The organism is Plebeiibacterium marinum, assembly GCF_026013615.1.
GTDB classification, from domain to species: domain Bacteria; phylum Bacteroidota; class Bacteroidia; order Bacteroidales; family Marinilabiliaceae; genus Saccharicrinis; species Saccharicrinis marinus_A.
In genome coordinates this window covers 1-44,518 of sequence record NZ_JAPDPI010000045.1, presented here as the reverse complement: position 1 = coordinate 44,518, position 44,518 = coordinate 1, and the positions used below count along the sequence as shown (strand labels likewise).

36 protein-coding genes and 6 tRNA genes are annotated in these 44,518 nt (G+C 36.4%); 15 read left to right on the top strand and 27 right to left on the bottom strand.

From position 1 onward, the window contains the following. Positions 1 to 491: 491 nt before the first annotated feature. The 9 genes from OM074_RS17350 to metK all read right to left on the bottom strand — a co-directional run bounded on the left by OM074_RS17350 (position 492) and on the right by metK (position 12,232). Positions 492 to 1,202: a HesA/MoeB/ThiF family protein gene (locus tag OM074_RS17350; protein WP_301201789.1), complete on the bottom strand. Its 711-nt coding sequence runs from the start codon at positions 1,200 to 1,202 to the stop codon at positions 492 to 494. Positions 1,203 to 1,223: 21 nt separating this feature from the next. Beyond that, a complete protein-coding gene (gene thiH, locus OM074_RS17345; RefSeq protein WP_301201787.1) occupies positions 1,224 to 2,339 on the bottom strand; it encodes a 2-iminoacetate synthase ThiH in 1,116 nt (371 codons plus the stop codon). Positions 2,340 to 2,349: 10 nt separating this feature from the next. Then, complete coding sequence (locus tag OM074_RS17340; RefSeq protein WP_301201785.1) at positions 2,350 to 3,117, bottom strand: thiazole synthase; 768 nt, start codon at positions 3,115 to 3,117, stop codon at positions 2,350 to 2,352. A gap of 10 nt (positions 3,118 to 3,127) precedes the next feature. After that, a complete protein-coding gene (gene thiC / locus OM074_RS17335; protein ID WP_301201783.1) occupies positions 3,128 to 4,906 on the bottom strand; it encodes a phosphomethylpyrimidine synthase ThiC in 1,779 nt (592 codons plus the stop codon). Between the two features lie 115 nt (positions 4,907 to 5,021). Further along, complete coding sequence (gene thiS / locus OM074_RS17330) at positions 5,022 to 5,228, bottom strand: sulfur carrier protein ThiS (protein ID WP_301201781.1); 207 nt, start codon at positions 5,226 to 5,228, stop codon at positions 5,022 to 5,024. A gap of 201 nt (positions 5,229 to 5,429) precedes the next feature. Continuing rightward, on the bottom strand, positions 5,430 to 8,417 hold the full coding sequence (locus tag OM074_RS17325) for a PAS domain-containing hybrid sensor histidine kinase/response regulator (RefSeq protein WP_301201779.1): 2,988 nt from the start codon (positions 8,415 to 8,417) through the stop codon (positions 5,430 to 5,432). Between the two features lie 144 nt (positions 8,418 to 8,561). Continuing rightward, positions 8,562 to 9,365: a molybdate ABC transporter substrate-binding protein gene (gene modA / locus OM074_RS17320; RefSeq protein ID WP_301201777.1), complete on the bottom strand. Its 804-nt coding sequence runs from the start codon at positions 9,363 to 9,365 to the stop codon at positions 8,562 to 8,564. 136 nt (positions 9,366 to 9,501) lie between these two features. Beyond that, complete coding sequence (locus OM074_RS17315; RefSeq protein ID WP_301201774.1) at positions 9,502 to 10,578, bottom strand: lysylphosphatidylglycerol synthase transmembrane domain-containing protein; 1,077 nt, start codon at positions 10,576 to 10,578, stop codon at positions 9,502 to 9,504. A 403-nt stretch (positions 10,579 to 10,981) separates the two neighbouring features. Then, positions 10,982 to 12,232: a methionine adenosyltransferase gene (gene metK / locus OM074_RS17310; protein WP_301201772.1), complete on the bottom strand. Its 1,251-nt coding sequence runs from the start codon at positions 12,230 to 12,232 to the stop codon at positions 10,982 to 10,984. Between the two features lie 364 nt (positions 12,233 to 12,596). Between metK and OM074_RS17305 the strand changes: the two genes are divergently transcribed. The 4 genes from OM074_RS17305 (at position 12,597) to radC (ending at position 13,867) form a co-directional block, all read left to right on the top strand. After that, positions 12,597 to 12,668: transfer RNA gene (locus OM074_RS17305), tRNA-Glu, on the top strand. 37 nt (positions 12,669 to 12,705) lie between these two features. Further along, positions 12,706 to 12,957 carry a 30S ribosomal protein S20 gene (gene rpsT, locus OM074_RS17300; protein WP_301201770.1) on the top strand — a complete coding sequence of 84 codons (252 nt, stop codon included), beginning with the start codon at positions 12,706 to 12,708 and terminating at the stop codon, positions 12,955 to 12,957. Positions 12,958 to 12,971: 14 nt separating this feature from the next. Next, positions 12,972 to 13,043 (top strand) — tRNA-Glu (locus tag OM074_RS17295). 125 nt (positions 13,044 to 13,168) lie between these two features. Then, positions 13,169 to 13,867 (top strand): RadC family protein, encoded by a 699-nt coding sequence (gene radC, locus OM074_RS17290; RefSeq protein ID WP_301201768.1) that lies wholly within the window; start codon positions 13,169 to 13,171, stop codon positions 13,865 to 13,867. Here radC and OM074_RS17285 read toward each other — a convergent pair whose 3' ends face one another. The 3 genes from OM074_RS17285 to OM074_RS17275 all read right to left on the bottom strand — a co-directional run bounded on the left by OM074_RS17285 (position 13,868) and on the right by OM074_RS17275 (position 17,595). Continuing rightward, on the bottom strand, positions 13,868 to 14,950 hold the full coding sequence (locus OM074_RS17285) for a glycosyltransferase (protein ID WP_301201766.1): 1,083 nt from the start codon (positions 14,948 to 14,950) through the stop codon (positions 13,868 to 13,870). It lies immediately after the preceding gene. A 246-nt stretch (positions 14,951 to 15,196) separates the two neighbouring features. Next, the gene (locus OM074_RS17280) at positions 15,197 to 16,504 is read right to left on the bottom strand and encodes an O-antigen translocase (protein WP_301201764.1); all 1,308 of its coding nucleotides are present in this window, start codon (positions 16,502 to 16,504) and stop codon (positions 15,197 to 15,199) included. Beyond that, positions 16,501 to 17,595 carry a glycosyltransferase family protein gene (locus OM074_RS17275; protein WP_301201761.1) on the bottom strand — a complete coding sequence of 365 codons (1,095 nt, stop codon included), beginning with the start codon at positions 17,593 to 17,595 and terminating at the stop codon, positions 16,501 to 16,503. Before OM074_RS17275 ends, OM074_RS17280 begins: the two co-directional genes overlap by 4 nt. A gap of 84 nt (positions 17,596 to 17,679) precedes the next feature. On the opposite strand from OM074_RS17275, the gene OM074_RS17270 reads away from it, so the two are divergent. Further along, positions 17,680 to 18,906 (top strand): ATP-grasp domain-containing protein, encoded by a 1,227-nt coding sequence (locus tag OM074_RS17270; protein WP_301201759.1) that lies wholly within the window; start codon positions 17,680 to 17,682, stop codon positions 18,904 to 18,906. Positions 18,907 to 19,025: 119 nt separating this feature from the next. On the opposite strand, the gene OM074_RS17265 is transcribed toward OM074_RS17270, so the two are convergent. Genes OM074_RS17265 through OM074_RS17250 form a run of 4 tightly spaced genes read right to left on the bottom strand, consistent with a single transcriptional unit; the run spans position 19,026 to position 21,904 of the window. Continuing rightward, entirely contained in the window at positions 19,026 to 20,153 is a 1,128-nt protein-coding gene (locus OM074_RS17265; protein ID WP_301201757.1) for an acyltransferase family protein, read from the bottom strand. A 9-nt stretch (positions 20,154 to 20,162) separates the two neighbouring features. After that, a complete protein-coding gene (locus OM074_RS17260; RefSeq protein ID WP_301201755.1) occupies positions 20,163 to 21,101 on the bottom strand; it encodes a hypothetical protein in 939 nt (312 codons plus the stop codon). Then, positions 21,085 to 21,495 (bottom strand): sugar 3,4-ketoisomerase, encoded by a 411-nt coding sequence (locus tag OM074_RS17255; protein WP_301201753.1) that lies wholly within the window; start codon positions 21,493 to 21,495, stop codon positions 21,085 to 21,087. Before OM074_RS17255 ends, OM074_RS17260 begins: the two co-directional genes overlap by 17 nt. After that, entirely contained in the window at positions 21,482 to 21,904 is a 423-nt protein-coding gene (locus tag OM074_RS17250; RefSeq protein WP_301201751.1) for a sugar 3,4-ketoisomerase, read from the bottom strand. Before OM074_RS17250 ends, OM074_RS17255 begins: the two co-directional genes overlap by 14 nt. Before the next feature lie 93 nt (positions 21,905 to 21,997). Between OM074_RS17250 and upp the strand changes: the two genes are divergently transcribed. From upp to OM074_RS17235, 3 genes are all read left to right on the top strand, one after another. Continuing rightward, complete coding sequence (gene upp, locus OM074_RS17245; RefSeq protein WP_301201749.1) at positions 21,998 to 22,651, top strand: uracil phosphoribosyltransferase; 654 nt, start codon at positions 21,998 to 22,000, stop codon at positions 22,649 to 22,651. Positions 22,652 to 22,803: 152 nt separating this feature from the next. Continuing rightward, positions 22,804 to 24,063, top strand: coding sequence for an MBOAT family O-acyltransferase (locus OM074_RS17240; RefSeq protein ID WP_301201747.1), 1,260 nt, complete (start codon positions 22,804 to 22,806; stop codon positions 24,061 to 24,063). Between the two features lie 4 nt (positions 24,064 to 24,067). Beyond that, positions 24,068 to 25,135 carry an alginate O-acetyltransferase AlgX-related protein gene (locus tag OM074_RS17235; RefSeq protein ID WP_301201744.1) on the top strand — a complete coding sequence of 356 codons (1,068 nt, stop codon included), beginning with the start codon at positions 24,068 to 24,070 and terminating at the stop codon, positions 25,133 to 25,135. Here the strand turns inward: OM074_RS17235 and folK are convergent. Continuing rightward, positions 25,132 to 25,620 (bottom strand): 2-amino-4-hydroxy-6-hydroxymethyldihydropteridine diphosphokinase, encoded by a 489-nt coding sequence (gene folK, locus OM074_RS17230; RefSeq protein WP_301201742.1) that lies wholly within the window; start codon positions 25,618 to 25,620, stop codon positions 25,132 to 25,134. The two genes, OM074_RS17235 and folK, sit on opposite strands and share 4 nt — an antisense overlap. A gap of 77 nt (positions 25,621 to 25,697) precedes the next feature. On the opposite strand from folK, the gene sppA reads away from it, so the two are divergent. The 3 genes from sppA (at position 25,698) to OM074_RS17215 (ending at position 29,429) form a co-directional block, all read left to right on the top strand. Further along, entirely contained in the window at positions 25,698 to 27,464 is a 1,767-nt protein-coding gene (gene sppA, locus OM074_RS17225) for a signal peptide peptidase SppA (RefSeq protein ID WP_301201740.1), read from the top strand. A 101-nt stretch (positions 27,465 to 27,565) separates the two neighbouring features. Continuing rightward, positions 27,566 to 28,645: a tetraacyldisaccharide 4'-kinase gene (gene lpxK, locus OM074_RS17220; protein WP_301201737.1), complete on the top strand. Its 1,080-nt coding sequence runs from the start codon at positions 27,566 to 27,568 to the stop codon at positions 28,643 to 28,645. Further along, positions 28,617 to 29,429 carry a purine-nucleoside phosphorylase gene (locus OM074_RS17215; protein ID WP_301201735.1) on the top strand — a complete coding sequence of 271 codons (813 nt, stop codon included), beginning with the start codon at positions 28,617 to 28,619 and terminating at the stop codon, positions 29,427 to 29,429. The genes lpxK and OM074_RS17215 overlap by 29 nt, the downstream gene beginning before the upstream one ends. Before the next feature lie 143 nt (positions 29,430 to 29,572). On the opposite strand, the gene OM074_RS17210 is transcribed toward OM074_RS17215, so the two are convergent. Then, entirely contained in the window at positions 29,573 to 32,152 is a 2,580-nt protein-coding gene (locus tag OM074_RS17210) for a lamin tail domain-containing protein (RefSeq protein WP_301201733.1), read from the bottom strand. Between the two features lie 127 nt (positions 32,153 to 32,279). Between OM074_RS17210 and OM074_RS17205 the strand changes: the two genes are divergently transcribed. Beyond that, positions 32,280 to 33,293: an aspartate-semialdehyde dehydrogenase gene (locus OM074_RS17205; protein WP_301201731.1), complete on the top strand. Its 1,014-nt coding sequence runs from the start codon at positions 32,280 to 32,282 to the stop codon at positions 33,291 to 33,293. A 64-nt stretch (positions 33,294 to 33,357) separates the two neighbouring features. On the opposite strand, the gene hflX is transcribed toward OM074_RS17205, so the two are convergent. Further along, on the bottom strand, positions 33,358 to 34,578 hold the full coding sequence (gene hflX / locus OM074_RS17200) for a GTPase HflX (protein WP_301201729.1): 1,221 nt from the start codon (positions 34,576 to 34,578) through the stop codon (positions 33,358 to 33,360). A 98-nt stretch (positions 34,579 to 34,676) separates the two neighbouring features. Further along, complete coding sequence (locus tag OM074_RS17195) at positions 34,677 to 35,357, bottom strand: energy transducer TonB (protein WP_301201727.1); 681 nt, start codon at positions 35,355 to 35,357, stop codon at positions 34,677 to 34,679. Between the two features lie 315 nt (positions 35,358 to 35,672). Here OM074_RS17195 and OM074_RS17190 point away from each other — a divergent pair. Then, positions 35,673 to 35,746 (top strand) — tRNA-Ala (locus OM074_RS17190). Positions 35,747 to 36,193: 447 nt separating this feature from the next. Here OM074_RS17190 and OM074_RS17185 read toward each other — a convergent pair. The 5 genes from OM074_RS17185 to OM074_RS17165 form a co-directional block, all read right to left on the bottom strand. After that, positions 36,194 to 36,703: an NAD(P)H-dependent oxidoreductase gene (locus tag OM074_RS17185; protein ID WP_301201725.1), complete on the bottom strand. Its 510-nt coding sequence runs from the start codon at positions 36,701 to 36,703 to the stop codon at positions 36,194 to 36,196. Between the two features lie 68 nt (positions 36,704 to 36,771). Further along, positions 36,772 to 37,641, bottom strand: coding sequence for an AraC family transcriptional regulator (locus OM074_RS17180; protein ID WP_301201723.1), 870 nt, complete (start codon positions 37,639 to 37,641; stop codon positions 36,772 to 36,774). A gap of 124 nt (positions 37,642 to 37,765) precedes the next feature. Next, a tRNA-Asn gene (locus OM074_RS17175) sits at positions 37,766 to 37,839 on the bottom strand. A 36-nt stretch (positions 37,840 to 37,875) separates the two neighbouring features. Beyond that, positions 37,876 to 37,949: transfer RNA gene (locus OM074_RS17170), tRNA-Asn, on the bottom strand. Between the two features lie 37 nt (positions 37,950 to 37,986). Further along, a tRNA-Asn gene (locus tag OM074_RS17165) sits at positions 37,987 to 38,060 on the bottom strand. 165 nt (positions 38,061 to 38,225) lie between these two features. On the opposite strand from OM074_RS17165, the gene OM074_RS17160 reads away from it, so the two are divergent. After that, on the top strand, positions 38,226 to 39,206 hold the full coding sequence (locus OM074_RS17160) for an adenosine kinase (protein WP_301201721.1): 981 nt from the start codon (positions 38,226 to 38,228) through the stop codon (positions 39,204 to 39,206). 186 nt (positions 39,207 to 39,392) lie between these two features. Here OM074_RS17160 and OM074_RS17155 read toward each other — a convergent pair whose 3' ends face one another. Together OM074_RS17155 and OM074_RS17150 are read right to left on the bottom strand one after the other, a co-directional pair. Beyond that, positions 39,393 to 40,982: an alkaline phosphatase family protein gene (locus OM074_RS17155; protein ID WP_301201719.1), complete on the bottom strand. Its 1,590-nt coding sequence runs from the start codon at positions 40,980 to 40,982 to the stop codon at positions 39,393 to 39,395. Between the two features lie 169 nt (positions 40,983 to 41,151). Further along, entirely contained in the window at positions 41,152 to 41,514 is a 363-nt protein-coding gene (locus OM074_RS17150; protein WP_301201717.1) for a DUF190 domain-containing protein, read from the bottom strand. A gap of 456 nt (positions 41,515 to 41,970) precedes the next feature. Between OM074_RS17150 and fusA2 the strand changes: the two genes are divergently transcribed. After that, on the top strand, positions 41,971 to 44,130 hold the full coding sequence (gene fusA2, locus OM074_RS17145; protein ID WP_301201715.1) for an elongation factor G2: 2,160 nt from the start codon (positions 41,971 to 41,973) through the stop codon (positions 44,128 to 44,130). The last annotated feature ends 388 nt before the right edge of the window (positions 44,131 to 44,518 follow it).

Genomic DNA, 44,518 nt, shown 5'->3' with positions numbered 1-44,518 from the left:
CTATGGTTGGTACTGGTGCTCATAATTACATTGCCATAATCATCAAAATAAGATACAGTAACCAGATTTGTATTGGCCATGGTTAAACCTGATCCTGCAACCGGAAGTGCTTTTACTAAAGTGCCAATGGCAGCCCCCGGGATGTCTTTTGATATCATCCTTTTTCGGCCATCATAAGTATAGAAGTAACAAAGGTCTTTGTCCCCCCGCTAGTAGGCGATTGCATCACGTTCTAAAACGATACAAATAAAAATATATAATAGGTTAAAGCCTTGTAGTATGATAAATATTCCAATGCTATAATTTATGTAAGTAAAGGTTTTATAAATGAGTTACACCACACGATGCAATTGTGCGGCAGCTGGGGTGCCTGTCCGTTCCTTCAGGCGGGCAAAGCCTACCGTTTATCAAAAAGAGCCACAACTTTTTAAATTGCAGCTCTTTTATATATTTTACTTCTTTCTTGTAATACGCTAAATCAAGCTAAAAAACTACACTCCATAACCAAGCTTACTTAGTTTGTTTTCAAGCGCATGATATAAATAAAGTCCATCAAAAGCCACATTTTCCGGGTTACAGGCAACTTTTATAACTTCCATAGCCATAAAACTGCCTATAATACCAGGCATTGCCCCAACTACCCCGATAACTTCCCCTTCTGCTTCTTCTTTTTTTTCAGGGAAAACATCAGAGTAAGAAACCCCGCCCCGGTAATTAAACACGGTGTATTGCCCTTGAAACCCTTCAACAGAACCATGTACAAAGGGAATATTATAAGATTGAGATAGTTGATCGATCAGGTACCTTGATTCAAAATTATCAGTTGCCCCAACAATTACATCATAACCTTTTACTATTTCACCTGCATTATCCCTGGTAAGAAAAACATCATAAACCTCAAAGACTGTATCCGGATTCATCCGTTGCAGCTTATCATATGCAACAGATGCTTTTTTCATCCCAATCTCCTGCTCTGAATAAAGAATCTGGCGCTGCAGGTTTGACATGTTTATAATATCCCCATCTGCAATCCCAATCTTTCCAACGCCGGCAGCCACAAGGTATTGCAAAACCGGACACCCCAATCCTCCTGCTCCCACAACCAACACCTTTAAACTTTTTATCTTTAGTTGCCCTTCATTACCCACTTCCGGTAAAATCAACTGCCGGTTATATTTCTCTAATTCCTTTTTATTTAACATCGCTCCTTTGTACTTGTAATACTAGCATTCTACCAAACAATGATCCCAATCCTTCCACACGGGTTCATAGCCTTTGTTTTGTATCGCCTGCGAAATTTCATCAGCAGTCCTGTCATCCGAAACTTCAAATTGCTTTAGCTCCTTATCCGGGTTTGAGTAACCACCCGGTTCTGTTTTACTGCCCGCACTCATACTGGTTACGCCAATCCCAATCATATTATCACGGAATATATGATTTTCGCGGGTGCTCAATGAAATCTCCAACTCCTGGTTAAAAATCCGATAGGCACACATAAGCTGAACCAATTGCCTGTCATTAATAGGGTATTGTGGCTGAAAACTCCCGGCATGGGGGCGCAAACGCGGAAAGGAAATACTAAATTTTGTTCTCCAATATTTCTGTTCAAGATAATGAATATGCAGAGCTGTAAAAAAACTGTCTGCACGCCAGTCCTCCAAACCCAACAGGCAACCTAATCCTATCCGATGTATACCGGCAAGACCAATCCTGTCCGGGGTATCGAGCCGATAATTAAAATCGGCCTTTCTGCCCCTTGGATGGTAGTTGCCATAGTTCTCTTTATGATAGGTTTCCTGGTACACATAAACCGTATTCAACCCGTGTTGTTTAAGCCTGGTATAATCTTCCCTATCCAGCGGTGCAATTTCAATTGATATATTTGCAAAATATGGTTTGATCATTTTAACCACTTCCTCAATATAATCCACACCGCACCTTTTGGGATGTTCCCCAGTAACCAGTAAAATATGTTCAAATCCCAGCGACTTGATCACCTTTACCTCTTCCATGACCTGTTCCCGGGAAAGCGTGCACCTGTCAATCTGGTTTTTACAATTGAATCCGCAATAAATACACCCATTGGCACATTCGTTTGACAGGTAAAGCGGGATATACATCTGTACCGTTTTACCGAAACGAGTTTGGGTAAGCTGTAAACTCTTTTGGGCCATTTGCTCAAGAAAAGGTTCCGCAGCTGGTGAAACCAAGGCTTTAAAATCTTCCAAATCAGGATTTGAAGTGGCCAATGCCCTTTTTACGTCATGGCTTGTCTTTAACCGGATGGATTCACTGATTTCATCCCAGTTATATTTCTCATGAATTTGTTGAAAGCTCATCTGATTATCTTTAACTCAAGAAACTGGTTAACGGACTGCTGGCCTCTGCCTGGGAACAAACTTTACCCAAGCCCGATAAATAAGCCATCCGTCCGGCTTCCACACTCATTTTAAAAGCCTTCCCCATTTGAACCGGATCCATTGCAACGGCAATTGCTGTGTTCACCAATACGGCATCAGCCCCCAATTCCATTGCTTCAGCAGCATGAGAAGGCGCACCTATCCCAGCATCTACAATCACAGGCAAATTAGACTGCTCAATAATTATTTTCAGGAACTCCCTGGTTTTCAATCCCTGGTTTGTCCCAATAGGCGACCCAAGGGGCATAACGGTAGCAGCCCCTGCATCTTCCAACTTTTTACACAAAACCGGATCGGCCTGAATATAAGGAAGGACCACAAAGCCATCCTTAGCCAGTTCATAACATGCCTTTAGCGTTTCTTCCCCATCGGGCAACAAATATTTGGGATCAGGATGGATCTCTAACTTCAGCCAATTGGTACCCAAAGCTTCTCTGGCAAGCTGGGCTGCAAAAACAGCTTCCTTTGCATTTCGTACACCACTTGTATTAGGCAGCAGGTTTAACCCCGGCATGTCCAGGTGATGTATCATATCATCGCTCCCGGTTTTCATATCCACCCTTTTTAATGCTACAGTAACCAACTCCGAACCTGAAGCCTCAATTGCCGCAGCCATCTGGCTATTGGAACTAAACTTACCTGTACCGGTAAACAATCTCGACGAAAACTCTTTATCTGCAATCTTTAATATGTCCATAACCCTAAACTTATTTTATTTCGGCTTCACAGGCAGCCACTTCATTTGAAATTTTTTCCCTAACATCCCGGTTGGCACGCATGGAACAAAAATGCTCCCCGCACATGGAACAATAGTGCGACACTTTATCCTCCTCATCCGGTAAGGTTTCATCATGATCCGCTATCGCTTTCTCAGGATCCAGAGCCAATGCAAACTGATCGCGCCACCTAAACTCAAAACGGGCTTTACTCATTGCATTGTCCCTAATATCAGCACCCGGAAATCCCTTGGCCAAATCCGCTGCATGAGCAGCTAACTTATAGGTTACCACCCCTGTTCTTACATCATCTTTATTAGGTAACCCCAGATGCTCTTTAGGTGTTACATAACACAACATTGATGTTCCGTACCAACCAATCATACCGGCACCAATAGCACTTGTAATATGATCATAACCGGGAGCTATATCAGTTACCAAAGGCCCCAGAGTATAAAAAGGTGCCTCATGGCAAAGTTGCAATTGCTTTTCCATATTTTCTTTCACCAGGTGCATCGGAACATGGCCCGGGCCTTCAATGATTACCTGAACATGATGTTTCCAGGCAACCTTGGTAAGCTCTCCCAACACCTTTAGTTCACCAAACTGCGCTTCATCATTAGCATCATAAATGCTTCCTGGCCGCATGGCATCCCCCAAAGAAACTGCAACATCATACTGAGCCAGAATATCACAGATCTCTTCAAAATGGGTATAGGTAAAATTTTCCTGATTATGATGCATACACCATTTTGCCATGATACTTCCTCCGCGCGAAACAATCCCTGTTTTCCTTTTTTCTGTGGTTTTCACCAGTTCTTTCAGCATCCCTGCATGGATTGTAAAATAATCTACCCCCTGTTCACATTGCTCAATAAGGGTGTCTTTATATATCTCCCATGTTAAGTCCTCGGCCTTGCCCTTTACTTTTTCAAGTGCCTGATACAAAGGAACCGTCCCAACCGGAACAGGAGAGTTTCTGATAATCCACTCCCTTGTTTCATGGATATTGGCACCCGTAGAAAGATCCATAATGGTATCTGCTCCCCATCTGAAAGCCCATACAGCTTTTTCCACTTCCTCCTCAATGCCAGAAGTTGTTGGTGAGTTTCCAATATTTGCATTGATCTTTACCAGGAAGTTGCGCCCGATAATCATTGGTTCAGCTTCCGGGTGATTAATATTCCCCGGAATAATTGCCCTTCCTGCCGCTATTTCATCCCTTACAAATTCAGGTGTGATAAACGGTATTTTATCAACTTGTCCCTCATCCATACCTGTTGTAAGGTAATATTCCTTTGCCCTTTGATTTTCGCGGATAGCAACATATTCCATCTCAGGGGTAACGATACCTTTTTGAGCATAAAAAAATTGAGTGACCACCTTGCCTTCTTTAGCTTTAAAAGGTTTTAATCGCTGGTGTTGATGACGGATACCATCCAATGATTTATCCTTAAGCCTTGCCAGTCCATACTCCGAACTCTTCTCACTAAGCTCATCTACATCCCCCCTTTCTAAAACCCAGGCCTCTTTTATTTTAGGAAGCCCTTTTGCCAGGTTTACTTCATAGTTAGGATCAGTATATGGGCCTGAAGTATCGTAGACTGTAATGGGTTCATTTTTTTCAACAGTCCCATCTGAAGCAACAGTATCAGCTAACCTGATCTGCCTCATTGGAACCTCTATATCAAACAGCTCTCCTTTTATATATACCTTTCGGGATTTTGGGAAAGAGCCTGTCGTTATCTGTGTGTTTTTATCCTGGATCATATATTTATACTTTTAAAAAATTCGATTAGTTTTTTACTATTTCCAGCCTGTTATAGGCTATAAAAGTTCAGACTAGTACATAAGAAATCCCTTCCTGAAACGATTAAATGACAGTTTACCCCCCTTTTGTAGCTGAAATGATTAACACTTTATCGTTTTCCTGCAAAACGGTAGATTCCCATTTTTTTTGAAGTACAATTTGATCATTTATTGCTATTGCAATACCTTTTAAAGGCCCCTGCAGCCCAAGTTCCCCAAATAAAGACGACAGTGCCAATCCATCAGGCACAGACTTCTTTTCTTCATTAACAATGATTACCATATATTAAAACTTAAAACTAAAACATATGGTGCCAGAATATATTCGCGTAGAAATCAAAATTCCCTTTACAGCATTATCTGTACAGGTTCCATGGGTATGATCTCAGCCTGAAATTTAAGGCACCCCTATAAAAAATTATATGCGAAGATAATATTAAATTCGGCAACCATACATAAAATGGCGCCGAATATTTATTTCATATTATAGCCATTTATCTAACAAACGGGCTAAATCATCAAGTTTAACGGGCTTTCCGATATAGTCATTCATGCCAGCCTCAATGCATACCTCCCTATCCCCTTTCATGGCGTTAGCAGTCATTGCAATAATCGGAATATCAAAGCGATTGGCCCTCAGCTCACGTGTTGCGTCCAGCCCGTTCATAATTGGCATCTGTACATCCATCAAAATCAGATCAAAGGTAATATCTCCACCAGATACCAAGTCAACCGCTTCTTTACCGTTGCTGGCAATGGCAATCTTCAACCCAATCTTATCCAACATTTTTTCAGCTATTTTCTGATTGATAATATTATCCTCAACCAGAAGGATGATTTTATTTTTAATCTTCTCTTCAAAAGACAATTGTTGAGAACCTCCAGATTCACCACTACTATCATCAGGTAAAAACAATTCTTTAACCGCCTCAAAAAGTTCATTGTGTTTAATAGGCTTCTGAATGACCCTGTCAATGGATTTGTACCCGTAATCTTGTTTCCACCGCACATCGGATGTAAACAGGATTACCTTTAGGTTTTTATTCACTTCCTTTAAAGTAGCCACAAAATCAACCTCCAACTTACTGAACACATGAGAATCTATCATTATAAGCTGCAGGTCTTCTTTTTCCCTTACTATTTCCATGGCCGATTTTTCATCCTGGCAACTCTGCGAAACTATCCCCCAATTGTTTAAGGTTTTCTTGAGCAATAACAGATTGGTTTTGTGGTTATCTACAACAAGTGTTTTAATCCCTTTAAACCTTCCTTCCTGAAGCTCATTGGATTCCTGGTTTTTGTCGATATCAAACGGCAAAATAAAATGAAAGATAGATCCCGGACTTTCCTTGCTCCATGCAAAATTTGGGTTCGGGCTTTCCACCCAGATCTTTCCGCCCATCAGCTCAATTAACATTTTAGAGATGCTGGTACCCAACCCTGTACCACCATACTTACGTGTAGTGGAGCCATCTGCCTGGGTAAACGATTCAAAAATCTTCTCCAGTTTATCTTTTGGGATACCTATCCCGGAATCCTCAACTGCAAAATGCAAAGTGATCTGCGACCCTATCTGTTTACTTACCTCAACTTTCAAAACCACTTCACCTTCAGAAGTAAACTTCACTGAATTTCCAAGCAGGTTTACCAATACCTGAATCAGCCTGCTCTCATCCCCAATCAATATATTAGGTATGGTCTGCTCCACGCTGCTAATGAGCTCAATCCCCTTTTCATTTGTTTTAAAGGACATCTGATCCATCAGGTAATCAATTGTTGAACGGAAATTGAATGGATAAGGCTCTATTTTCATCTTACCCGCTTCTATTTTGGAGAAGTCAAGAATATCGTTTATGATATTCAGTAAATTTTCGCACGATCGCCCAATAATAGAAACAATATTATTTTGTTCTTTAGATAAAGTAGTATTCCCCAACAGCTCCGTAGCACCTATTATCCCATTCATTGGGGTGCGGATTTCGTGACTCATATTAGCCAAAAACTCAGACTTGGCCTTATTCGACTCCGCTTCTCTTTTTTGAATCTCCTTTTGGGCACTGATATCCATAAATGCCTCCAAATAAACATCTTCATTATTCAATCGGATAGGAATGATGTTTTTAAGTATGGACCTGGAAATATTATTCTTTTGTACAATCAATTGCTCTTCTAAAACTGAAATAACAATACGTGTTGCCGGGTCAGAAATATGCTCTTCCTTTTCGGTAACAAACATCTCCCCATAATCCTGAATCTTACCGGCATCAAGTACTTCCTTTGGGGATTTATAGCCCATTATTTTAGCAGCTCGGTCATTAGCCTGAATAATCTCCTTACTGTTATTTACAATCAATATCCCCACCGGAAGATTATCAATAATCGTTTTCATCGAGTCTATTGACTCTTCAAGGGAAAGCGTAAGTGTTCTTTTCTCGGTAATATCCTCTTTAATGGCTATAAAAGATGAAATGGCTTTACTTTTACTCAAAACAGGTGATATCAACACTTTTTCCCAATACAGCTCCCCATCTTTCTTCTTGTTATTTATCTCTCCGGTCCAGATTCTTCCTGCCTGAATTGTGTTCCAAAACCCAGGTGAGGAATTTCCGTTACTATGGAACGAATCAATACTCTTGTTTAGCACTTCTGATTTATCGTATCCTGAGATTTCTTCAAAACCCTTGTTTACATATTCAACATTCCCTTTGGTGTCAGTAATCATTATTGACATAGGACTTTGTTCTACTGCCTGAAGCAGTTTTTCATTGCTTTCCTCTGCCCTTCTCCTGGTTAGTATCACCTTTTTTATCTGAACAATAATATAATAGGTAACAACAATAGCCAGAAGATTGAATACAAACAATATCAAATACTTAATGTTATTGTAGCGGTTTATAATATTAATGCTGGCATTGTTAAGCGACACAACATTTTTATTGATGTCATAAGAAATTTTGTTCTCTATTTCGTTAATCCGGGCAAATAACGTTTCCGACTGCTTTATATAAAAATTTATGGTCTGAAGATACTTATCCCGATCCAGTACAGGATTCTCAAGATTTGGCGATATAATTCCTGCAATTTTTGAGGCCAACAATTCCAGGTCGCCAATTTTTGGAGCCATCTCCCTGATTTCTGGGATACTGCCTGTATAATCATCCACCTCATGAACAATTACCTCAGTAATTAATTCCTGGTCAGGCATATTAACCGGTTTGACTTCATTCAGAGTGCCCCCTTCATCAAGAATCTCGACTATTTTTAAGCATTCTGATACCAATCCATTAATATCCTTTTGCGTATTGGTAAGTTGCTGTGGGTGATCAATACCCGAAAACCCTTTGAAAAGCAGATTTAACTTCAGGATGTTTTTTTGAAGTACTTTATCTATTTTTTGTTTTTGCTCCTGATTATGAATTATTTTCTGATAACGAAGAATATATGCATGGTCAAAATAATTTTCTATAACCATGATGGCCGCAATTGTAAGCAAAAAAATCGCCAACAATAAATATAATTTAACGACAATAGACTCCCCAAAAAATTTATTGGTCCTATTTTTATTTTTAGTATTTACCACAAATCACCAATTTTATAAATCAAATCGAGTATAAATTTAAAAAATTAATGATTTCCTCCTATTAAAACCGTACTTTCTAAACACAGAAATTCCTTTTTCACCTGTGGCATACTCTAAAAAGTCCTTTGCTAAATCCTTATGATGGCTAGTTGAAAGTATCCCTGCATAAATTTCAGCCAACATTTCTTCGTTTTCCGGGATAGGAAAAACATCCACTTCATCAGCATTTCCATTGGTATACAAATCACTCTTCCAATTAATAACCAATTGAGCCTCTGAGTTTTTCAAACTTTTTACCAATCCCCTTGAATCGGTAGATAAAGCAACAACATTCAATATCAGGTCGCTATACAGGTTTTTATGTGTTAACAGCTTCCTGGTTTCAAAACCTAAAGATGATGTTTCCGGATTGGCAATAATCACGGCATGTTTTTTTTGAATCAAGGAACGAATATCTCCTGAATAACCTGATGGATTTCCTTTTAGAGACATCACAACCAAAGGGTTATAACCAACAAAAACAGAATCAGTAATAAAAGATTTTGTATTTCCCTGCAATTTTTTAAATCCATCTTTGGATGCCGGAAAATAAATATCCCCTTCGAGTGAATACTGAATTAAACTGGCCAGGTTTTGGGAGCAATCATTATGAAGTTTGATCTTGCATTTATTTTTAAGCTCAAAGTCGTTGGTTAATTCTTGCAATACAGGCACCATCACATTTTCGCAATAAATAAGAATCTCTTTCTGCTCTATTTTTGCTTCTTCAGTATTATTTTTCTTGACCTTTTTACATGAGCCAATAAATATGGCCAAAATTATTACAATTATATATTTCACGACTAGCCTGTTGTTAATTTGAGTGTAATGTTGATTGATGCTTTTGGTTACGGATGCTATGTATAGCAAGTTACGGAGAAAGAACAATATAAAAAGAGTCGTTAATCACATATTTACAGTCATTTATCAAATAAAGTCAACGCCTTACAAAGTGCCTCCGTATCCAGCGCGGAACAATAATTATTCCAATAAACAAATAGGGATAATAGCTCAAAAGCCTCCAGACAAAGGCCATTGCAACACCTGTTCCTAACGGAATCAACCCATTTAAAAACTCTTTAAAAACATACTCTGCAAACCCACTTCCCCCCGGGGTTGGACTCACCAACATCATAATCCACATTACCAACTGTTTACCAAATACCAACACATTATCATCCCAACTCAGGAAACGCAAACCAAAAAACGAAATAATTATGGTATTCACCAACCAATATCGGCTTGTCCAGCTTAAAACTGTTGCAAAAAACGTTTTTATCCACTTATCCAGTGTCCAGTTTTTAAACTCCCGTGAAGCGGTTATCAGATCAGTTCCTGATTCATTTGCCCCAGGCCGCCATTTTCTTATTATTGGAAGCTTGAAAATCCATAACAGCAAAAATTTCAGTCCACGGGGATTAACAAAGAGCCCATACATTAACACCATAGTATAAAGAAATTTAAGCCCATATCCGGTAAGGGCAAATATCATGAACTGGTTTTTATACCATGGCAGATGCTCACCCCCCTCCATTCCAAAACCAAATATGTCACTCCTCCCAATTAAAAGTAAAATAACAGGGAAGGCAATAATAAAATAAAGTTCATCCAAAAAGGAAGTAACCATAACTATTGCCGTACTCCTTCCAACACGAATGCCCTCTTTATTCAGAAAAAAGATCGCCACACTCGTACCCCCTATGGCAGAAGGTGTTATCGCAGAGGTAAATTCCCACAACATAATAATAGAAAAAGCCTTGTGCCATGACAACACATTATTTGATAACAACCTTATCCTGATAATATAACCAAAATCGCGCACGGCCATAAGCAATAGTGAAACCACCAACCAAAACAAGGTTTTATATGTTAATTGCATTACATCCAGGCTACCGGGCGTATACTCACGATAAAGCATAAAGCCAGAAAATCCTATACCTATTATTATAGGAAGGATAACTCTTGCTGGCCTGATACTTTTTACAATTTTCCCCGAATTATCGTGAGCTGCCATATCAACTAATTATTTTTTTGACACAAAATCATAAAGTTAGTGATACATTATACATATTTAAAGAACAATCCCTGATTTCTTTAAATTAACAACAAATACTAATCTGATAAAATAAACACTACGCATTATAAAACAAATACAAATTGGATATGCGCAGGATAACAAAATTGTTGTTGTGAAAACAAAATGTGCAGAAATAAAAAAAGGATAGATGGAAACATCTATCCTTTACCCTTAAAATCAGCTTTGTTAACCAAATCTAAATCTATGAAAAAAAATCTACATTGCAAATGTAGCGTATAGTTTAGTGAATACGTATAAAAAAAAGTTAAAGCGTGTTAATATAAAAAGCCACCCCTGATTAAGGGGTAGCTTTTTATGCTTTTGATACTATAATAAGATCTTATATAGCGAACACTTCTTTAATCTGATCTACGTAATCAAGTTTTTCCCATGTAAAGAATTCAACCTCTTTTTCTACATCCTGGCCATTTTCTTTAAGAATCACTTTTTCTTTGTATGGCGCCCTTCCTACATGCCCATAGGCTGCGGTTGGCTCAAAAATTGGATTCTTTAACCCAAAACGCTTCACAATGGCAGCAGGACGCATATCAAAAATAGCATTTATTTTTTCAGCAATTTCACCATCCGACAAACCTACTTTTGATTGCCCATAGGTATTTATATATAACCCAACAGGCTCGGCAACACCAATCGCGTATGCAACCTGAACTAGTACCTCATCTGTTACACCCGCTGCAACCATATTTTTAGCAATATGACGGGCAGCATAAGCAGCAGAACGGTCTACCTTAGAACTATCCTTTCCTGAAAAAGCACCACCACCATGAGCACCTTTACCACCATAGGTATCAACAATAATCTTTCTGCCGGTTAAGCCAGTATCTCCATGAGGTCCACCAATAACAAATTTACCAGTTGGGTTTACATGCAACAAATAATTATCATCAATCAAAGCAGCTTCTTCAGCACTTAATTTTGATTTTACCCTTGGAATAAGAATGTTTCGTACATCAGCTTTAATCTTATCAAGCATGGCAGCTTCCTCATCAAACTCATCATGCTGCGTAGAAACCACAATGGTATGAACGCGCACAGGCTTATTGTTGTCATCATACTCCATAGTAACCTGCGACTTTGAGTCCGGACGTAAATAAGTCATTTCCTTTTGCTCTCTTCGAATGGCAGCAAGCTCAATTAATAATTCATGCGACAAATGAAGTGGGAATGGCATATATTCAGAAGTTTCCTTACATGCATAACCAAACATCATTCCCTGGTCGCCTGCTCCCTGGTTATCGGCATCTTCTCTTTCCACACCTCTGTTTATATCCTCACTTTGTTCATGGATAGACGAAATAACACCACATGAGCCTGAATCAAACATATATTCGGCTTTAGTATAACCAATGCGGTCAATCACCCTTCGGGCAACATTTTGTACAGCCACATAACTATTGGTCTTTACTTCTCCACTTAAAACAACCAATCCGGTAGTCACTAATGTTTCTGCAGCAACTTTAGATTCCGGGTCCTGACGCAAAAATTCATCTAATAAAGCATCTGAAATTTGATCGGCTACTTTATCGGGATGTCCTTCTGAAACCGATTCTGACGTAAATAAATATCCCATTACATTAATAATATAAAATGAATAAATAATAATGAGGATAGCTTATCAAGAAAAGATATATGCATTTTAGCACTTTTTTTGAGTGGTTGCAATCAGTCAAATCCATCCACTATCCTATTTACCTTTTAATTTGTGTTTGCAAAATTATAAAAGTTATGTCGTAAATTACAATAATATATGTCAGATTTTAAAAATTACTATCCAAATATTACCGACACCTAATTTTTTTAAAATTTTATTTACCTGACATTCTGCTCTTTGCGATTTTTTATTGCTTTTTTTTATAAAAATATTTGGTATGAATGAAATTTGCTATATCTTTGCATCCGCATTTGAGAATGAAACAACTGTTCCAAATCAATTTGCTCCGTTCGTCTAGGGGTTAGGACGCCAGGTTTTCATCCTGGTAACAGGGGTTCGATTCCCCTACGGAGTACGAAAAAAAAGAGTGATATTATAATTACGATAAGAAGATGGCAAATCATAAATCGGCGTTAAAGAGAATTCGTCAAGCAGAAAAAAGAAGATTACACAATAAGTATTACGCTAAAACAGCTCGTAATGCAGTGAAAAAGTTACGTAATAGTTCTGAAAAAGAATCTGCTACGGAAATGTTTCCAAAAGTTGCAGCTATGCTTGATAAATTAGCAAAAAGAAACGTTATTCATAAAAATAAAGCTTCTAACTTAAAATCTAAGTTAGCTAAGCATATCAACAAGCTATAACAGCTTTAAAAGTTGCTCCGTTCGTCTAGGGGTTAGGACGCCAGGTTTTCATCCTGGTAACAGGGGTTCGATTCCCCTACGGAGTACAACAAGAAGCCTTCATGAAATTCATGAAGGCTTTTTTGTTTGCATAATGTTTGACATTGTTAATTAAGATCCTTACATTAGTTGTAAAATATTATAAAACAACTGTCAAACACTTTCATTGACCATGACTTACCATAAACTAAGCATTAAAAACTGGGCAGTAGAAGACCGCCCAAGAGAGAAGTTAATTACCAAAGGACTTTCCAGTCTATCAAATGCAGAACTTATTGCCATATTAATTGGATCAGGAAACAGGAAGGAATCCGCCGTTGATGTTTCCAAGAGAATTTTGCATGATGTTAATAACAATCTAAACGAACTCGGCAAAAAATCCATCGACCATCTTCAAAAGCAGTATCATGGCATAGGCCAGGCTAAAGCCATATCAATAGTAGCAGCAATGGAACTGGGCAGAAGACGGAAATTAAACGAGATACAAGAAAAGAGCCAGATTACCTGTAGCAGGGATATCTTTGAACTGATGCACCCCACTTTGGGCGATATACCACATGAGGAATTTTGGGTTGTTTTGTTAAACAGAAGCAACAAAGTTATAACTACACAAAAAATTAGCCAGGGAGGGATAGCCGGAACAGTTATAGATTGCAGGCTGATCATGAAATCGGCCATTGAACAACTGGCGTCTTCCATAATTTTATGCCACAACCACCCATCAGGCAACAAAACACCTAGCTCTCAGGATAAAACTATAACAAAAAAACTAACGGAAGCGGGAAAGATTATGGATATACCCGTTCTGGACCACATTATTGTTGCTGACGGAAGGTATTATAGTTTTGCTGACGAGGGGGAGATGGTTTAATTAAGAAGGCAGGAATAGCTTCTCATACTCTTTAATCACGGTTTCACTATCAAAATCTTTTGCCCTGTTCTTTAACAATTGAGGATCTATTGGATTATCTATTGCCGTTTCCATCAAAGAGGCAAACTCTTCGGCATCATCAAAAGATTTTGATATATATCCATATTTGCCATTTTCTAGTATTTCGACAGCTCCGGCATTTGGAGTTGATACAACAGTTTTATTGAGCATCAGCGACTCAATTATTATTCCAGGGAGGGCTTCACATAGCGAAGTTACAGCAACTATACTCGCCTTTTTTAGCAGATAGTAACAATTAGGCAGATTACCTGTAAAAATAACCCGTTCTGATATTTTATATTTTTCAACTAACTTTACAAGATTATGTTTTTGATCACCTTCTCCAGAAATGATTAAATTATATTCCGTGTGCCTTTTTATTAAAATTGAAAATGAATCAATTAACAAGATCAAATTCTTAATATCAACAAGTCTTGCTCCGATGAAAATGTATTTTTTAGGAATTAAATCTTTTTCATATGACGACTTTAACGCTTTTTTTTCTATTTCTTTTTTATCAAACGGATTATAAATCCTTATGATTTTTTGATTGGGCAGAAGCTCCTCCAACAATGACTTTATCCCATCAGAAACAGCAATAACCCTAAAGGCCTTAGGATACAAAAGCCTCATAAACACTCTATAATACTTTCCATATACAAATTTATCCTTTAATTCAATGTCAAAATAGTTTCTTTGAGTGGCTATCACCTTTGTTATACTACCACAGATAATATTTGAAAAAATCACAAACTCATTTTGCACATTAGATCCTGTTATAACATAACTAGGCCGACACTTCTTTAAATACATAATGAAATCAAAAAAAGATTGCGTAATCCTTTTGTTTCCAAAGCTTATTAGATTAACATCTTCTGAAAGTTCATGAAAAAGCTCGCCCGTATGGTTACAAATAACAAAGTCCACATCATACCCCCGAACACTTAGCTCATTTGCCTGATTAACAAATGCCCTTGTCACCCCCCCTATATTTAAAGAATGTATAAAATATGTTATTTTCATTGGTTACCCATTTAAAAAATAGCTACATACGCCAATCTAGCATGCTATTATAGAAAAAATAAACAATCTCATTTATATGAATAATAAAGTACTAACTTCCATACCTATCATAGTTTTAAAATATATCCATTTAAAAAACACAGCAGAAAAAGAACGCTTTAAAACAATAAGCAGCACTACTCTTAAATTACAAATCAATCCAATTTTCAGTTTTTTATCCATCTTTTGAACCCTCATAGGTTCTTTCTACTTATCATTTACCATCCTTAAATAAACGACTAAGGTTCCTAAAAAGTATATTAAAGCACTAAGAGCATATGCATATGAAACACCAACTATCCCAATTTCTTTAACAAAAAAATATACATTCAATGGGGCTACAATTGCCATCAATAACTCAAGAATGATATAAGACTTAACCTTCTCTTTTAATATAACAGTCATGATTAAAAACCAATTTACTACTCTAATCACATCACCTATAAATTGAAAAAGAAACAAATCTTTCATTCCCCGAAATTGTTCTGTGAAAATGACAGTAATAATATGATCTTTAAATACAACCAACAAAATACTTAACACCAGAACTAAAGGAACAACCAATGCCATTGAATTCCTTATTTCCTTACTAATTATTTCAAATTTTGAAAGTTTAGATATACGGGGCAAAAAATACAACGCTAGCGCACTAGTAATAACGCTGTGAAAAGTTAATGAAATTTTGTTAATCCCATCCCACCATCCTGCTTCATGTATCGAACACAAATTTACAATAATATTTCTTGCGACGATTTTTGTTAAAGGCTTAAGGCTTGATGCTATTAGAATCATTAAACCAAACAACAACAACCTCTTTGAAATCCCAATAATATACACCAATTCTTTTATTCTAGGAATTTGTTTTCTAGACATAAACCAGCCTATACCAAGTATTATAAAGCTAGATATATACTGTGCAAAAAATGCACCTTTGATCCCACCAAAATACACAAAGGGAATCATTACTAACGCAGCTATTATGGCTGAATAGCTATTTAAAAGAATAAACTTCCTATTCTGCTGTAGCCCATTTAAAAATGCTAGTAAAATACTATTCATGGCCAATGAAAACGCCAAAAAACCTGCTCCTCTTACTATTCCTGTAAATTGGTGATCATACAAAAAGTTTACAGCTATTGTTTCGGCAAAACAGAAAAGGAAAATACTTATAATTACAGAAAATACAATCGTAAGTATAAATGAATTACCTATTATCAACTTAACCCTTTTTATAGAATAATCATATTGTGCAGTTAACTTTGTTACGCCATGAATGATACCTCCGTTGGCCAGGTTGGAAAAAAATTGAATTACGTTGAAAAACTGGCTAACCACAGCCATACCAGAACTTCCAAGCATAACGGAAATAACTTTAATATTTAAAAACCCTAACAATAACTTTATCAAAACTTGAATTAGGTTTTTACTTGAAACTTTAACCAGCTCATTATTAGTATACTTTATAGTCAATTTGAAAATTGAGGTTTTCAAAACCTCTTGTAACCTTCCTATCATAAATTTTGTTTCCAGAAATCAAGGTACTCTTGCGCTACCTTGATCGAATCATGATGTTTTACAACAAAATCCCGACTCTTTAAGGATAACTCATTTAATATTTTTTTATTGTCTAAAAGGAACTCAAATGATTTTAGCATTTCACTTTCCGTAGTATTAATATCTATTATAGGTCGGTTTTTATACTCACCCAGAGCTTCATACATATCTTCATCCGCCCCTCCGGCAACTATTAATCCTTTTGACAGCCCTATTATACCATTAAGTCCTATTCCATAAGCATATAACTGGTCACATAAAACATGTGAGGAATTTAATAATTTCTGGTATTGCTTAAATGGCACAGAATGCACAACTGTCACCTCAACATCACTAGGATAATTCTTCTCTAACTTTTTTAACACCCTTAGTATAACATCCGTACCCTTTCTTTTGACTCTACCATTCATCAAACCTAAAAAAAACTTTATCTTTCTGGGGTTAGAACCAATGGAACTTACGTACTTGTAATTACGCGTATCAATTGACAAAGGGATATATTTTATTTTATTAGGGAAACATTCACTATATGCTTGATAGTAGCCCACTGCTGAAGCAACAATCCCTTTTGCATGTTTGGCAATACTATTATTAAGCCTTATTTCTTGAGAATTACTCGCTACATCTTTTAGCATAACAATATGTTGGTCTCGTTGAATTTCGGGAATTTGAAAAACTGAGTACTTTAACTTTTTAGCTAAAGCATAATTAATATACACTGGATCCATGCCATGTGCACCCAGAAATACGTTTTTATTTAAAACAGTTAAACTCTTAAACATTATTTCATTAAAGAAAGGAGTCCCATACAGAAACTTGTAGCTATTCAACTGTACAATATCATATCTGGATAATTTTGGCAAAACCTTTAATACTTTCACCAAAAACTCTCCCTTGCTCTTTTTAAAATCACGCGCTAAATCAATATCCCTTTCATAATTTTTCCATGCATCTCCATCCGAAGCTAAAGTAACATCAACACCCAATTCTTTCAATCCCACTGATAAATTATGATGCATCCCACTAAACTCTCCTAACAATAATACTTTCATTAAAATTAAATTATAAAACTTTTCTAACTATTAAAATTAAACTATATATAATACGTTAGATTTGTATTATGCAAATAAAAAAACATGAAATTAAAAAATGATAATAAACAAGAGAAAAAAATTCTTGTTATTCCAGCACTATTTGATCATATTGATATCATTAATGAAATTTTAAAACGTGGGTATATCGCAATAACTTGCGACAATAATCCGAATAATATTGGTCATAAATATTCAACAAAATTTAAAAACATTGATTTATTAGACACGCCTGCCTTACTAAAATTCTCTAAAAAAGAGAAAATCAATGCAATCATGACGTTAAGTAACGATATTGGAGCACTGCCTGCAGCATATATATCTCACCAATTAAATCTTCCAGGCAGTAAACCAAATGCTGTTAAAATAATGGCAAATAAAAACTACTTTAGATCATTTCTAAAAGCTAACTCCTTTAATTGTCCTAAATATCAAACTATAGAGAAGTATGAAGATGTTAATCTTAAGTCAATTGACTTTCCGATAATTATTAAACCTACTGATAGAACTGGTAGCAAGGGTGTTTTTATCGCAAAAGACATTGAGGAGCTAAAACAAAAAATTTTTCAAGCATTAGAATTTTCAATTGAAAAAAAAGTTATCATTGAGAAATATATTGAATCCAAGTTTAATCAAATTCATGGAGATAGCATTGTACAAAACAACAAAATAATATTTTATTGTTTTGGCGACCAATATTTTGGCAAAGACACACATAAATTCTCTCCTATAGCTACTGTATTTCCATGCTCTATTCCCCTGCGCATTCTAAATAAAATACAATCTGAACTTAATAGATTTATTGAACTAATTGACTACAAAAATGGAGGTCTTAATATTGAACTAAGGATTGATAATAATGAAAATGTATATTTCATTGAGATAGCACCTCGTTTTGGAGGCAATTATATACCTAAAACAATTGGTTATGTATGCGATCTTGATATTTTTCAATATGCACTGGATTTAGCAATAGGTAAAAATATTAGTATCCCATATCATTCAATTAATCCAAATATATTTCAACTAATTTTACGATCAAATACTATTGGCATTTTCAATTCGGTTTCATGTAACAACAATCAACTTGAAATAATGCAAGATTTTCAATTTAAAAATAAAGGTGAATATATAACAGATTACCCCGGCCCCGACGATATCATTTCCATATATATTATAAAGGCCCCTAATAAAAAGATTGTTAGAGATGTGATAACTAATCCCTACCGTTACTTTTCAATAAATCTAAATACAAAAGAAAATAGCAATTAAAAATACTGCAGAATTCTTATATTCCTTCTTATTCGCTGCAAAAGAGTCTTGAAATAACCTCTCCGTTTTTTATTTTCCTTCATCCTTGTAATCCCATCTTCTAATCACTATCATTATATTCATCTCAATCTATAAGTTTGCAATCTTCTTATATAATTGGAATTTACAAAACTCTTAATCTTACATTTTAGATACCTACCAATATTTCGTTCTAGATAATTTGCTGAAAGAAAACTAATCCCAACTGTAGCAATAAAAGCAATAGCTACAATTATGAAGGGTTCCTTAATTCCCAAATAATTATTTAAAAAAGTAAAGTACTTAATAACAACATTATGAAATATAAAAATCCCAAAACTTACACTTCCTAATGAAAGTAGTAATTTATTTTTTAAGAACATCTTTGAAATCACACCTTTCTCAAACGAAAATGATATAATTATTAAACATAACGGAAGCCAATTGCTATATGAATCTCTTATAACTTCGGGAATAGCTCTACACATGGCAATATAAATTACGAAAGCAATTATACTTCCAACTTCCATAACACTATAATATCTTTTATCAATATTAAGGCATTTAAGCTTTTCATATATCTCAAATAATATTATCCCCAATATAAAATCAATTGACCTAAATAATGGATTTATATAAAACAACCAATGCTGAAATTCTTTATCTACAGAGATCATTAAGAATGGCATGACTATAAATAGCCCCCCTAGTATATAAACAACTCTTTTTATTGTTATCTTTTTCAGCAAAATAACAACAAATGGAAATATTGCATAAAACCACAATGCATTTGACAAGCTCCACGAAGGGCCATTATAAGAAAAATACACACTTCGCAAGGGTATGAATGACTGCATCAGAAATATCGAAGAGAATATTTTTGTAAACCAACCAATAATATTCCCAAAATAATAAAGTTCATCAGAGATGGGCATAATTATTAAAAAGGTCATTATATGCAAAGGATAGATTCTTATAAATCTATCTAAATAAAAATCACCCAATAATTTCGAATTATCAATAAACCTATCTCTATAGGAATATGATAATACAAATCCGCTTAGGATATAAAAAAAAGAAACCCCAAAAGGAACAAACAACACATTATCATATATCCAGTTATACACATAATTATCACCTATCAAAGGTTTTAAATGACTAGCAAACACTCGGAGTGCAAAAAAAAATCGCAAAGATATTAATGCCGTTAGTTTATTTTTCCTTTCCATCAAGTCTGATTATTTTTCACCATACTCAAAAGCATATCCACTACTACAATAAACACTTGCACCAAACCTTTCTTTCAAATACAACAAGCCTTTGTTTATTTTATTTCCTGTCATACAGGTTCCCATATCAATATAATTCTTCTCGCTTTTGAATTTCGATATAAACAAATAATAAAGGGCATGAATCGCTCTATTATTTCTTCCTTCTTCAGATGTGGCAATATACTGCATCTTTAACACATTTCCATTATCGTACAAAAGAGTTGCAGCATCAATTTTTTTCGACTCCCTATTTCTTATACCAAAAACATAAATATTCTCAGGAAATCTTGAATTAAGGTAAATCATCTCTTGTAAAGTATGAATGGGGTCAGTATTGTGTTGTTCCCTTAAATTAAATTCAAGAACATTCCAAAACTCACCAATACTAATATTCTCATCCACTACAAATTGATCAATTTTGAGTTTCCGCTTTTCAATTGATGACTTTGGGAATTGATGATTTCTGCAGTTTATATAGGCTCCTATGTCAATGTCCCGATTTGTATAAGGTTGCAACTGCAAAAAATAATCGTGTGATTGTGATAATGATGCGAAATAAAAAAAGGGTACTGATTTAAGCACTTTAGTCTTTACTCCTTTTGTATCCAAATATGAATAAAAACTTTTGTAATACAACAAAAGCTTATCGTAATGCAAATTTGGTAAGTGAATCAAACCTCCATACGTGAGTCCTTGGTGACTATAGAAACATTCTCCATCATAATTACCTGGTAACAGAGCTTTTAGTTTATTGTTTTCGTATAACAACAAAGAAAAATCATCAAACCGGTGGGCATGATACTCCATATAATCTCTATAAAACAGAAATGAAAAGTTATCTGCATCTTTTACAAAGTTATCCCATACCTGATTTTTATCTGATGAATATTTAATTACTTCTATCATGAATAAATTGATTGTAATCCATTATGTAATCATCTTCATCATAAGCATCTGAAGCCATCACTAAAACCACACTCCCGGTACTAAAGGATTTCAACTCGCGCCAAATTCCAGGAATAATGTGCAATCCTTTCCGGGGATTATTTAAGAAAACAGTTTTGGCTTTATTCCCATCATCCAACACTATTTCAAAACTACCACTTGCTGCAAAAACCAATTCATGTTGCTCTATATGTGCATGCCCTCCCCGCACTGCCTCTGTTGGTATATCATATGTAAAATATACCCTCTTAACATCAAATGGAGCAGATTCCTCATTTTCAATAAAAGTCAGTGAGCCTTTATCTGAGCCAACTTTTTTCAACTCTACCATTTTACAATCATCAATACTGGCCATTTGATTTTTTATTAAAATTCTCAATATACTCCATGAAATCCCTCAAATAAACACAATCTTTAAATTTTGTATCTGTAACCACCAAACACACACTTGATGAAAGGAATCCACTTATTTTCCTCCATGTCATGGGTGGCAAGTACAAACCTTTGTTTGTCTGAGTCAGGTCGTACTCAAAATAATCTTCCCCTCTGTTTACTTCAACTTTAAACCCGCCTGTAAGTGGAATAATAAACTCTGCCGTATTTTTGTAGGCATGTCCTCCGCGTTCTTCTCCTCCGGGCACATCATAAATCCAGTAAACACGTTCTATTTCAAAAGGAATATGACGATTGTCTTCAAGAAAACTGAGGTTCCCCCTTAAATCTTTAATTTTAGGAAGTTCTATAAATCTAATCTCGTTTTGCATCAGGATTTACTATCTTTGCCGGGTTCAAATATAGATAAATAACGCAAAAGCACATATTTTAGTATAACAAGTAAATCAATAAATATTTTTAAGATGGATATCCATATTTTTAACAAGAAAAACTCGCTTTTTAACCAATTTATTGCAGAAATCAGAGACAAAGAAATTCAGAAGGACCCATTGAGGTTCAGAAGAAATATTGAACGAATGGGAGAGATTTTGGCTTATGAAATAAGCAAAGAGTTAAACTATAAAAGTATTGATATTCAAACTCCACTTGGTGTTTCTCATGAATTTGTTTTTGAAGAAAATGTAGTTATTGCCACAATATTAAGAGCAGGTTTGCCCTTACACCAGGGAGTATTAAATTATTTCGACAGCGCCGAAAACTGTTTTGTTTCTGCTTATAGAAAATATAACGAAAAAGGAGATTTCGATATTCATATTGAGTATATTTCATCGCCTTCTCTTGAAGGGAAAACTGTTATTTTAACAGACCCAATGCTTGCCAGTGGAGCTTCAATGGAATTAGCCTATAAAGCTATCCTGACAAAAGGAAAACCGAAACACATCCATATTGCTTCTATAATTGGTAGTACAGAAGGTATTGAATATGTAAAAGAGCATATGAATGCTGATAATATTACCTTATGGATTGGCGCAGTCGACAAAGAATTGAACGATAAAAAATATATTATACCTGGATTAGGCGATGCCGGTGATTTAGCTTTTGGCAGCAAATTATAGTTATGAGCTTTACCAGTGTATTTTTTCTTTTTGCATTCTTACCTCTAGTATTTATTATCCATATAATTCTACCCCAAAAGCTTAGAAATTTATTTCTGCTTTTGGGCAGTTTACTTTTTTATACCTGGGGCGAAAAGCAATTGGTGCTTATAATGCTTACATTGATAGGCTTTTCATATGCATCAGGTATTATAATTGAAAATGGCTATAAAAAGGTGGGTATACTATTAAGCGTAATTCCCTGCTTAGGGGCTTTAGTTTACTTCAAGTACGCAAATTTTTTATTATCCAACATAAACCAACTCTTTTCATATACAGACCATAAATACAACTTTAATAGCCTAAATATAATTTTACCGGTAGGGATAAGTTTTTACGTTTTCCAATCATTAAGTTATACGTTTGATGTATATAACAAAACAGTAAAAGCAAATAGGAGTTTTCTGAGTTTAGCCACTTACATTTCTCTTTTCCCCCAATTAATCGCTGGGCCAATAGTTAGATACAAGGACATTTCTAAACAGCTTATTAGCAGAGAGATTACAACCGATAAAATAACCAAAGGCATTGAGAGATTCATAATTGGTTTAGCGAAAAAAGCAATACTAGCCAATAGTTGTGCAGTAATTGCTGACATCCTCTTCTCTGCATCACCCGATCATATAAGTACGGGAGCTGCCTGGATTGGAGCCATTGCATATTCTTGCCAAATATATTTCGATTTTTCTGCTTATTCAGATATGGCCATTGGATTGGGTAATATGTTTGGTTTTAAATTTCTTGAAAACTTTAACTATCCATATATTTCTTTATCAATAAGAGAATTCTGGAGAAGGTGGCATATTTCATTATCTACCTGGTTTCGGGATTACCTGTATATTCCAATTGGAGGCAATCGAATAAGTAAAAAAATAACATTTCGAAACCTAATTATTGTATTCGTAATCACTGGGCTATGGCATGGTGCCAGTTGGAATTTTATTCTTTGGGGACTTTTTCATGGACTATTTATTATTATAGAAAGACATGTAAATATTGACAAATACCTAAGAAACTCCCTGATTAAACGATTGTACACCATAATTGTAATAATAATTGGGTGGGTAATATTCAGATCACAAAATATCTCACATGCCATAGACTATATATCATGTATGTTTAACACACATCATGATTCCGGGATATTATATCATGCTAAATATTTCTTAAATGCTGAAAACATTCTTATTCTTTCCCTTTGTGTTATCCTATCTACTCCAGTATTTCCATTACTTAAAAGTAAATTTGACAAACATCCGCTAAATAATAATTTTTCAGTAATCTATTATTTCTGTTTATTCATTCTATTATTTATATGCATTTCGTATATATCAGCAGGAACCTATAATCCTTTTATTTATTTTAGATTTTAGCGACATGACAGTGAAAAAAATCTTCATCATTTCTTTTGTATCTACCTTATTGTTACCGTTTTCCGTAAGCTTTCTATACCAAAATAACTTGTCGCATGAAAATACAAATAATGATAACACCACAAAATTCACCGAAACATCCATTATTAAATACCTTAAACACCAAAAAGAGAATCTGGAGTCGAATTTTGCATTAAGGGACATTTTTATTAAGTCATACTTATACATAAAACAAAATATCTTACAAGCCGAAGCTTTACCCTATGAAGTAAAAAAAGGAAAGGATGGATGGTTGTTTCTCGGAAATTCATATAAAAGTGTATTCAATGAATCCCTTGGAGCAATTAACCATGATAGCAAATCAATAGATGAGATTTGTTCGAAGATTGAAAAAATGAATAGTATATGCAGTCAAAATAATGCTGATTTCTATTTTGCAATTGTATCTAATAAACATACTATTTATGCAGACAAGCTTCCTTTAACGCCCATTAAGTCTAAAAGCAGGTTTGCACAAGTAAAACACAAGATAAATAATGATTCTATAGTGAAATTTATTGACCTAAGCGAAGATTTCAATTTATACAAAGATTCTACAAAACTATACCATAAAACAGATTCTCATTGGACATCGTATGGAGCATTATTAGGAACAAAAAAACTACTTCAAACCTTATCACAAACTTATAATATCAATGCAGATTTATGCAAATTCAAAAACTACAAAATTGATTCGATTTTGATAGAACAAATGGATTTATGCAGACTCACATATCAGTCAACCCCTGAATATCAATATGTATTCACTCCTGTAAAGCCAGAATTGAAGGTAAATGAACCGGTGAATAACATGTACAAACACAACACTACAAACAATCTTAAGATACTGATATTCCACGATTCGTACTTTTTAAGTATGAAAAGCTTCTTACCCCCGTATTTTGATGAGCTGCATTTTTTTTGGTCAGGTTTTGATGTTATTAAGATTAAGCAAATAAAACCTGACATTGTGATATTCCTAAGTATTGAAAGGTCATTAGCAGATTTTGAATCAAAAAAAATGGTATTTTAATTTAATTTCCTCACCCATCCTTCATCCTTACATTCCAACAATAACTCTTCCATAGTTTTATTGAGAACTGGATGAAGGAGGCTGTTCCACTTTTGCGCCAGAGGCATCAAAGTAAACCTTCTTTCATGAAGACGCGGGTGGGGGATCGTTAGCCTTTCTGTTTCAAATACCAAATCATTATAGAACAAGATGTCTATATCCATGGGTCTCCCCTCATAACCAGTCTTTGTTTTTGCTTTCCTGCCCATAACTCTTTCTATTTCCTGCGCAATATCCAAAATCTCATATTCAGTATACAAACTTTCCACTTCCAATACCTGGTTATAGAAATTCTGGGCATGTTCAAACCCCCAGGGCTCACTTTCATAAATCGATGATTCTTCAACAACCCCACCTATCTTTTCTTCTATTAAAGCTTTTACATTTTCCAAATTACTAAACCTATCCCCCAAATTCCCACCTACCAGCAACAAAACTTTATTCATAATCAACAACCACTTTAAAAACTTTTAATACATTTGTTTATCATTCAAAATTATAATTAAACCTCATATTTATTCGTATGGCAAAATTTTTTAAATCACTTCTGCTTACAATTGTTGGATCAATTTTTACTGCCCTTTTTATTGTTTTATTGATTTTCCTGATTATCTCAGGCATTGCTTCAAGCAGTGAAAAACACGTTAAAATTAAAGAAAACACTCTTCTTACCATCGATTTAAACAAAGTAATTAAGGACAGGGCTGTTTCTGACCCACTTACAGAGTTGCTGGGAGAATCTCCTTTTGGGGAACCCGAACTTGGACTTAACAAAATCCTTAAGAATATCGAAAAGGCATCTAAAGACAAGAACATCAACGGGATATACCTGGAATGTGGCAGCCCAATGGCTGGATACGCCACTCTGGGAGAAATCAGGGAAGCATTAAGAAGTTTTAAAGACTCAGGCAAATTTGTTACTGCATATGCACCTAGCTTTAGTCAAAAAGGGTATTACGTGGCCTCCGTTGCCAACGAAGTGTATATGCCAGCACAGGGATCCCTGGATTTTAAAGGAATCAGTTCGCAGAGAACCTTCTTTAAAGGAACACTTGAAAAATTAGGAATTGAAATACAAATTTTTAAATATGGTAAGTACAAGTCGGCTGTAGAGCCGTTTATTTTAGATAAGATGAGCGACCCTGCCAAAGAACAAACCATTGCCTATACCTCCTCAATCTGGAATAATGTGGCTAAAGACATTTCTGCTTCAAAGGGTCTTTCTGTTGACAAACTAAACCAGATAGCCGACAACGGCTCTATGTTTGTGAACAGCCAGTTGTATCTTGAAGCCGGGCTACTAAGCGGTATAAAATACAAAGATGAAGTTATTGAAAAACTAAAAGAAAAAACCGGCACACAAGAAGAAGATGATATTGAACAGGTAACCCTGAGTGATTACGACTATGTATATATTCCTAAAGAAACCAAAGGACTGATTAAAGACAAAATTGCCGTTATTTATGCAGAAGGGGATATTGATGGCACTGATGATGACGGCATAAAATCTGAAGAATTGAGTAAAACCATTCGCAAAGCCAGAAGGGACAAAAGCATCAAGGCAGTGGTGTTAAGGGTTAATTCTCCAGGGGGTTCAGCCTTAGGGTCTGATATTATCGGGCGCGAGATTGACTTATGCAAAAAAGTAAAACCTGTTATAGTATCAATGGGCGATCTTGCAGCTTCCGGGGGGTATTGGATATCTTGTACTGCCGACACGATTGTTGCCAATCCCACTACAATAACTGGTTCTATTGGCGTATTTGGCATGATTCCAAACACAAAAAAATTAATGAATCAAAAGCTGGGTATTACCTTTGATGGTGTAAAAACCAATAAATTTTCGGATATGCCTACTATTACCCGTCCGTTTAATGAGGATGAAAAAGCCATTATTCAAAGCTCAATCAATTCTATTTACGAATCGTTCATTAACAGGTGTGCAGAAGGCAGATCGACAACAGATGAGAAAATTGATGAAATAGGACAGGGACGAGTATGGAGCGGAGAAAATGCGATGGATATCAACCTTGTTGATGTAATGGGTGGTTTAAAAACTGCCATAGAAATTGCCAGGGAAAAAGCAGGACTGGAAACCTATCGCATTAAAGAACTGCCTGAAAAACTGTCCCCATTAGAGGAATTGTTCAAAGATATGAAAACAGAAACAAAAGCTTATATTACCGAATCTTTCCTTGGCATTAATTACAAGGAACTTGAAATCATAAATAAGGTAAAAAGTATTGAACCCATACAGGCACGCTTGCCATACAGTATCAATATCAATTAAGTTTTTATTACTTTTGTAAAAAAAGTCAAAGGCTATCCCTTGGGGTAGCCTTTTTTCCGTATAAGGAACAAGCAGAAATCAACAGAAACAAAAGCTTAGGTATGAAATTTTTGAAATACATGCGCCTGGCGCTACTTCCATTTGGCTGTACTTATGGTATGCTGATTCGTATCCGAAACCTCATGTTCGACACAGGAAAACTACCTTCAAAAAAGTACGGGATTCCGGTTATTTCTGTTGGCAACATTACTGTAGGCGGAACCGGGAAAACCCCCTTAACAGAACTGATAATCGACACCCTAAAATCTGATTATAAAGTTGGACTGATCAGCAGAGGATATAAAAGAAAAACAAAGGGCGTGGTTGTGGGAACCCAAAACAGCACAGCACAAGACCTGGGCGATGAACCTTTTCAGATCAAAAGTAAATTCCCTGAATTGCTGGTTACCGTAGCCGAAAAACGGGTTGATGGTATTGACAAGATGCTCCAACTACCTGATTCACCCGATCTGGTTGTTATGGACGACGCCTACCAACACCGTTATGTTTCCCCCGGTTTGAGCATTTTAGTGATGGATTACAACAGGCCACTTTGGAAAGACTTTATGCTCCCTGCCGGGGAGTTAAGGGAACCTGTTAAAGGGAAAAAAAGAGCCAACATCATCATCGTTAGCAAATGCCCGCCTTCACTTAGCACAGAACAACAATTATATATTACCCAAAAGTTAAATTTAACCACCGACCAGTCGGTTTATTTTTCTTCTGTTGCATATCAAAATAGTATTTCGTTATTTTGTGATCATAAACAATTAACGCATAAAGATTTTTTAGAGAAAGAAGTATTGTTGGTAACCGGTATTGCAAACCCTGAACCGCTTTTAAAATATCTCGTCTCTATTTGTAAAAAAGTAAGAACAGTGCATTTTCCGGATCACCATCAGTTTACAGAAACTGACATTAAAAGGATTAATCAGGAATTTGAGAAAATTCCAAATGCTGGCAAAATGATTCTTACTACAGAAAAGGATGCCGTAAGGTTTAAAGAAATAATTAACAATACGCATGTTTTAGCGCCTCATATTTGGTACATTCCAATTAAAGTAAAGATGCTAAATAACCAACAGGAAGAGTTTAAGGAGAAAATAATCAACTATGTTAAGCACAATAAAAGAAACAGCTGATTTTATTATTCAAAAATCAAATACAGAAGCCACTATCGGGATTATCCTGGGCACAGGACTTGGCGGCTTGGTAGAGGAAATTGAAATTGAATCAACACTAAATTACGATAGCATCCCAAATTTTCCCGTTTCTACGGTTGAAGGGCATAAAGGGAGACTTATTTTTGGTAAACTGGGTGGCAAAAACATTGTTGCCATGCAAGGGCGATTTCATTATTATGAAGGCTATAGCATGGAAGAAGTTACCTTTCCGGTTAGGGTAATGAAACTGATGGGCATCAACACCCTGATTGTAAGCAATGCAAGCGGTGGCTTAAACCCTGATTTTAAGGTTGGTGATGTTATGATTATTAACGACCAGATAAATATGTTCGGCACCAACCCCTTAATAGGCAAAAATATTGACGAACTGGGGCCTCGTTTTCCCGACATGAGCCAACCCTATTGCAAAAAGCTGGTTGCCAAAGCATTTGAAATAGCTTCCCAAAACAATATTGACCTTAAAAAAGGAATTTACGTAGGTACCACCGGACCTACATTTGAAACACCTGCAGAATATAAGATGTTTCGATTTTTAGGGGCAGATGTTGTGGGCATGTCTACAGTTCCTGAAGTAATTGTGGCGCGCCATATGAACATGACCTGCTTTGGTGTGTCCATAATAACAGACTCTGGAGTTCCCGGTGAAATTGTTGAAGTATCACATGAAGAGGTTCAGGAAGTAGCAGCCAAAGCCGAGCCTACCATGACTTTTGTAATAAAAGAACTAGTAGCCTCAATATAAGCACAAATAACAGCTTCAAACAAAATATAGATAAAGAGTCAAGCAACCGCAAACGGGCTTTTAATACATAAGCACTTTGCGGTTTTTATCTTTTCACAAACAGATTCTTTATGGGCCCCATTGATTCTTGTAATTGATTCGTTTTACTTTTTTGCACCTGCATTTACTACACATACCAGCTTTTCTTTTTTCACATCTCCCTTTAAAGAGAAAATTTCAGCATAAATAAGGTAAATACCCATGGGAGCTTTCATTTTTGAATCCAATACACCTCCCCACTTCACAAAACCTTCGGCATCCAACAATGCATTGTCTACAATAGTTGCCACAGGACGTCCACCCCTGTCAAATACTTTTATCGTGCCTGTATAACCAACCTCAGGCAATTGATAATTAATAACTAAATAATCATTATCACCATCTGCATTAGGACTAAACACATCTTCTTCTAACCATATCCACCTTTTATCATTTTTGCTTTCCTGCACAACCATCTTTTGAGAATTTTGAAGTGATGGCGTTGCAAAACCAGAAACAGAGGATGCCGAATGCCAATTGTTCTCATCATTCGTTGGCCTGTTTACATCCAGCCGCTCTAAGGAAACTCCGTCATAACTATTTAATAAAGCGAAATGCATTTCTTCAGTATACTCCAAAAAATCAATTATCTTACCATTCCCAAGCGTAATGGCAACATTCCCTTTATCGTTATTTAAAGAGGGTAAATCACATTCCAACGACCTCTGGAAGCAACAATCCGTATACCTATCATTCAACCACGAAGTATCTTCACACAGAACCCAGTATTCTCCCGGAAACATCAATTGGTTCTTATCATTCAAGCAATTGAGTTTATCCAATAAACCATTTTGGGCAGATGCCACATTTAAGTCACTAAGATTAATAATTTTATCAGAACGATTGAACAGCTCAATAAAATCATAGCCCCCCGATTCAGGATTAAAAACAAGCTCATTTATACAAACATCAAATGAATCGACCCGCTCCGGAACTCCCAACAACCATTGATAATCATTTACGATTGCATTCCCAGCTACATCGGCTATTGATCCATCAAGCCCCAATACCTTTACTTCCTTCTTACTTAATTTTGAGGCGAGAGTCATTATTACGTTATCTAAATAAATCGAATCGGTAATAATCCCACATACCTCAGCTCCTTCAACTTGCAATGTTCCAACTAAGGTCATTGTATCAATAGCCTCACTAAACCTTATCTGATAAACCGAATCGTTTAAATACGATATATAATTAACCTTAGGTTGTGAACCATCATTATTTTCACCACATACAGAATTAATTTCACCCGGAGTACCTCCATCCAGATCCATAGAGTACTTCCAATTATTACCACTCTGGTCAAAATTCTGATAATCTTTCTTTTCCAACGACCATCCTCCATCCCACTTAAAATCCTTATCCCCGATATTAAGCGGATATCTGATTGCATCTGAAACCTGACCCTCATCATTTACAATAACGATCTCTCCCGAGGAATTGGTCATTGCACCAAACCCGTCAACTAACAACAGCGGTATCTCTCCCATTCCTTCATTACTTTCCAAATCTGCTAAAACAATATGCTCAGAGCTTTGTATATTATATGAAGGAAGAATTGAACTTTTGTCATTAATGATGATTTGATAACCCTCTAACTGTATCGGATGCGGTGTACTGTTATACAACTCCAGATACTCATATTCAGGCAAACCAACAGAAGGCGTGGGGTCAACCATAATTTCACTTATCAGCAAATCAAAACGCTCAGGTTTATAATAACAGTAGTAAATTGTTGTATCACGAATTGTATTCCCATACACGTCTTTAAATCCGGAGATGTTTATTTCACCATGCCCTGCATCATTCACCCTTTCGCCAAAAACAATAAGCATAGCCTCTCCTGACGATTCTGTTTTTGTAATATTCAACAACTCCCCATTTACCCTGATAATAGCTTCGCTAACAGAGTTTACATCCAACTCTTCGGTAAAACCCAACTCCAACAAGCTCCCCTGAATTAATTTATGGCTTACTATTTCAGGAGGGATTACATCACGAAAGGCATTTCCCGTTACATTGATGGGTCCAAAGTGGAATTTTGTACTTCTCGTGGCGGTGAATTTACAATAGATTCCAAAATATTGACTTTGGACTATTTCAGAATCCAACACTCTCCCCTCCTCCACATATACACCTCCTGCTCCAACATCAGTACTCAAAATCCAGTTCCCCAAACGATCCCTTTCAACTTTTATTGAAACACTACATGCAGACAAATCCAATACCTTGTCTCTCCCATCAATGATCCTGATCTCAACGCCGCCTTTACGCCTCCACAACGAAACCTCATCTGACTGACCTCCTATTTTAACATAATAACCCTCAATATCCTCAGACCATATGCACTGATTGGCGCATAAATAAATTACTGAATAATTGGACGATGAGGGATTAAAATCGAAAGAAACATCAAACTGCCAAACGGCATCTTCCACCGCTTCTGATGCAGTAAACAAAAACACCTCAGAAGCTTCCGCCGGAGCGTTTAAACTCAACTTATTGGCACCTCCATCTATAGAAAAACAATCTACATCCCCAATCCATTGAGGAACAGCAGTTAAATCTGAACGTACCCAGTCTTCAGATATTTGACAAAAGCCAATTGTGGGAATAAATAAAAAGAGGAAAAAATAACGAAACATGGTGTCTGGTTAAATGTAAAACTTTATTTTTGCATGATAATTATCATCATCACCAACATAAGGCAATAACAACGTATTGCCTTATTTGATAAGTAAATATATAATAAATTTTTAATTTTTTAATTTAATGAGAGTAGCAATTGTTGGTGCTAGTGGCGCTGTAGGACAGGAATTTCTTAAGGTTCTTGAGGAGCGTGATTTTCCTTTAGATGAATTGGTTTTATTTGGTTCGGCAAGAAGTGCCGGTAAGAAATACACATTCAAGGGAAAAGAATTAACGGTTAAGGAGCTATGTCATAATGACGACTTTAAAGATATTGATATCGCATTAACCTCGGCCGGAGGAGGCACTTCAAAAGATTTTGCAGAAACAATTACCAAGCATGGCGCCATAATGATTGATAACTCAAGTGCTTTCAGGATGGAGGATGACATACCTTTGGTAGTTCCTGAAGTAAATGCTGAAGACTGCAAAAATGCACCACGCAACATCATTGCCAATCCAAACTGCACCACCATTCAAATGGTTGTTGCACTTAAGGCATTGGAAAATATATCCCACATCAAAAGGGTACATATTTCATCATACCAGTCGGCAAGCGGTGCTGGTGCCATGGGAATGGCTGAATTGGAGCAACAGGTAAAAGAATATGCAGAGAATAAAGACTTAACTGTTGAAAAATTCGCGCACCAGCTTCTTTTCAATGTAATCCCTCATATCGATGTTTTTACCGATAATGGATATACAAAGGAAGAGATGAAAATGTATAATGAAACCAAAAAAATTATGCATTCTGATATTGAAGTGAGTGCTACAACAGTACGTGTTCCTGTTATGAGAGCACACTCCGAAGCTATTTGGGCAGAGACAGAGAGACCTGTATCTCCGGAAGAATTCAGGACAGAATGTGAAAAAACCAAAGGCATCACGGTTATTGACAACCCGGCAGGAAACGAATACCCAATGCCGTTTAACCTTGCCGGAGAAGATGATGTTTTTGTAGGAAGGATCAGGAAAGACATCTCTAATCCAAACGGAATTGCATTTTGGTGCGTAAGCGACCAGATTAAAAAAGGTGCCGCATTAAACGCAGTGCAAATTGCCGAATATATGATCGAAGCAGGATTGGTAAAAAAATAACACAGCAATATATAAAAAAGCTACCCAAGGGTAGCTTTTTTATTGTAAATATCTTTAATCTTCCCTATAACTCTTCCTCATCAAAATTTATATTGGGATATAAAAAGTCGTTATAAGGGAATCGGGCAGTATGAATTTTCCTCACTTCATCATATACCAATTCTTTAAATCCATTCAAATTTTCCTTGTTTCTGGCCGAAATAAAGACCGTATCCACATCCTTAGCCATCCAGGTTTTCCTTAAGTCTTCCAACGAATAGTTTTCTTGCTGCATAGGCGTCAGGTCATCCGCATCTTTAGGAATATATTTAAAGGCGTCGATCTTGTTAAAAACCATGATCATTTTCTTATCTCCACACTCCAACTCCTGCAATGTTTGGTTCACAACCTCAATCTGTTGTTCAAAGCCACCATGCGAAATATCCACAACGTGCAACAATATATCTGCTTCCCTTACCTCATCCAGGGTTGACTTAAACGAATCAACCAAATGATGGGGCAATTTACGGATAAACCCAACCGTATCTGCTGCAAGAAATGGAAGGTTTCCCACAACTACCTTACGAACAGTGGTATCAAGGGTGGCAAACAGCTTATTCTGTGCCAAAACCTCCGACTTGCTAATGGTATTCATAAGGGTAGATTTCCCTACATTTGTATAGCCCACCAACGCAACACGAACCATCTTACCCCTGTTTTTTCGTTGAGTAGATTTTTGCTTGTCTATTTTAGCCAGGTCAAGTTTTAACTTGGTGATCTTATCCCTGATAATCCTCCGGTCTGTTTCAATTTCCTTTTCACCAGGACCACGCATACCAATACCCCCCCTTTGACGCTCCAGGTGGGTCCACATACGGGTTAACCGTGGCAACAGATACTGATACTGCGCCAGTTCCACCTGCGTTTTAGCAGCTGCCGTTTTCGCATTTTTAGCAAAAATATCCAATATCAGGTTTGTCCTGTCAAGGATACGCACCTTCAATTCCCTCTCAAGGTTTCGCAACTGTGAAGGACTAAGTTCATCATCGAATATCACTGACTGAACTTCATGAACCTTAACTCCTTCCAAAATCTCATCCAGCTTCCCACTTCCCACGTAATATTTATTATCCGGCATAGGAAGGTTCTGGGTATACCTGGCCACAGGGATTGCACCTGCCGTTTCGGCTAAAAACGCCAGCTCTTCCAGGTATTCATTTAACAATGGCTCAGTAATACCGGGGGTACGCAGCCCAACCAATATTACTTTTTCAAGTTCTTTCTTTGTTGATATTTGCTCTATCATTCAGTATTAATTAATCCTTCAACAAATTCAATTAGCGCACAAAGATACAAAAAAAGGGGCATCCGTATAGATGCCCCTTGATATGATAACATAAATTGTTACTGTAATACAAAGTTGATAGGTACAGTATAAGATACCTTAACTGCTTTACCACGTTGCTTACCTGGTTTCCACTTAGGCATGGATTGAACCACGCGGATAGCTTCCTTATCTAAGTTTGGATCCACACCACGTGCAACTTTCACGTCCTTAACGCTTCCGTCAGTACCAACAACAAACTGCACATAAACACGACCCTGAATACCGTTTTCCTGCGCAATTACAGGATACTTAACCGATTGAGCAATAAATTTTCTCAATTCAACATCTCCTCCAGGGAACTGAGGCATTTCCTCAACAATAAAGAACACAGGTGCATCATCAGTTTCCTCTTCTTCCAGCGAAACATCAAATTCTACTTCTGTATCTTCATCAATTTCAGTATCCTCAATATCAAGCTCTTCTTCAAGCTCAACATCATCATCTACAATGTTTAATACATCGGTAACCTTTGGTGGTGGTGGTGGTGGTGGTGGCTTAACTTCTTCCTGTCTGGTGATAGGAACAATTTCCTCCTCAGCGTCTACGTCCTCAACCATTTCGAACTGATCACTGCTCACATCGCTAGTAGACCATTCAAAAGCAGCAAAGACAAGAGCCAAAACCACTACTAAACCAATCTGCATAAAAACTCTCTTTTTATTTTCCAGATCTGCTTTTGGCGACTTTTTTACTTCCATAATAAAACTAAATTTTGATGCCTAAAGTTAACCATTTTTCAATGGCTTATCAACTATTAATTACTTATATAAAATTACTTCAAAAAAATTGAGTGCATAAAAATAGGACTTTATTGCAAAAAACGAATGTATTTGTTCTTTTTTTTCATTTTAAACATTCGTTTGAACATATTTTTTTAATAGTAAAGTTCTCTGGTATGTTTTTGAGCAGTTTTCCTCTATTTGTCACAAAAGCTTTTTTTTATTGAAAAAAGATGTATATTTGCACTGCTCAAAAAAATAGCACTGTAAAATATTACAAGCTATATTTATTACGGGGGATTAGCTCAGTTGGCTAGAGCGTTTGACTGGCAGTCAAAAGGTCATCGGTTCGATTCCGATATTCTCCACATTGAAAATAAAGGCGTTCGGAGGCTTCCACTCTGGGCGCTTTTTTTTTATTAGTTCCCTACAAATACCCTACTATTTGCCCACACCGGCATCGCACCTTCCAGGGGACAACAATGCACCAAATACAGAACTGGCTTATACATTCTTCATATTTTCTTCACTATTCCTGCACAATAAAACACAAAACAGTGAAGCAGTAGTGAAGGAATAGTGAAGGAATAGTGTAGAATATGTGTTGTAATTGCATATTTGGTATAGAGCAGTCACCTATCAGGTGTGTTGCAAACACTCATATCAAGCACAAAAGAATCTAACTACATTCTACCCGAACGACCCAATTGATAAGAAACCATCTCTTTCATTGAACCTTTGCATGAATTAAATTCACAAAAAAAGCCTTTGAAGCTATCCCCAAAGGCTTTAATACAAAATCTTCAATTCATTTATTAAAGAAGCCAATCTGCGTATTCTTTTGCATTCGACTCAATAAATTCATTTGTAATACCCTGATTTGCTCCATACAATCTGTGCGTTGGCAATAACTCACATCCACAATATTGAAACGAAACATATACAGGTTTCAGCAATTCTTCCAAAGAAACCATTGTCTCATAAGTTTCTTGCGAACCACCGGTAGAAACAGCAAAGCCAACCTTTTTTCCTTTCAGGTTATCCCCACCTAGTCCAAATGCCCAACCATAAGTTAAAACTTGATCCATATACTGTTTTAATGCAAAAGGAACATTAAACCAATGCAAAGGAAATTGAAAGATAATTTCATCATATTTAGATAATAACTCTTGCTCAGCAGCTACATCAATCTTTAAATCCGGATACTTTTCATACAATGAATGTATTGCAATCTTTTCCGAATGTTTTCCTAACTCATTTACCCACTTACTATTTATTACCGAACCCTCAATATTTGGGTGTGTTACAATTACTAATTTTGACATCTTTTTATCTTTTATTATTTTGAAATCAAAATTATACGATTCAAAACATTATACCCTATCATTTTGCATCAATTCTTATCATTTTGAAATTTTTTGCGATAATCAACTGGTGAAACTCCTTCTGTTTCTTTAAAAAAACGAGTGAAATTTGACGGTGCTGAAAAATTAAACTTATACGAAATCTCGGATACAGTACTACACGATGCCAACAATTCCGTTTTACAAGCCAGCAAGAGCTCATGTTTTATAATCGCGCTTGCATTTCTTCCCAAAATATCCAAACACAACTTATTAAGGTGATTACGTGTAACTCCCATTAATTTAGCATATTCATTCACAGTTTGTACCGAATAAATATTACTCTTTATTAATGTTTTAAATTTAATAATTTCTGAGTTTGTATTTAAAGCTTCTTTTATATTAAAATAACTAACATAGTTTCGATTAATCTCAAGCAACAATTGATACAAATAGGCGTTTAATAAATAGCTACTATCCTCTTTAAGATTTTCTATCTCCCCAATAATTCTATTTAATAGAAAACAATAATTACTGCATGCTCCATCTTTAATTGGTAAAATAGAGTGGATACTATTAAAATTGAAACACTGTAATCGGTAAAGGAAAAATGAATCTTTCAAGGTATACTCAAATATCTCGTCTTCAAAAAACACCACATATGAAGTATCATCAAAAGAAACATCCCACTGCCGAGCAACAAGAGGAGGCAGTAAAACGATACAGGATCCATTTAATTCATGCCTTTGATCCTCTATCGTAACAGAACCATTGGCTTCAGTAAAGAAATACACTTCATAAAACAAAGTAGTATGAATTTCTTTCAAGGAAGTACTAAGAGCAGAGATCTCTTTAATATTCAGGCAGTCTATTAATAATTCCCTGCTATACTTATTTCTATTGAATTCAAAAGTTCGCATTTTCTATATTCAAAATTACGATGCAAAATAACAAATGCACTTAAAAAATGAATAATACTCGAAGTAATTAGCGAGAATTATATACAAAAAAAAGAGACCTGAAATAAATCAGATCTCTTTTCCGCTCCCCCTCTAGGACTTGAACCTAGGACCCCCTGATTAACAGTCAGGTGCTCTAACCAGCTGAGCTAAGGAGGAATGTTATTACACTTGTGTAACCTGTATTTTAAAATGCTCCCCCTCTAGGACTTGAACCTAGGACCCCCTGATTAACAGTCAGGTGCTCTAACCAGCTGAGCTAAGGAGGAATGAGAGTCACTTTATGTAACCTGTATTTTAAAAATGCTCCCCCTCTAGGACTTGAACCTAGGACCCCCTGATTAACAGTCAGGTGCTCTAACCAGCTGAGCTAAGGAGGAGTATTATTTTATTCCTTTTTCAAAATTTTCATCAGTTTCACCTTGTCGTTCCAAGATGTCTTTTTCACAAATGCGCTGCGAAAGTAAGTGGAAATTTAAAAATATGCAATATCTTTGTGAAAAAAATATTAAAAATTTTCTACTTAAAATATTAAATAGCTGATTATGAGCAAAGTTCTTGGAATGGGAAATGCACTTGTTGACATACTAACAAGGATGGAGGATGACGAATTACTGAAAAGATTGAATTTCCCTAAAGGAAGTATGCAGTTAGTCGATGCAGAAACATCATCGGCGGTATTGGAACATATTTCGCACTTAAAAACAGAACAGGCCTCAGGAGGTTCTGCAGCAAACACCATCCATGGCCTATCTTGCCTTGGTATTTCTACAGGTTTTTTGGGCAAGGTTGGAAACGACGACCTGGGCAATTTTTTCAAGAAAGACATGAGCGAAAATAATATTGAGCCCAAACTGCTAACAAGCAATAAAGAATCAGGAAAGGCCATTGCCTTGATTAGTCCCGACTCTGAAAGAACATTTGCCACATTTTTAGGTGCAGCCGTAGAGCTAAGTCCGGATGACATTATTGAAGAGCTGTTTCATGGCTATACGCATTTTCATATTGAAGGATATTTGGTATACAACCAACCACTAATTGAAAAGGCCCTTCAATGTGCCAAAGAGGCCAAACTTATAGTTTCACTTGATTTGGCAAGTTTCAATGTAGTTGAAGACAACCATGCATTTTTAAAAGATATGGTTTCAAAGTATGTTGATATTTTATTTGCCAATGAAGAAGAAGCAAAGGCATTTACTAAAAAAGAAGAAAAAGAAGCCCTGGATTTAATGGCTGAAGATTGCAATATTGCTGTTCTGAAACTAGGTAAAAAAGGTTCGTTGATCAAGCATTTCGACACCACTTTTGAAGTTGGCATCATCCCTGCCCAAAGTATCGATACAACAGGAGCCGGCGACTTATACGCTGCAGGATTTTTATATGGATTATTAAACTTGTTACCTTTGGATAAATGTGGCGAGATTGGCGCCCTTTTATCAGGAAATGTAATTGAAGTTGTAGGTCCTAAAATGGAACAAGAACGTTGGGACAAAATTCACTCTGCCCTGGAAAAACTGAAAAACTAAAGATTTTCATAATACGTTAACCACAGAGTCGCCAAAAACTCAAAGAAACACAGAGCAATAATATATTCTTTATAATTCTTTGAGTTTTTTGTGTCTCGTGTGGTTCAACTAATAACCAGGTTATACTTTCTGTTAGTAATTTCAGCGTTTGTTTGCCTTGGCGCAAACTCCACAAATTAGCATGATTTATTTCAATATCTCTTTTAAAGGATTACCTACAGCTCCATTTGGACGGGGGATCTCAAGCAATGCGGATATAGTTGGAGCAACATCTACAATTTTCACCTTGTCAATCACCTGCATAGCTCTGGCTTTCCAGCCATAAAAAATCAGCGGGATGGTACATTTTTCAGAATTTAAAGTGGACACATGCTGCTCTTCAGTCTCTTCAATCCAACCTGGTTTCAATGTAATAAACAAATCTCCCGATCTTCCAAAATAATACGATTTTTGCATCAAACTATACATCCCTTCGGTATAGTTGCTGGTTCTTAAGTTAAGTCCGGTAATGGTATTTTGTACCCCCGACACTTCCAGTAAAAACCGGGCTGCCTTATCCTGAATTTCCTCAAAAGAAACTCCATTTTCTTTAATCAGTTTATGATTCAGGTAATATTGTTTGTTTTGATACCCTTTTACCCATTTCCCCTGGCCATAGATAGCCATCAAATACAAATTGAGCAAAGCTGCTGTTTTTGTCCCGTTAAAATACCCGGTACTGATATTATACTGCTTTAAGGTTTCAACACCCCAGTTCATAGTTGGGGTAGATGAAAAAACAAAGAGCGTATGTTCCAATCCCACATTTTCCTTCACAACCTGGATAAAGGTTTCTATCTGTTCGTCAAGCCTCAGGAGCATATCTTCAATCTCGGCATCAAAAAGCTCTACCTTACTGTTAAGAAATGGCTTGCAGGTAAAATGTACCGAAAGCATATCCGTAAAATCGTCTTTCCCAAACCCTTCATTGAGTAGCAACGCAGCGGCAAAATCCCTCACCAGATAATTTTCAAACGGCGTTCCTAAAATTTTCTGATATGGAGTTGTGCTTTCCGATTCTTCATGTAAATCATACAAAAAATGTCTTTTCCCCTGTTCCCCGGTCATATACTCATGGTATTTTCGCAAATCGAATGCCGGTCCCCATTGCCTTTTAATATACATATCGGCAAATTTCATGGAGTTAAACTTATCAACCCATGGCTTTACCGAATCGTTTAACGAGGTAATGATATCACCACTGGTTTTATCGAACCAAAATTTAGATACATTTTGCGAATTGGCATAAAAAGCATTTGATTCAGCATCCAGTCCAATAGTTGCAATTTTCGACTTTCCCCTGGTAATCATTAATAATTCATCGGCAAGGGTACTGGTTTGAATTTTTGCGGTTACAATAAGTCCTGAATCGGGATGGCTTTCAATATCGGGAGCCTCAAACGCATAGGCATTTTTAACTGCAGATTGGTTTATGTCGTACCACTTTTCGTTGATGATTCCGTGAATACCCGGATAGGCCCCCGTAAAAAGGTTGAGCAACTTGGTGCCCCGGTAAGATGAAGCACTTTGAAAGTCAGCATTATGGTAAAAAGTGCCTTGGCGGATCAATTGATTAAACCCATGCTGGCTGAATTTATTGCGGAATTTTAGCAGGTGCTCCGTCTGGAGCTCATCAATATTAACAAACACGACAAGCTTAGGCGATTGGGCACGCATATGCAAATGGGTGCAAACAACAAGGGCAACAAACAACAGGATAACGCGTAATCTTTTCATCTCAAAATAATTTTTACTTTCAAAGGCATTCGATGCCTGTCTGCGAGTACAGACATGAAACTCCCTTATAATGCATCTCCTGTGTGAGAAACATTTCACTTGGGTTGTTTCTTGCTGCCAAAATAAACAGCTAAAAACACAATATCCAAAAAATATTACTGATTATGCGTTAATGTGATTTTACTTTTTCGTTTTTCCGGTATAAAACAATGTCCACATCTTCAATGTAAACAACGCCTGCTCCATCCGCTTTTTCAAGAAGGCTGGAAACCACTTTTGAAAAGTCTTCAATACGTTCCGCTTTATCAACTATTTCAATAATGATGGGTGGCTCATATGAAATATCAAAAGTTTTAGAAGAATCGTTAAGGCCGTTTGCTCCGTACCCCATATATCCCTTGATAACGGTAGTTCCGGCTAAAGTATACTTTTTGGCAGCAAATACAATGGCCTCATACAAAGAACGCTGATAAACTTTATCGGATTCTTGAATAATTATCTTTAGTTTTTTCCCTTTTCCCTCTAGGTTCATAGTGTTGCGCTTTAAATAAAAACCGTTTGAAATCCATACATCCCTCCATACATATCATCTGCTACAGAAACAACAGGAAGCCGGAATCGCCCAAATCGGCATGTATCAAATTACGACTAAATATGCACACAATCAACATTAAACCAGAAAAACTTTGAAAGCAAAATTTTTAAAACAATAAGCAAAAAAGTTTGTGTTAAAGATGAAGTTTACTATCAGGTTACTTGATTCTTACCTAAATATTATTAATTTTAATGCATCGTTAGAAATCAATTCAAGGAAACTGGAACTGGTTTCGCATCCTGAAAATGTCAGGTAAAAAATCCCTTAATTTATTAACATGGTCATCTCCGCTAATCAAATATTCATGTGTTTACAGTGATTTAAAGCCTGCAACAGCCGGGCTATGCTTAAAGTATGAAATTTGATTATTGAGAGACCGCAAATTTAAGTTTTATGAAGGTATATCAAGCAAATCAAATTAAAAACATAGCCCTTCTTGGAAGTTCAGGCTCGGGTAAAACCACTCTCGCCGAGGCTATGTTATTTGAGGGTGGTGTTATTGACCGCAGAGGCAATATCAACAATAACAGTACTGTTTCTGATTATCATCCGGTAGAACATGAGTATGGGTATTCTGTTTTTTCATCGGTAATGTATACGGAATGGCTTGAAAAAAAGCTGAACTTCATTGATACTCCGGGATCAGATGATTTTATTACAGGCGCAGTAACTTCATTGAACGTAACAGATACCGCTTTAATGCTTCTAAATACTACCCAGGGGGTTGAGGTAGGAACACAAAACCTTTTCAGATATACCGAACAATATAAGAAACCAGTAATTTTTATTGCCAACCAACTTGACCACGAAAAGGCAAACTTTGAACTGACTATTGAACAAGCAAAAGAAAGCTTTGGAAGCAAAGTAGTTATAGTACAATATCCAGTAAATGTAGGAGAAGGCTTTAATGCATTGGTTGATGTGTTAAAAATGAAGATGTACCAATGGGGACCAGATGGTGGTAAGCCCGAAATCCTGGATATCCCGGCAAGTGAAAAAGAAAAAGCTGATGAATTGCACAATGCTTTGGTTGAGGCTGCTGCAGAAAACGACGAGGACCTGATGGAACTTTTCTTTGAAGAAGGCACCCTTAATGAAGACCAAATGCGTGCCGGTATGAAAAAAGGGCTGATAGCCCGCGACTTATATCCTGTTTTCTGTGTTTCTGCAAGTAAAGACATGGGCGTTCGACGCCTGATGGAATTCCTGGGAAATATTGTTCCTTTTGTATCTGAAATGCCAAAGCCTATAACAAAAGATGCACAAGAGGTAAGCTGTTCTGCAGAAGGCCCTTCTTCTATCTTTGTTTTTAAAACAAGTATCGAGCCTCACCTTGGCGAGGTATCCTTTTTTAAGGTAATGTCGGGTAAGGTAGCTGAAGGCATGGATTTGATTAACATGACCAAGGGTGCTAAGGAAAGATTGTCGCAATTATACTGCGTGGCAGGAAGTACACGTTCTAAAATATCAGAACTTGTTGCTGGTGATATTGGTGCTACGGTTAAGCTTAAAGAAACAAAAACCAACGACACCCTTAATGGCAAGGGATGCAACTTTGTTTTTGAGCCAATCCATTATCCAGACTATAAATTCAGGACTGCTATACGGCCTGAAAACGAACATGATGATGAAAAATTAGGGGAAATATTGCAACGCATGCACGAAGAAGATCCAACCCTGATTATTGAATACTCAAAAGAATTAAAGCAGATTATCATATACGGACAGGGAGAATTCCATTTAAATACCATGAAATGGCGTATTGAACACAACGACAAGATCAATATTGTTTTTGAGCGCCCTAAAATACCTTATCGCGAAACTATTACCAAAGCTGCAAGGGCCGATTACCGCCACAAAAAACAGTCTGGTGGTTCAGGGCAGTTTGGTGAAGTACATATGGTAATTGAGCCTTACGAAGAAGGCATGCCAGATCCTACATCATATAAATTTAACGGACAGGAATTTAAAATGAATGTTAGAGGCACTGAAGAACATAAGCTTCCATGGGGCGGAAAATTGGTTTTCCACAATTGTATTGTTGGTGGGGCTATTGATGCCCGCTTTTTACCCGCCATATTAAAAGGAATCATGGAAAAAATGGAAGAAGGCCCTCTTACAGGCTCCTATGCACGAGACATCAGGGTTTGTGTTTATGACGGAAAAATGCATGCGGTTGACTCCAATGAGATATCATTTAAACTAGCAGGACGAAACGCCTTTAGTGCTGCATTTAGAGATGCCGGGCCAAAAATTCTAGAACCTGTATATGAGGTTGAAGTTAAAGTTCCTTCAGACAGGATGGGTGATGTGATGAGTGACCTTCAAGGCAGGAGAGCTTTGATTGAAGGCATGAGCAGTGAAAAAGGCTTTGAGGTTATCAAAGCAAAAGTACCGTTAAAAGAAATGGACAAATACTCTACTTCATTGAGTTCTATTACCGGTGGCAGGGCCATGTTTACCCTGAAGTTTTCACGTTATGATATTGTGCCACACGATGTGCAGGAAATATTATTGGCTGATTACCAAAAAGAATTGGCTGAAGCCCATTAATCAATAGTTCGTTAGTTTTTTATAAGTGTTAGATTATGAGATACTTAATATAATCAACTCAAGTTAGGTAAAGATCTTATTTTAAGCATCTTGCAAATAAGTCTCTTATCTAAAATCTAACGATCTGTTAATTAATATAACGTCATAATAATTATTTGCATCCGATGTTGGTTTATACTGGCATCGGATGTTTTTTATTACCTTCTCACCAGACGAGGTCACCGGGAAAACATGTATGCCAAGCTATAAAACTTCCGTTTCTAATCTCATTAGTTCGTTAAATTTTTATAATGTACTGATTCCAAATACATTGAATAATTTATGGCAAAATTATTATCTTATTGATTTTAAGCGAATTGTAAATCAGTCTAATGTCTATTATCTAAAA

Bases quoted from the DNA above. Each gene is read 5' to 3' on its own strand.
- OM074_RS17350 (WP_301201789.1), bottom strand. From the start codon at position 1,202: ATGTTAAATAAAAAGGAATTAGAGAAATATAACCGGCAGTTGATTTTA.
- thiH (WP_301201787.1), bottom strand. From the start codon at position 2,339: ATGAGCTTTCAACAAATTCATGAGAAATATAACTGGGATGAAATCAGT.
- OM074_RS17340 (WP_301201785.1), bottom strand. From the start codon at position 3,117: ATGGACATATTAAAGATTGCAGATAAAGAGTTTTCGTCGAGATTGTTT.
- thiC (WP_301201783.1), bottom strand. From the start codon at position 4,906: ATGATCCAGGATAAAAACACACAGATAACGACAGGCTCTTTCCCAAAA.
- thiS (WP_301201781.1), bottom strand. From the start codon at position 5,228: ATGGTAATCATTGTTAATGAAGAAAAGAAGTCTGTGCCTGATGGATTG.
- OM074_RS17325 (WP_301201779.1), bottom strand. From the start codon at position 8,417: ATGGTTATAGAAAATTATTTTGACCATGCATATATTCTTCGTTATCAG.
- OM074_RS17315 (WP_301201774.1), bottom strand. From the start codon at position 10,578: ATGGCAGCTCACGATAATTCGGGGAAAATTGTAAAAAGTATCAGGCCA.
- metK (WP_301201772.1), bottom strand. From the start codon at position 12,232: ATGGGATATTTATTTACGTCAGAATCGGTTTCAGAAGGACATCCCGAT.
- rpsT (WP_301201770.1), top strand. From the start codon at position 12,706: ATGGCAAATCATAAATCGGCGTTAAAGAGAATTCGTCAAGCAGAAAAA.
- radC (WP_301201768.1), top strand. From the start codon at position 13,169: ATGACTTACCATAAACTAAGCATTAAAAACTGGGCAGTAGAAGACCGC.
- OM074_RS17285 (WP_301201766.1), bottom strand. From the start codon at position 14,950: ATGAAAATAACATATTTTATACATTCTTTAAATATAGGGGGGGTGACA.
- OM074_RS17280 (WP_301201764.1), bottom strand. From the start codon at position 16,504: ATGATAGGAAGGTTACAAGAGGTTTTGAAAACCTCAATTTTCAAATTG.
- OM074_RS17275 (WP_301201761.1), bottom strand. From the start codon at position 17,595: ATGAAAGTATTATTGTTAGGAGAGTTTAGTGGGATGCATCATAATTTA.
- OM074_RS17270 (WP_301201759.1), top strand. From the start codon at position 17,680: ATGAAATTAAAAAATGATAATAAACAAGAGAAAAAAATTCTTGTTATT.
- OM074_RS17265 (WP_301201757.1), bottom strand. From the start codon at position 20,153: ATGGAAAGGAAAAATAAACTAACGGCATTAATATCTTTGCGATTTTTT.
- OM074_RS17260 (WP_301201755.1), bottom strand. From the start codon at position 21,101: ATGATAGAAGTAATTAAATATTCATCAGATAAAAATCAGGTATGGGAT.
- OM074_RS17255 (WP_301201753.1), bottom strand. From the start codon at position 21,495: ATGGCCAGTATTGATGATTGTAAAATGGTAGAGTTGAAAAAAGTTGGC.
- OM074_RS17250 (WP_301201751.1), bottom strand. From the start codon at position 21,904: ATGCAAAACGAGATTAGATTTATAGAACTTCCTAAAATTAAAGATTTA.
- upp (WP_301201749.1), top strand. From the start codon at position 21,998: ATGGATATCCATATTTTTAACAAGAAAAACTCGCTTTTTAACCAATTT.
- OM074_RS17240 (WP_301201747.1), top strand. From the start codon at position 22,804: ATGCTTACATTGATAGGCTTTTCATATGCATCAGGTATTATAATTGAA.
- OM074_RS17235 (WP_301201744.1), top strand. From the start codon at position 24,068: ATGACAGTGAAAAAAATCTTCATCATTTCTTTTGTATCTACCTTATTG.
- folK (WP_301201742.1), bottom strand. From the start codon at position 25,620: ATGAATAAAGTTTTGTTGCTGGTAGGTGGGAATTTGGGGGATAGGTTT.
- sppA (WP_301201740.1), top strand. From the start codon at position 25,698: ATGGCAAAATTTTTTAAATCACTTCTGCTTACAATTGTTGGATCAATT.
- lpxK (WP_301201737.1), top strand. From the start codon at position 27,566: ATGAAATTTTTGAAATACATGCGCCTGGCGCTACTTCCATTTGGCTGT.
- OM074_RS17215 (WP_301201735.1), top strand. From the start codon at position 28,617: ATGTTAAGCACAATAAAAGAAACAGCTGATTTTATTATTCAAAAATCA.
- OM074_RS17210 (WP_301201733.1), bottom strand. From the start codon at position 32,152: ATGTTTCGTTATTTTTTCCTCTTTTTATTTATTCCCACAATTGGCTTT.
- OM074_RS17205 (WP_301201731.1), top strand. From the start codon at position 32,280: ATGAGAGTAGCAATTGTTGGTGCTAGTGGCGCTGTAGGACAGGAATTT.
- hflX (WP_301201729.1), bottom strand. From the start codon at position 34,578: ATGATAGAGCAAATATCAACAAAGAAAGAACTTGAAAAAGTAATATTG.
- OM074_RS17195 (WP_301201727.1), bottom strand. From the start codon at position 35,357: ATGGAAGTAAAAAAGTCGCCAAAAGCAGATCTGGAAAATAAAAAGAGA.
- OM074_RS17185 (WP_301201725.1), bottom strand. From the start codon at position 36,703: ATGTCAAAATTAGTAATTGTAACACACCCAAATATTGAGGGTTCGGTA.
- OM074_RS17180 (WP_301201723.1), bottom strand. From the start codon at position 37,641: ATGCGAACTTTTGAATTCAATAGAAATAAGTATAGCAGGGAATTATTA.
- OM074_RS17160 (WP_301201721.1), top strand. From the start codon at position 38,226: ATGAGCAAAGTTCTTGGAATGGGAAATGCACTTGTTGACATACTAACA.
- OM074_RS17155 (WP_301201719.1), bottom strand. From the start codon at position 40,982: ATGAAAAGATTACGCGTTATCCTGTTGTTTGTTGCCCTTGTTGTTTGC.
- OM074_RS17150 (WP_301201717.1), bottom strand. From the start codon at position 41,514: ATGAACCTAGAGGGAAAAGGGAAAAAACTAAAGATAATTATTCAAGAA.
- fusA2 (WP_301201715.1), top strand. From the start codon at position 41,971: ATGAAGGTATATCAAGCAAATCAAATTAAAAACATAGCCCTTCTTGGA.